At 36.0% G+C, this 57,671-nt stretch carries 61 protein-coding genes, 1 other RNA gene, 1 pseudogene and 1 other annotated feature (2 of these 64 cut by a window edge); of the genes and pseudogenes, 11 read left to right on the top strand and 52 right to left on the bottom strand.

Translation table 11 applies throughout. The features are described from left to right. The 19 genes from D9780_RS06625 to D9780_RS06545 form a co-directional block, all read right to left on the bottom strand. Positions 1 to 479, bottom strand: partial view of a DUF6710 family protein gene (locus D9780_RS06625; RefSeq protein ID WP_121639678.1) — the 5' portion only. It extends 310 nt beyond the left edge of the window; 479 of the gene's 789 nt are visible here — the first part of the coding sequence; the start codon lies at positions 477 to 479; the stop codon falls past the left edge of the window. Positions 480 to 484: 5 nt separating this feature from the next. Beyond that, complete coding sequence (locus D9780_RS06620; protein ID WP_121639677.1) at positions 485 to 799, bottom strand: hypothetical protein; 315 nt, start codon at positions 797 to 799, stop codon at positions 485 to 487. A gap of 513 nt (positions 800 to 1,312) precedes the next feature. Further along, entirely contained in the window at positions 1,313 to 2,536 is a 1,224-nt protein-coding gene (locus D9780_RS06615; protein ID WP_121638963.1) for an ISL3 family transposase, read from the bottom strand. Between the two features lie 49 nt (positions 2,537 to 2,585). Next, the gene (locus D9780_RS21060; protein ID WP_162985818.1) at positions 2,586 to 2,738 is read right to left on the bottom strand and encodes a hypothetical protein; all 153 of its coding nucleotides are present in this window, start codon (positions 2,736 to 2,738) and stop codon (positions 2,586 to 2,588) included. Between the two features lie 53 nt (positions 2,739 to 2,791). Continuing rightward, positions 2,792 to 3,151, bottom strand: coding sequence for a hypothetical protein (locus tag D9780_RS06610; protein ID WP_121639676.1), 360 nt, complete (start codon positions 3,149 to 3,151; stop codon positions 2,792 to 2,794). Between the two features lie 57 nt (positions 3,152 to 3,208). Beyond that, complete coding sequence (locus tag D9780_RS06605; protein ID WP_121639675.1) at positions 3,209 to 5,974, bottom strand: hypothetical protein; 2,766 nt, start codon at positions 5,972 to 5,974, stop codon at positions 3,209 to 3,211. Positions 5,975 to 6,604: 630 nt separating this feature from the next. Continuing rightward, complete coding sequence (locus tag D9780_RS06600) at positions 6,605 to 7,822, bottom strand: LPXTG cell wall anchor domain-containing protein (protein ID WP_121639674.1); 1,218 nt, start codon at positions 7,820 to 7,822, stop codon at positions 6,605 to 6,607. 117 nt (positions 7,823 to 7,939) lie between these two features. After that, entirely contained in the window at positions 7,940 to 8,914 is a 975-nt protein-coding gene (locus D9780_RS21055) for a hypothetical protein (RefSeq protein ID WP_162985817.1), read from the bottom strand. A gap of 287 nt (positions 8,915 to 9,201) precedes the next feature. After that, positions 9,202 to 9,684: an ArpU family phage packaging/lysis transcriptional regulator gene (locus tag D9780_RS06590; RefSeq protein ID WP_121639672.1), complete on the bottom strand. Its 483-nt coding sequence runs from the start codon at positions 9,682 to 9,684 to the stop codon at positions 9,202 to 9,204. Positions 9,685 to 9,803: 119 nt separating this feature from the next. After that, positions 9,804 to 10,013, bottom strand: a complete 210-nt coding sequence (locus D9780_RS06585) for a hypothetical protein (protein WP_121639671.1) — start codon at positions 10,011 to 10,013, stop codon at positions 9,804 to 9,806. 171 nt (positions 10,014 to 10,184) lie between these two features. After that, on the bottom strand, positions 10,185 to 10,610 hold the full coding sequence (locus tag D9780_RS06580) for a hypothetical protein (protein WP_121639524.1): 426 nt from the start codon (positions 10,608 to 10,610) through the stop codon (positions 10,185 to 10,187). Between the two features lie 193 nt (positions 10,611 to 10,803). Further along, entirely contained in the window at positions 10,804 to 10,986 is a 183-nt protein-coding gene (locus D9780_RS21050; RefSeq protein WP_162985816.1) for a hypothetical protein, read from the bottom strand. Next, a complete protein-coding gene (locus tag D9780_RS06575) occupies positions 10,983 to 11,234 on the bottom strand; it encodes a hypothetical protein (protein WP_121639523.1) in 252 nt (83 codons plus the stop codon). Before D9780_RS06575 ends, D9780_RS21050 begins: the two co-directional genes overlap by 4 nt. A 113-nt stretch (positions 11,235 to 11,347) precedes the next feature. After that, positions 11,348 to 11,776, bottom strand: coding sequence for a YopX family protein (locus D9780_RS06570; RefSeq protein ID WP_121639670.1), 429 nt, complete (start codon positions 11,774 to 11,776; stop codon positions 11,348 to 11,350). A gap of 62 nt (positions 11,777 to 11,838) precedes the next feature. Next, positions 11,839 to 12,117, bottom strand: coding sequence for a hypothetical protein (locus D9780_RS06565; protein WP_121639669.1), 279 nt, complete (start codon positions 12,115 to 12,117; stop codon positions 11,839 to 11,841). Positions 12,118 to 12,144: 27 nt separating this feature from the next. After that, positions 12,145 to 12,597: a single-stranded DNA-binding protein gene (ssb, locus tag D9780_RS06560; protein WP_121639668.1), complete on the bottom strand. Its 453-nt coding sequence runs from the start codon at positions 12,595 to 12,597 to the stop codon at positions 12,145 to 12,147. A 34-nt stretch (positions 12,598 to 12,631) separates the two neighbouring features. After that, the gene (locus D9780_RS06555; protein ID WP_121639667.1) at positions 12,632 to 13,663 is read right to left on the bottom strand and encodes a hypothetical protein; all 1,032 of its coding nucleotides are present in this window, start codon (positions 13,661 to 13,663) and stop codon (positions 12,632 to 12,634) included. Positions 13,664 to 13,666: 3 nt separating this feature from the next. Next, the gene (locus D9780_RS06550) at positions 13,667 to 13,876 is read right to left on the bottom strand and encodes a hypothetical protein (RefSeq protein ID WP_121639518.1); all 210 of its coding nucleotides are present in this window, start codon (positions 13,874 to 13,876) and stop codon (positions 13,667 to 13,669) included. A gap of 184 nt (positions 13,877 to 14,060) precedes the next feature. Beyond that, positions 14,061 to 14,309 (bottom strand): helix-turn-helix domain-containing protein, encoded by a 249-nt coding sequence (locus D9780_RS06545; RefSeq protein ID WP_121639666.1) that lies wholly within the window; start codon positions 14,307 to 14,309, stop codon positions 14,061 to 14,063. Between the two features lie 140 nt (positions 14,310 to 14,449). On the opposite strand from D9780_RS06545, the gene D9780_RS06540 reads away from it, so the two are divergent. Continuing rightward, the gene (locus D9780_RS06540) at positions 14,450 to 14,749 is read left to right on the top strand and encodes a helix-turn-helix domain-containing protein (protein WP_162985815.1); all 300 of its coding nucleotides are present in this window, start codon (positions 14,450 to 14,452) and stop codon (positions 14,747 to 14,749) included. A 70-nt stretch (positions 14,750 to 14,819) separates the two neighbouring features. Here the strand turns inward: D9780_RS06540 and D9780_RS06535 are convergent, their stop codons facing one another. Beyond that, a complete protein-coding gene (locus tag D9780_RS06535) occupies positions 14,820 to 15,056 on the bottom strand; it encodes a helix-turn-helix domain-containing protein (RefSeq protein WP_121639664.1) in 237 nt (78 codons plus the stop codon). A 155-nt stretch (positions 15,057 to 15,211) separates the two neighbouring features. Here D9780_RS06535 and D9780_RS06530 point away from each other — a divergent pair, with 155 nt between their 5' ends. From D9780_RS06530 to D9780_RS06510, 5 genes and pseudogenes are all read left to right on the top strand, one after another. Beyond that, entirely contained in the window at positions 15,212 to 15,661 is a 450-nt protein-coding gene (locus D9780_RS06530; protein ID WP_121639663.1) for a helix-turn-helix domain-containing protein, read from the top strand. A gap of 22 nt (positions 15,662 to 15,683) precedes the next feature. Beyond that, positions 15,684 to 16,118: an ImmA/IrrE family metallo-endopeptidase gene (locus D9780_RS06525; protein WP_121639662.1), complete on the top strand. Its 435-nt coding sequence runs from the start codon at positions 15,684 to 15,686 to the stop codon at positions 16,116 to 16,118. Between the two features lie 102 nt (positions 16,119 to 16,220). After that, positions 16,221 to 16,619 (top strand): annotated as a pseudogene (locus D9780_RS06520) (sigma-70 family RNA polymerase sigma factor); the annotation flags it as partial. Positions 16,620 to 17,296: 677 nt separating this feature from the next. Then, complete coding sequence (locus D9780_RS06515; protein WP_240458790.1) at positions 17,297 to 17,743, top strand: HXXEE domain-containing protein; 447 nt, start codon at positions 17,297 to 17,299, stop codon at positions 17,741 to 17,743. 157 nt (positions 17,744 to 17,900) lie between these two features. Further along, positions 17,901 to 18,128: a phage holin gene (locus tag D9780_RS06510; RefSeq protein WP_073004555.1), complete on the top strand. Its 228-nt coding sequence runs from the start codon at positions 17,901 to 17,903 to the stop codon at positions 18,126 to 18,128. A 275-nt stretch (positions 18,129 to 18,403) separates the two neighbouring features. Here the strand turns inward: D9780_RS06510 and D9780_RS06505 are convergent, their stop codons facing one another. From D9780_RS06505 to cymR, 18 genes are all read right to left on the bottom strand, one after another. After that, the gene (locus D9780_RS06505; protein WP_073004556.1) at positions 18,404 to 18,631 is read right to left on the bottom strand and encodes a YrhC family protein; all 228 of its coding nucleotides are present in this window, start codon (positions 18,629 to 18,631) and stop codon (positions 18,404 to 18,406) included. A 112-nt stretch (positions 18,632 to 18,743) separates the two neighbouring features. After that, positions 18,744 to 19,433: a 5'-methylthioadenosine/S-adenosylhomocysteine nucleosidase gene (gene mtnN, locus D9780_RS06500; RefSeq protein WP_073004558.1), complete on the bottom strand. Its 690-nt coding sequence runs from the start codon at positions 19,431 to 19,433 to the stop codon at positions 18,744 to 18,746. Between the two features lie 16 nt (positions 19,434 to 19,449). After that, positions 19,450 to 20,139, bottom strand: coding sequence for a YrrS family protein (locus tag D9780_RS06495; protein ID WP_121639660.1), 690 nt, complete (start codon positions 20,137 to 20,139; stop codon positions 19,450 to 19,452). Positions 20,140 to 20,403: 264 nt separating this feature from the next. Then, positions 20,404 to 20,880: a transcription elongation factor GreA gene (gene greA / locus D9780_RS06490; RefSeq protein ID WP_073004561.1), complete on the bottom strand. Its 477-nt coding sequence runs from the start codon at positions 20,878 to 20,880 to the stop codon at positions 20,404 to 20,406. Between the two features lie 254 nt (positions 20,881 to 21,134). Next, entirely contained in the window at positions 21,135 to 21,785 is a 651-nt protein-coding gene (gene udk, locus D9780_RS06485) for a uridine kinase (protein WP_073004563.1), read from the bottom strand. Between the two features lie 17 nt (positions 21,786 to 21,802). Beyond that, on the bottom strand, positions 21,803 to 22,450 hold the full coding sequence (locus D9780_RS06480; protein ID WP_121639659.1) for an O-methyltransferase: 648 nt from the start codon (positions 22,448 to 22,450) through the stop codon (positions 21,803 to 21,805). A 68-nt stretch (positions 22,451 to 22,518) separates the two neighbouring features. After that, a complete protein-coding gene (gene mltG, locus D9780_RS06475; RefSeq protein ID WP_121639658.1) occupies positions 22,519 to 23,637 on the bottom strand; it encodes an endolytic transglycosylase MltG in 1,119 nt (372 codons plus the stop codon). A 543-nt stretch (positions 23,638 to 24,180) separates the two neighbouring features. Then, entirely contained in the window at positions 24,181 to 24,462 is a 282-nt protein-coding gene (locus D9780_RS06470) for a DUF1292 domain-containing protein (protein WP_073004569.1), read from the bottom strand. Between the two features lie 12 nt (positions 24,463 to 24,474). Next, a complete protein-coding gene (gene ruvX / locus D9780_RS06465) occupies positions 24,475 to 24,888 on the bottom strand; it encodes a Holliday junction resolvase RuvX (RefSeq protein ID WP_121639657.1) in 414 nt (137 codons plus the stop codon). Then, positions 24,889 to 25,158, bottom strand: coding sequence for an IreB family regulatory phosphoprotein (locus D9780_RS06460; protein WP_073004573.1), 270 nt, complete (start codon positions 25,156 to 25,158; stop codon positions 24,889 to 24,891). A 120-nt stretch (positions 25,159 to 25,278) separates the two neighbouring features. Continuing rightward, positions 25,279 to 27,918 carry an alanine--tRNA ligase gene (alaS, locus tag D9780_RS06455; protein ID WP_121639656.1) on the bottom strand — a complete coding sequence of 880 codons (2,640 nt, stop codon included), beginning with the start codon at positions 27,916 to 27,918 and terminating at the stop codon, positions 25,279 to 25,281. Between the two features lie 415 nt (positions 27,919 to 28,333). Continuing rightward, complete coding sequence (locus tag D9780_RS06450) at positions 28,334 to 29,443, bottom strand: AI-2E family transporter (protein ID WP_121639655.1); 1,110 nt, start codon at positions 29,441 to 29,443, stop codon at positions 28,334 to 28,336. 38 nt (positions 29,444 to 29,481) lie between these two features. Next, a complete protein-coding gene (locus D9780_RS06445; RefSeq protein WP_073004579.1) occupies positions 29,482 to 29,676 on the bottom strand; it encodes a hypothetical protein in 195 nt (64 codons plus the stop codon). A gap of 83 nt (positions 29,677 to 29,759) precedes the next feature. Continuing rightward, positions 29,760 to 32,081: an SF1B family DNA helicase RecD2 gene (locus D9780_RS06440; protein WP_121639654.1), complete on the bottom strand. Its 2,322-nt coding sequence runs from the start codon at positions 32,079 to 32,081 to the stop codon at positions 29,760 to 29,762. 21 nt (positions 32,082 to 32,102) lie between these two features. Then, complete coding sequence (locus D9780_RS06435; protein WP_121639653.1) at positions 32,103 to 32,768, bottom strand: tetratricopeptide repeat protein; 666 nt, start codon at positions 32,766 to 32,768, stop codon at positions 32,103 to 32,105. A gap of 15 nt (positions 32,769 to 32,783) precedes the next feature. Next, complete coding sequence (gene mnmA / locus D9780_RS06430; protein WP_073004589.1) at positions 32,784 to 33,890, bottom strand: tRNA 2-thiouridine(34) synthase MnmA; 1,107 nt, start codon at positions 33,888 to 33,890, stop codon at positions 32,784 to 32,786. A gap of 61 nt (positions 33,891 to 33,951) precedes the next feature. Further along, positions 33,952 to 35,103: a cysteine desulfurase family protein gene (locus tag D9780_RS06425; protein WP_121639652.1), complete on the bottom strand. Its 1,152-nt coding sequence runs from the start codon at positions 35,101 to 35,103 to the stop codon at positions 33,952 to 33,954. 21 nt (positions 35,104 to 35,124) lie between these two features. Beyond that, positions 35,125 to 35,544 carry a cysteine metabolism transcriptional regulator CymR gene (gene cymR, locus D9780_RS06420; RefSeq protein WP_073004592.1) on the bottom strand — a complete coding sequence of 140 codons (420 nt, stop codon included), beginning with the start codon at positions 35,542 to 35,544 and terminating at the stop codon, positions 35,125 to 35,127. Positions 35,545 to 35,702: 158 nt separating this feature from the next. On the opposite strand from cymR, the gene D9780_RS06415 reads away from it, so the two are divergent. Together D9780_RS06415 and D9780_RS06410 are read left to right on the top strand one after the other, a co-directional pair. Then, on the top strand, positions 35,703 to 36,971 hold the full coding sequence (locus D9780_RS06415; protein WP_121639651.1) for a replication-associated recombination protein A: 1,269 nt from the start codon (positions 35,703 to 35,705) through the stop codon (positions 36,969 to 36,971). Positions 36,972 to 37,260: 289 nt separating this feature from the next. Continuing rightward, positions 37,261 to 37,941, top strand: a complete 681-nt coding sequence (locus D9780_RS06410; RefSeq protein ID WP_073004596.1) for an RsfA family transcriptional regulator — start codon at positions 37,261 to 37,263, stop codon at positions 37,939 to 37,941. Between the two features lie 65 nt (positions 37,942 to 38,006). Here the strand turns inward: D9780_RS06410 and ssrS are convergent. From ssrS to D9780_RS21045, 4 genes are all read right to left on the bottom strand, one after another. Beyond that, positions 38,007 to 38,190: non-coding RNA, 6S RNA (gene ssrS / locus D9780_RS06405), on the bottom strand. Between the two features lie 305 nt (positions 38,191 to 38,495). After that, positions 38,496 to 40,277 carry an aspartate--tRNA ligase gene (aspS, locus tag D9780_RS06400; protein ID WP_121639650.1) on the bottom strand — a complete coding sequence of 594 codons (1,782 nt, stop codon included), beginning with the start codon at positions 40,275 to 40,277 and terminating at the stop codon, positions 38,496 to 38,498. Next, positions 40,270 to 41,559: a histidine--tRNA ligase gene (gene hisS, locus D9780_RS06395; RefSeq protein WP_121639649.1), complete on the bottom strand. Its 1,290-nt coding sequence runs from the start codon at positions 41,557 to 41,559 to the stop codon at positions 40,270 to 40,272. Before hisS ends, aspS begins: the two co-directional genes overlap by 8 nt. A gap of 334 nt (positions 41,560 to 41,893) precedes the next feature. Continuing rightward, positions 41,894 to 42,111 (bottom strand) — a binding site (T-box leader). Positions 42,112 to 42,279: 168 nt separating this feature from the next. Continuing rightward, complete coding sequence (locus D9780_RS21045) at positions 42,280 to 42,456, bottom strand: hypothetical protein (RefSeq protein ID WP_162985814.1); 177 nt, start codon at positions 42,454 to 42,456, stop codon at positions 42,280 to 42,282. 112 nt (positions 42,457 to 42,568) lie between these two features. Here D9780_RS21045 and D9780_RS06390 point away from each other — a divergent pair, with 112 nt between their 5' ends. Beyond that, positions 42,569 to 43,627, top strand: coding sequence for an N-acetylmuramoyl-L-alanine amidase family protein (locus D9780_RS06390; protein ID WP_121639648.1), 1,059 nt, complete (start codon positions 42,569 to 42,571; stop codon positions 43,625 to 43,627). Between the two features lie 80 nt (positions 43,628 to 43,707). On the opposite strand, the gene dtd is transcribed toward D9780_RS06390, so the two are convergent. From dtd to D9780_RS06355, 7 genes are all read right to left on the bottom strand, one after another. Beyond that, a complete protein-coding gene (dtd, locus tag D9780_RS06385) occupies positions 43,708 to 44,154 on the bottom strand; it encodes a D-aminoacyl-tRNA deacylase (protein ID WP_121639647.1) in 447 nt (148 codons plus the stop codon). A 158-nt stretch (positions 44,155 to 44,312) separates the two neighbouring features. After that, entirely contained in the window at positions 44,313 to 46,514 is a 2,202-nt protein-coding gene (locus D9780_RS06380; RefSeq protein WP_073004606.1) for a RelA/SpoT family protein, read from the bottom strand. 386 nt (positions 46,515 to 46,900) lie between these two features. Continuing rightward, positions 46,901 to 47,413 carry an adenine phosphoribosyltransferase gene (locus tag D9780_RS06375; protein WP_073004608.1) on the bottom strand — a complete coding sequence of 171 codons (513 nt, stop codon included), beginning with the start codon at positions 47,411 to 47,413 and terminating at the stop codon, positions 46,901 to 46,903. After that, entirely contained in the window at positions 47,403 to 49,727 is a 2,325-nt protein-coding gene (gene recJ, locus D9780_RS06370; protein WP_121639646.1) for a single-stranded-DNA-specific exonuclease RecJ, read from the bottom strand. The genes D9780_RS06375 and recJ overlap by 11 nt, the downstream gene beginning before the upstream one ends. Positions 49,728 to 49,819: 92 nt before the next feature. Next, positions 49,820 to 50,146, bottom strand: coding sequence for a LapA family protein (locus tag D9780_RS06365; RefSeq protein ID WP_073004620.1), 327 nt, complete (start codon positions 50,144 to 50,146; stop codon positions 49,820 to 49,822). 219 nt (positions 50,147 to 50,365) lie between these two features. Further along, a complete protein-coding gene (gene secDF / locus D9780_RS06360; protein WP_121639645.1) occupies positions 50,366 to 52,636 on the bottom strand; it encodes a protein translocase subunit SecDF in 2,271 nt (756 codons plus the stop codon). A gap of 50 nt (positions 52,637 to 52,686) precedes the next feature. Continuing rightward, positions 52,687 to 52,986, bottom strand: a complete 300-nt coding sequence (locus tag D9780_RS06355) for a post-transcriptional regulator (protein ID WP_073004624.1) — start codon at positions 52,984 to 52,986, stop codon at positions 52,687 to 52,689. A gap of 126 nt (positions 52,987 to 53,112) precedes the next feature. Between D9780_RS06355 and spoVB the strand changes: the two genes are divergently transcribed. Next, a complete protein-coding gene (gene spoVB, locus D9780_RS06350) occupies positions 53,113 to 54,663 on the top strand; it encodes a stage V sporulation protein B (RefSeq protein WP_121639644.1) in 1,551 nt (516 codons plus the stop codon). Between the two features lie 92 nt (positions 54,664 to 54,755). Here spoVB and D9780_RS06345 read toward each other — a convergent pair whose 3' ends face one another. Beyond that, complete coding sequence (locus D9780_RS06345) at positions 54,756 to 56,048, bottom strand: ArsB/NhaD family transporter (RefSeq protein WP_121639643.1); 1,293 nt, start codon at positions 56,046 to 56,048, stop codon at positions 54,756 to 54,758. A gap of 145 nt (positions 56,049 to 56,193) precedes the next feature. Here D9780_RS06345 and D9780_RS06340 point away from each other — a divergent pair, with 145 nt between their 5' ends. Beyond that, positions 56,194 to 56,583: a TIGR04086 family membrane protein gene (locus D9780_RS06340; RefSeq protein WP_116278400.1), complete on the top strand. Its 390-nt coding sequence runs from the start codon at positions 56,194 to 56,196 to the stop codon at positions 56,581 to 56,583. 440 nt (positions 56,584 to 57,023) lie between these two features. Here D9780_RS06340 and yajC read toward each other — a convergent pair whose 3' ends face one another. Together yajC and tgt are read right to left on the bottom strand one after the other, a co-directional pair. Next, a complete protein-coding gene (yajC, locus tag D9780_RS06335; protein WP_073004631.1) occupies positions 57,024 to 57,281 on the bottom strand; it encodes a preprotein translocase subunit YajC in 258 nt (85 codons plus the stop codon). A 24-nt stretch (positions 57,282 to 57,305) separates the two neighbouring features. Continuing rightward, on the bottom strand, positions 57,306 to 57,671 hold the final stretch of the coding sequence (gene tgt, locus D9780_RS06330; protein ID WP_121639642.1) for a tRNA guanosine(34) transglycosylase Tgt. It continues 774 nt past the right edge of the window; 366 of the gene's 1,140 nt are visible here — the last part of the coding sequence; its start codon lies beyond the right edge, outside the window; its stop codon occupies positions 57,306 to 57,308.

Genomic DNA, 57,671 nt, shown 5'->3' with positions numbered 1-57,671 from the left:
GATCCCATATGGTTATTACTATGGAAAATAAACCCTTTTTTAGCAATATTAATAATCGCATCTCTCATTCTAGGACGCTTCCAAGGAATTGCTATTGTTACAACCTCATCTAAATTCACCCGTTCTTTCCCAGCGGATTCCAGTCTCCGTCTTTCTCCCTTACTGTCTATGTACGTTAGAGGAATAAAAGCCTCCCTCAACAGATTAGTTATTTTCCCTTCTTCTTTATAATACACTTCGCTTAACAAATCGACTTGAATGTCTCGTTTTACAATACTTGAAAGAAAATGAAGTAATTGTAGCTTTTCTTCCAATTCGTTTCGTTCTCCTAGCCATCCATGTACAAGAGATAAAAAGCTCTCATATTCATCACGGGGAGCAATTAATATGCGTTCATCAATAATTCTCTGCTTTTTTTCTTTTTTCAAGAAAAATAGCGAATACCTCCCTATATCAAGGTTAACAAAGTTATTTTTCATATTTATCATCCTTTTTCTACTTTTTCCAATATAGGAATGAGATTGAAATAAAATCTAGGTTGCATCACATAGTCTGCATCCTCAATCATCATATGATTTAGCCTATCCACTACTTTTTTATAATTTTTTTGTTGGATTTCTTCTGCTAAACCTACTAAGTAAGGTACATATCCAAGATGCAAAATCCTATCCGATTTATACTTTTTATCCATATCCATCTTTTTCAAACAATGCATAAAGTCTATAATTAAATTTTCAGCATCAGCTTCATCCTTTGCGTTCAACATATCAATTAATTCTGTTGCAATTTTATCTCCCAAAGTTTCACCACCGTTTCATTCCTTATTACTAAAAAAGCGCTTATCCCTTAAAGAGATAAACGCCTCTATTTAAAATCCTCCTATTGCCTTTTTCACCTTATCTACAAAGTCTCGATCTACGGAACCTGTGTAATCTTTCATCTGGTCGTGTCTTTTTTCGTTGCTTTACAATACCTTATTCGACCAAATTTTGTATGATCATCAAGTATTGTGATATAAACTTCATTAACAACATCTATCGTTTGTTCAACTTTTTGGCTCTTCGCTAAATACGATGAAATAGCATAAAACACAGTTTAATAGCTTCTATAAAATCTATGAAAAAACCAAATCAAAACCGGACAAGGGAACGGATTTAATTGCTTCGCTCCACAATCACCACCTGATACAAGTCCAATTAAGCAACATCTTATTCGATGTATAATTTTCTTTCTAGGTGGTATCCTAAGTATTGGACAAGGGAACGGGTTTGGTTGCGAGCGACACATGACTCCATACTGATACCTGTTCTTTTTATTTGATGGAAAAGTCTAGTTTCCCAGCAAGAAGATACACCATAGCTACAATATTTTTATCAGACCGGTACCCTCTTGCCTTTCGTTTAGCCGTCTGGAACAAGCTGTTAATACCCTCTAAAATACCATTATTTAATTGCGATTGAAACCATTGAACTACACCATCAAAATGCTTTTTTAACGTCTTTGCCAGCTTTATCATTGGTTCTAGTCGAGATCGTAATCCCCATTGTATCCAGTCTTCCAATACCATAGGAGCGATGGGAGCAGGGTATTGATAAATTTCTTGCAAACAAAGTCGCATACGATAAGCTTTGGCAGTATCTAATTCTGTATCTTTCAGTTTATCCAGCATGGCTTTTTGTTTCTTCGTTAAATTTTCTTCATTTTTCAACCAAGCATAACGGGTATTTTTGAGCTCAGCACATGTCTTACGCTCGTTGCGACGAACTTCGTCTACAGCTTTGTTAGCCTCTTGAATCACATGAAATTTATCAAAAGTGATAGAGGCTTCCGGAAAATAGTCAGAGGCGCCTTTAATAAAAGCAGGTGACATATCCATGCAGACTTCTGTTATATTTTTCGCATGACCACCTTGTTCTTCTAGGCGTTCTTTACACGTTTTCCATGTAGCAGCATCTTTTCCTTTGGCAACATGAATGACATTCTTTTTATCTGAGTCCACAAATATAGTAATATATTGGTGCCCGCGCTTTGATGACGTTTCATCCGTATTAATCTTAGTAACATGAGAAAGGTCTTGATGAGCCATAGCTTGATCTACATAATGATGTAATATTCGCCATAAACGTGTATCGTGCTCCCCCACTAAGCGACTTACTGCATTCATTGGCATGTCTTTAACAAGCATCATAATCCACGCATCAAATAGCTTTGTAAAAGAAGCTCGTGGTTTTATAGCCCAAGGGATAGAAACACGACGCTTTTTTCCGCAGTTTTCACAATCTGTACGTGGGTGTTCTGCATGAATATAGCATGGGTATTCTAAAAAGTTTAAATGACGCCATGTCCGGTTGTAATCAGCAATATCAAAAAAACGTTGATTTTTAGCCCCGCACTCCGAACATGAAAATAAAGCATCTCTATCTACTTTTAAATAGACATCTAGCTGTTGCTTTATTTCATCAAATATACAGACATGGATATACCAAGGTTCTGGAATATGGAACACATTTTCAATATCCTTAATTTCTATTAACATATGAAAACCACCTAACATTTTATTTTGATAGTTTTCAGTATGTCCAACCTTATTTCATTTTAATCAGCGAAGGGGCAACTTTTTTAATTGCATTCATCGGACTCCACGCTTTTATGGGTACAATTTCTTTTTCGCCATTTTCCCATGTAATTTCTGCTAAATACTCTTTAATCCCCAAAAAGGATTTTAACTTTTTTATCATCCTTTCACCTCTTGAAATAACAAACTTTATAGTTGCTATATATATTTAGCTGCTTACGGCATATAGTCTATTATTTGAATTCCAACAAGAAAATCCGCACAGTTCTCTATATCCATCAGAAATGTGTCACCATCTGGATAGTAGAATATAATTTCTCCAACTTCTCTATAGGATAGTTCCTTATCTTCTTCATCATAAAACGAAACATGTTTTCTCGTTAATATATGCCTCACAGGAACACTGAATCCACAATCAAACTCCGTATCCATTACATTACCACCTGAAACATTACCCCCCATTTCCGAAACTACCTGAGCAAAAGCGTTTTCGTATTGAAACGTATAGAGCACTGTGTGTTTCTGATCAATATTACTCGCTTCTATCGGGTTATAAAACTGCATTAATTTTTGCATTTATTCTCAGCCCTCCTAAAAAAAGCGCTTATCTCATAAAGAGATAAACGTCTCTATTTAAAATCCTTCTATTACCTTTTTTACCTTATCTACAAAGTCTCGATCTACTAAACGGAACCTGTGCAACCTTTCATCTGGTCTTTCTTTCAGTAGTTCCACTATTTTCTGTTTATCCTCATGTTTTATCGTAATTGTGTTTACATCACTAGATTTAAAATTTCTAACTCTGGGATCTGGTTGCTCTATAAACCATGCTTCATCATGTCCGCTACCAAATAGATAGTGTTCAAATGAGAATTGTTGCCCATATTGCCAAGTAATATCGTTTAACCCAACATTCTCTAGCACAATTTTATTTGTATATATCTTGTTCGGCTTCAGTTTGGACTCAGGCGAAATTGGGATATAATACCGTTGCAACTTTTGCTTATCGGATACTTTATTACCATTCAAATAGAGAATGTCGTCTCGATATGCATGTTTTGTTTGTCGCAAATAATCCTGTTCTAGCTTCTTTATCGCTAAAGGGATTACTTTATCATCTATTGGTTTATCTTCTCCATACAACAAATGCCTGTTTAGTTGATAAGCAACAGGGTAACCTGAAATAAAGCCTGTATGCTTTGCAACAAAAAAGTAATCACTAATGAAATCAATTTCGTAACTTCTTTTACCAGCTCGAACGCCTTTATCCTGCATTTCATCTTGTTGTAAGAAGAAAGCATAGTCTCCCAATGATTCATACTTCGTGTGATTTGTGAAATCTTCTTGTAAGCTTTTATCTATATCCACAGGGAAATAGTGACCGTTGATAAGCCCTTTTTGTGATACATTGAAATTCTTCTTTTCATGCTCATTGGATGGAAGTTCCAATGTATACTCCAATCGATCTGGTGTAACTGGAAGGGCAGTTTGTGTTTTTAGTTTATTTTTAGCCTTCATACGATCAGTTAGCTTTTTAAACCGTTCCCGATAAACTTCACTTTTTCGCTTGTTGTCTGCAAAAGAATCACTTCGTCCAATGATTGGAGCTTCTTTTATTATATCCTCTACCGCATCTTTTTTAATGGTTTCCCCATATCGATGGTCTAATTTCAGAGATACGGCTTCTTTCTCACCTTGAAGGGTCTCAGATAGCTTGAATTTTTTTCCTTTATCCCAAACAGGTGTGTATTTATCAAATTCCCATTTAAAACAATGAGAGCCTTGTTTTTCTACACATTTGTAATTTCCTCTATACGTATTCGTGTACTCATATGCAAAATTGTATTTCAAAGTTTTATCTTTCACACTTTTTGCATCAGCTAGTAGAGCAATTGGATCTTCCTTCTCTTCTTTTTCATAACCAGGTAATACCAAAGAATGCTTCATGTTTCTAATCGCATAATGCTTGCCACTAGGTGTGAAATTCATTTCTGCATACACTTGGCTAGGCTGGTTATCTTTTAAACGGCGTAGCTCCCAAAAGGCTTTTCCATCGACCTTGCCATCAGTTGTTTTCGGCATCTCAACATCTTTAGATGGATCAGGTAGATCAGCTTTATAATAAAATCTAATCGTTTGATCGTGTTTTACAACTTCATTAAACATCTGACCTTCAGGAGTCGCTATATATGGGTTTCCATCTTTATCTTTAAAGTACCCATTTTTCTTAGGGTAGAAGGAATATTTCTTATTGGCTCTTACTACTTCTTTTTCTTCTTTTAATAAATTTTGCGTCGTAGCATCTATATGTTGAATACGAAGATGTGCATGTGTCTTTTCTAATGATAATGTAGCTATAGTGCCGTTAAAATCCCAATATGTTGAAGCCGTCCAACGGTTTTGAAAAGTTGGTTTGTATAAAGGCGGTTTATAAGATCCAACACCCTTTTGATCATCTTTAACACGATACCAATTCGCTACACCTTCTGATTCATTAAAGCCTGTTGTCGTATAAGTTTTCCCAGGGACAAAATAACCAAGAGTCCAGCCGTTCCCACCACCACGTGGTGACTTCCTCTTTATAGCATTATCTACCGTCATGGTGAGCTTGTCGCTATCCACGCCACTCTGCATCGTTACTTTGCCTTGACTCCCCCACTGGTAAGATTTCGTTTCATATGGCAGGATCAATTCATCATACACAACTTGATTTTCTACACGCTTGATCAGGTACATTTCCCATTCTTTATCGTAACTTTGCCCTTGAAACAAATCTTCTAGTGGAATATAAGCCCGAAATTGCGTATATTGATAATCCATATTACAACTGCTACTTAAATTCTTATCGGCTTTTTTCTTAAATGCGTTTTTTTCACATGTTTTTAAGGACGCATCTCGCAAATCAGGATTCGCATTTGTGTTTCCTAGCATTCTCGTTTTGTAGATACGTTTCTCTGTTGGGTTGTTTTTATTAATTAGTCCAATGTAAGTAGCCTGATTATTTTTTGTATGATGATGATAACCAAAATTAACTGACCAACCATCAAAAGTGAAATATGGTTTTCCTCCACTATTTACAACTCTCCACGATCTTTTTTTGCTTTGATTTGTAGCACCAGAATAAATATCATAAATCAACTTTTCTCCTCTAAATTCACTATAAATAAGTGGGTCTTTACCAGCTCTAATGATCCCTGGTTTGTATTTACCATTATCCCACATGTTTTTCACCGTATGATGAACATCACTAGCATCTTGATACGGTCTATATCCCTCCGACCACATCTCTCCTCCATCGGGTATCGATTGTGCATGAATAGGTTCATTAAAAAACACGCAGGCAGTAAAAATAGAAAAAAGCACGAAAGCAAGCATTTTATTCAATTGTAATCTCCCCAACAATTAACCCCTCCTTATTTTTACAAAGCAAAAAGCGCTCCATTTCACACATGAAGCGCTCCTCACAACGTATATGGACATTTGTTTGATACTAATAATGTAACACGGATTTTAGCTAAAATCGTACAAAAAAAGTATAAAAAAAGTATGCCAAAAGTATTCGAAAAGTACACGAAAAGTATTTACCCAAAAAGTTTTCATTTTGTGTCAAATTCAGGTATAATTATAGATAGAAAGACATACAATAAAAAAGACCGTCTGGTGCTGTGACACCAAACGGTATAGCGTATAGCCCTTCAAGGGGGCAGCTCACAATATAAAAAGACTAAAATAATCACTTCCACATGCTTGCTGGGCGCTATGGGTGGTTATTTTTTTTGATGAAACGACAGTACCGCAACAATAAGTGAAGAAAAAGCGACGGAAAACATTAACGTCTCAAACACTGTCACAAACTCACCCCCTTTCTTGTTAAAGGGGTAAGCCACCACCCATGAAAGCCTTATACACTTAGGGATATTATAACATTGTAGGTATGGAAATCTACTAAATTTTTGACTAATCAAATATAACTTATAGAAAAAGTGCTATTATGATAAAAAGAGAGCTCGTTTTAAGCTCTCTTTTTATCTATGAAACTTCTTTTTTTCTTCTAAGTAGAAATGAACCGATACCGATAAGTAGTACTGTTGTACCTACTAATATGATATTAAAAGAATTAGTAGCCGTGTTCGGTAACATCTTTCCTTCTTTTTTCTCTGAAATAGCAGGCTTTGACGTATTATCTTTACCTACTGTATTTGTAGAAGTGACATCCGTATTGCCTGGTTGTTCTGGCGATTCTGGTGTTTCCTCTTCATTTCCTAGTTGCTCAGGCGATTCTGGTGTTTCCTCTTCGTTACCTGGTTGTTGTGAACCTGTTGGTTGTCCATCATTATCACCTGGTTGTTGTGGGTCTGTTGGCTGTCCATCATCGTCACCTGGTTGTTGTGGATCTGTTGGTTGTCCATTATCGTCACCTGGTTGTTGTGGATCTTTTGGTTGTCCATTATCGTCACCTGGTTGTTGTGGATCTGTTGGTTGTCCATCATCGTCACCTGGTTGTTGTGGATCTGTTGGCTGTCCATTATCGTCACCTGGTTGTTGTGGATCTGTTGGTTGTCCATCATCGTCACCTGGTTGTTGTGGATCTGTTGGTTGTCCATTATCGTCACCTGGTTGTTGTGGATCTGTTGGTTGTCCATTATCGTCACCTGGTTGTTGTGGATCTGTTGGCTGTCCATTATCGTCACCTGGTTGTTGTGGATCTGTTGGCTGTCCATTATCGTCACCTGGTTGTTGTGGATCTGTTGGCTGTCCATTATCGTCACCTGGTTGTTGTGGATCTGTTGGCTGTCCATTATCGTCACCTGGTTGTTGTGGATCTGTTGGCTGTCCATTATCGTCACCTGGTTGTTGTGGATCTGTTGGCTGTCCATTATCGTCACCTGGTTGTTGTGGATCTGTTGGCTGTCCATTATCGTCACCTGGTTGTTGTGGATCTGTTGGTTGTTCTTCCTTAAGAGGAATAACAGTTACTTTCACCGTTTCACCTATGGAAAGAGGGACAATCTCCCCGTTTACTACTGATGTAGTATTTGACCCCATAAGACGAGCTTGCTCCCCGTCCCAATAACCACTCACTTCTGAAAAATCACATCCAGGTGTTGGAAATGCCCTATTGAACCAATCATGCTTGTTAGCATCTATTGTAATAGAGCAACTCGCTTCTTCTGCATGGGCATTAGGAACGAATATATTACTTATGGCTAAACCTAATGCAGCTACAGTTACTATTGATTTTTTCATTTCTACTCCCCCTAAAATTAAAAATATTTTTATAATAAACTCTAGGCTACTAACATAATATGTAAATTATTAGTTAATAGTCAAGAGATTTATCTCCTTTTTTAAAATCTTCTAAGACTACTCATTGACTTTTTTCTTACGCTTATAAACAATAATGCCCGTTATTGTACCTACAACAATTAAAGCCATGATAGCTATTAATAAAACTTTAGTATTTCCTGGTTCTTTTTCCGTTTCACTTGAAACTTTGCCTTTATTATCTATCACTTTCTCGACGTCTTTACTATCATTTTTGTCCTTATTGTCCTTATCTTTCTTACTAGATTCTTCAGGCTTTTTATTTGCTTCTTTTCCTATTTTTTGAGCTGTTTCCTTTGAAACTTCTTTTTCTACTGTTCTGCCTTTATCGTCTTTGTATGTAGCGATATATTTACCGTTCTTTTGAGTAACTACAGGATCTTTTCCTTTAATTTCGCTAAATCTTAGCTTATTATTACTATTTTCTCTTTCACTACTTCTAGGTTCGGCACTTGAAGCAAACTTGTTTTTCCCCTGGTTTTTTGGCTGAGTTTTTGACGAAGAAGCCGTTTCTTCTTTTTTAGGCTTAGCTTTCTCTACTTTTTTATTAGGTTTGGTAGGGCTTTGTTTTTTCTCTTGTTTTGGTTGAGACTCCTGTCTTGGCTTGGATTTTGGTTTTGGATCTGGTTTAGGCTTTGCCGGCTTGACTTCTGTTTTTGGTGTCGGTTTTGGCTTAGGCTTTGGTTTAGGTTTAGGCTTCGGTTTCGGAGTTGGTTTTGGCTTTGCAGGCGGAATAACAGTTACTTTTACCGTTTCTCCTACAGAAAGCGGAACGACCTCCCCATTTACTACCGATGTAGTATTTGACCCCATAAGACGAGCTTGCTCCCCGTCCCAATAACCACTCACTTCTGAAAAATCACATCCTGACGTTGGAAATGCCCTATTAAACCAATCGTGTTTGTTAGCATCTATTGTGATGGAGCAACTTCTATCTGCGTAGCTTATACTCGGTGCAAACAACATGTTTCCCATTAAAAATAACGCTGTTATAATCAAAGTAAATTTCTTCATTTTTACTCCCCTTTTAGGTTACTTTTAGAGACTATCACTCAAATCAGAAGTGAGAAAATCGGTCATAAAGTCGGTATGCAACAGCAAATTTATACCTTGCAAAAGAAGTATACCTATGAAAGCAAAAGTCAATAGACCTAATGAAACGAACCAAATTGTCTTGATAAAATTTATAATCATTTTTAACCACCCCTTGAAAACATTAAGAAAATTAAACAATTTGTTTCTTACATCGTCTAATTCAAGCAAAGTTTAAAGCGCATTTTTAGATTTCATGAATTATTCAATTAAAATTCATGACCAAACAATGCTCTTCCTAGCTCTTCTAATGCTTTTTTCTTCATTTGATAATATTTGGCTCGTGAAATATTCAATTTTGGATAAATAACCTCATCTTCATATGTCTGTCCATCTCCCCGCCTCTGCAAATATTTCAATCGAATTAACTTGCTGTAATCTCTTGGCAAATTATTCACTTCTGTTTCTAACGTGTCTATCCACTCTGCAGCTTCAATAGACTTTAAAGCATAATTTTCTATTTTGCTTACAAATTCATTCGTCTTACTTTTTGGCATATCTGATATTGTAGCTGTAATACTTGGTACATGTGTTTTCTTAGACATCGATTTCATTCTAAAGTATCGGTTAAGCCAATACTTTTCAACATAGTCAATGAAGAATTGTTGTTCATCTTTAAACAACTGATCTAACTCTTCTTCTGTTAGGATTTTATTTAATTTTTCATAATAGAGGTTAAAAGCTAACTGCATATAAATCCCCTTTACATAGAATCTATTTTCTGCTCAAGCAATTTTTTGGAGCAAATGTCGCACAGAAACTTCTTTTCTCCCACAACTTTCTTGCATTCTACACATCTACCATTCTTCATCTATTTCCCCTCCAATAACTGTTCTTTAATGGCCATTACTCTCCCTAGTAAATATTGCTGCTCTGGGTATGGTAAATTATCTAGACCAAACGCAACATCATGCTCTAGACCCAACACAAGACAGTATGCAGCATTTACAGCTTGATTTCTATTTACTACTACATTATCTGTTTTTCTAAAACTTTTTTTGTTAAATTGTAGCTTCAACAACTTTAACCCACCTTTTTCCATCACTTTAATTGGATTTACTATATAGATCTCTAAACTTCTGCTCCTTTACAAGGATGCTCCTAATAAAATACTAAGGAAAAGCAAGACACCTAATGCAACTACATCGATATAGAAATTTCTTGGTTCCAACATATTTCACCTACTACCTTTTCAACTATCTTCTCCATGCTCTTGTCTCCACTTTTTTATCCGAGCTTCTGCAAAACTTCTTCCTGACCAGTGGTTTAGCTCTTCTAAGAAAAACGGTTCACTACACCTCGGACAATTTGGCAACATCTTTTTTCCACGGTACTGTTTTTCTAGGTTTCGAATCGTGATAAGCCAAGGTTTGTAGTTTTGTATTTGCTTTCGTTGCTTTAATAAAAGATCGATTTGTTCGTTCACGCGTTCCCAATGTAACGCCATTTCTCTCATCGCTTCAAATGGATCAATTATTGCTCCGCAGCTACTGCAATGGACTCTCCTATTCGTTGTATCCAAAACATATTTCTTTTTCTGGCATCTACAAGCCTTCGTAATTCCTCTGTTTATCCGTACCTGATCCATATGGACAACTTTATCTGGTAAATCGTTCATCGAAAGCCTCACCCTTCTTAACTTCTCGTTTTTTTAATAATTAAATCAAGCTTGAAGTTGGATACTTTCTGCACAAATTAATTAAATAACCTCAAAAATTATCGTAGGAAAAATAATAAGCGTAAGACAAAGCATAATAAACGTCCCCATACTAAATAAAGTAATTCTATGAGCAACCTCTTTATGTTTCTTATTAAAAGCAAGTATTCCTGCAAAACAATTCGCTACAAGTAAAATAAAAGAACGAAACTCCAATCAGTAAGTCGTGTATTAAACCAGTAGCAATCGAAAACCCATTCAACGACCAGTACATAATTACTGCACACAGAACAAAAATAAACAATAAACGAAGATATTTCATATCTTTATTAGTCATTTTTTACCTCCCGCATTTACATTTCGTAAATCAATTGGAATTTGAGTATCTCGATGATCCATAACCATCCTTCTTGCTTGAAACCAAGAGCAATTGTATGACTGTTGAACAGCCGTCACGTACCTTCTCCAGACTTCTTTTTCCTCTTTAAAAGCTTTAGAATTTTTGTTTTTTGTTGACTCTAATGGAGATACAACATGTTGAGGTATAACTTCTCTATTTTGATCAAACAAACTTAATTGTTGCATATAATCTCTCCTCACTTTTTTTGATTTAAAATGGTCAATATTTACCTTGCAACTGTTTGCATAAAGTGAATTTCGTAGCTTTGCCTCCTAGCCACGGAAATCTATAAAATGCATTAAGCATTCTCTATTAATCCAGAATTCTCATAGATGTTTCCAATGATTTTGCAACGTGATATTATCAATTTATCTAAGTATTCAAACTTAAAATTTCCGTTTAATACATAACATGCTAAAAAGGCAGCATATTCAGGATGATAAACGATTCTTGCTCTAATTCCATTAGGATCTTCAAGTACGTCCCCACCATATATTTCCTCATCGTTTTTATCATTCAACCCAATGTATTGATCACTAGAAACTAACTCATGTTCATTAGAAAAGACTATAGATAAATCTTTTAAAGGTTTCCTTTCGATTTGAGCTAAAAAGTAATGGACAACATGTATATTTCCAGTAGGTTTGTGTTTCATGATATACCTAATTTTTTGTTTCCACACAGCTCTTTTCTCGATTATATTTGTCAGACATACTTTATCAGTCATTCTGATTCTCCTTTCAATGCAATAGCCAACATTATTGGCAATCTGTTTGAGAGAGTTTCATGTCATTCCTCACCCTCCAATGTTTCATCAGCTATTTCAAAATATTTTCTGTCTATCACCAAGTCTTTGGACATTTCTCTTATTTTTTTTAAAGCTTGTTTCTGTTGTTTGTTTACTTCTTTAAATAACTCGGCCGTTTTGACTGTTATATTGTGTATGTTTCTTAGTGCTAGGTAATCATTTTCTAGTGCTTCTATACGTTCAGCTTGTTGCTTAATCAGATCATTAGCAACATCTTGGAAGTACTCGGCATTAATTTTTAATTTATGTTTTCTTGTCATTTTGAACCTCTCCCCTCTAAGCTAAGGTCAGAACGGTAAATCGTCATCCGTAACATCTATCGCCTCCCCACTACTTCCAAACGAGCTGTTAAAATTATTTTCTTGCCCTCTTGAGGCGTTTTCATGGTGATTTGGTGTATTTCTATCAGAATTGCTATTTTTGCTTTCTATGAATTGAACACTTCCTGCTAATACTTCAGTAACAAAAACGGTTTTTTTGTCTTTATCTTCGTATCGACGAGTTTGAATGCGCCCATCTACTCCAATCATGCTTCCTTTATGCATATAATTCGCCAGGTTTTCCGCTGCTCTTCGCCAAACGACGCAGTTAATAAAATCAGCTTCACGGTTGCCCTGTTGATTGGAAAATGGGCGGTTAACAGCTAAGGTAAAATTAGCTACTGCCACTCCATTTGGTGTATAGCGTAAATCAGGATCCTTTGTTAACCTTCCTACAAGCACAACACGATTAATAGTCATTCTAATACCTCCTAATTTTTGGGCGATCTATTTTTTAACGCTCCTGCTTTTGCTGTTTAAACCATTCGGGGATTACTTCATTCGATTTCCCTTCTTCCAGCCAATCGTAGTAAACAGTGTCTGGCTGATTTGCGTTACGTGATCTTGTCGATAATTCATTAAGCAAAACGTTGTAGATGGTTTTGTAAATATAACCGTCCCCATTTTCCACCGTCTGCTGTTGCTCTATTTGCCTAATTGCTCTGCTAAAAGCATTGATTAACTGATACTCCAGTTCGGGCTCTTGCTCTAGCCAAATAACAAAGCCTACTTCTTTTTCAACTCGTTTTTTAGCAATCAAAATAATTTCATAATATTTTTGAGCTTGGTTCATATCTGCGGAAAAAGCTTTTAACATATTTGCAAGGTTTTCAGGCACACGATCACTATTTTCATAGAACCCTTTTTCCATGTAAGCTTTTTTCAGTTGTTCTTTTTCCTTAGTTGTTGAATTAATTTCATGTGTAATATTTTCATCGTAATTTTTAGTATCTATATTTGTATCTAGTGTATCTAAATAATTATTAGTTAATTTATTAACTGTACATTTTGGACTGTCCAAAATGTACAATCCAAATTTGGACTGTGCGTTTTGTACAGTCGAAGAATCGCTATCATGACGCGCTTCTTCCTCATAACCCCTATTTTCTTCCTGTTGGGTAGATAATTTTCCATCCCAAATACTGCAACCTTCCATTTTTTCAATTTCCTTGATATCATCTTCTTGAAATTTCTCTTGGGAAACATAATAAATATACTCAAACGTTCTTCCAGTTCTTTTTCTTAGTTGAACTATGTAATTATTCTCAACAAGTTGGTTCCATGCTTTCTCCACAGAACGGCGACCGTTTTTTCCATAGAATTTGTATAGTGCCGTTTTTTTAATTTCCCAGGAATCTGGCATAGATATAAGGTTTGCAAGTAAGCCAATAGCTTCTAAGCTCAAATTATCCGTATCCTGCAACATCTCTCTATTTAAAGATTCATAGCCTTTACGTCTATATTTTTTAATGTTTCCGCCAGCCATTTGTTACACCTCACATACTCTCTCATAACACTTGTCTAAAGTGGAATAGCATTCATGAATCTCTTCTGAAGTAAGCTCGTACAAATTGAACTTTGTATACGTAATACATACCTCTCCACATTGAAGACTTTCTCCAACTTGTAAACGTTCTATCTTTTGGTAAAGTGGATCAGTATACGCACCTAGGTATTCGTATAAATGCACCTGTTGCACTTTCAACACCACCTTATTAAATCTTTGCTATTATTCGTAAAATTTTTGGTTTATAATGAACAGTAAGTACCTTATCTCTTTAATCAGCCAATCTTCTCTTGTCTATTTTTTGTCTTTGTAAGTAGAATTTCATGTAAAATATAATAAGCCTTTTGCTCAGCCAAACGGAAATTCGGCCCTTTGATTACCTTGACTTTAACTTTTGACATTTAATCACCTCCCGATAACTTTTTTTATTTGCATTAGGCTCGTCATCAAATAGCTCAGTCATTGGAACATCAAGAGCTTTTGATAAACGTCTATAAACATGGATGGAAGGTATAGCTTTTCCGGTTTCAATTTCACTTAGATATGCTTGAGCAATTTCTGCTTTTTCAGCTAGTTGAATTTGATTAACCCCTTGTGCCAGCCGTGCTTTTTTTATTTTAGTCATCGTTGACAACCCCCTTCAATTATCATTATATCGTTATTAGCGATATTGTCAATGAAAATATAGTTATTTACGATAAAAATAACCTATTACCTCTTTTTTTATATCACTGACAGCTATATAATCTTAAGTAGGTGATGAATATGAATATTGGAAAACGTATTAGAGAATTAAGACAAGCAAATAATCTTAAAGTTGTGGAACTTGCTAAAAAATCCCACATATCACAACCTTATTTAAGTGATATTGAAAAAGGGAGAACCACACCATCTTTAGATAAATTAACTTCCATTTGTGAAGCATTAAATATTTCTCTTGGAGAATTTTTTGAACAACCATCAGATCTTCCAAGCGATCTTCTTCAATTCCTTGAAGCTGCTAAGAGTTTGACCAAGGAAGAGCGTCAAGCTGTTATACATATGATTAAAACTCTGAAAGGATAAGCTTTAATCAAGCTTGGTGGGCGTCTACTGCTCACCTCGTAAATGGTTAAATACATTACTAGCTCACTTCCTAATTGATTTTCCTTATTGGTAATTTCTTATTTTCTAAGAAAAAATCTTTAAAAAAATAACCAGGATCAACTGAGAGGCCTTTGCACATAGTCTCGTATTCACCAACTGTTAATGGAGAATTTCCATTTATCAAGCGATAAAATCTTTGAACATCAATACCTGACTTTTCAGCAACAAAATTAAACTTGAGGCCATTTGTTTCAATATAACATTTAATACGTTTGTGCATTTCCATATCAACCCCCTCCTTTTTTCTTAGTTTCTAAGATGTTTACAAATACATATTAATTCTTATTTTTTAAGAAGTCAAGTTTAATTCAAAGTTTCTAAGAAAAAAATTCCTTATTTCCAGGAAACTGTTATTATAATTCTTAGAAAGTAGGTGTTTAAATGTCCACCCTGGGCGAACGATTACGAAAAGCAAGAGAAAAAAAAGGATTAAAACAAATACAAGTAAAACAAAAAACCAATATAAATAACAAAACATTAAGTGGTTACGAGAATGACGTTAGTGAGCCAGACGCTAATACTTTAGCAGTTCTTGCAGATTTATATGAAGTATCTTACAAATGGTTACTCACAGGGAAAGGAAAAATGATGGAAAACGAAGACACCCACGTACCACTTACTGAAAAAGACGAAAAAGACATTGCTAAACGAATGGAAAAATTAAAAAAAGACTTAATGAATGGCACAGATAGCGACGGATTAAGTTACTTAGGCGAGCCTCTAAGTAAGGAAGCAATGGAATCACTACTAGATGCACTGGAGTATGCTGAAAGACAAGCAACTAGAATAAACAAAAAATACACTCCCCAAAAATATAAAGATAAAAAATAATTTAGAAGGAGAAAGGCATTTTATGTCTTGGATTAAAACAATTGTAGATAAATTAGTTCAAGCGCACGGTACAAACGATCCTTTTGATATTGCATCGGCGCTGGACATTCATGTCTATAAAAAAGAATTACATAGTGAAATTATGGGTTTTTATAAATACATAAGAAGAAACAAGTTTATATTCATAAATAGTAACTTAGATTTTGAAGAACAACGTTTTACCTGTGCTCACGAACTAGGTCACTCACAATTACATCCTAGACTAAACACTCCTTTTTTGAGAAACAAGACATTGTATTCTCTCGATAAAATAGAACGAGAAGCAAATACGTTTGCTGTTGAAATGCTCATGCATGAAACAGATTTACTTCAATTCCAAAATCAGACCTTAACGTTATATGAAGCCGCTAAAATATATGGTATTCCACAAGAAATAATCCATTTGAAATTTTTTTAGAATTTTAATAGGTATAAAGACATTGGTCTTTTTCACTGTTTTTTTTGCCAGCAAGTACTTTAGTCCTTATTTGAAACACATATTACGATCTTCCCTTTTGTTATAAAGAATGAAATATTAATGCACTTACGGGCATTAAAGAAAATAAAGAAAGATGTTTCGCTGCATGACCCAATTGGTCAAGATAAAGAAGGAAATGAAATTAGTCTTATTGATATCTTAGAAGCTGAAAATCAAAATATTATCGAATTTATCCAATTGAACATGGAAATTGAAAAAATGGAAGACTATTTTGCGATTTTAGATAAACGTGAACGAGAAGTGATTGTTTATCGGTACGGATTAAACGATGAAAAAGAACTAACACAACGAGAAATTGCCAGAAAATTGAACATATCTAGAAGTTACGTTTCTCGAATTGAAAAACGAGCTTTAATGAAAGTATTTCATGAATACTACAGAAAAGAACATAGAGGTAAAAGGGATAAAAAAGAAAGCTAACGTTTTAGCTTTCTTTTTTTGTGTGAGTTAGTCCCCAAATCCTACCCTTGCCGCAAACTTATAACATAGAGTATGAAGCTAGCAATCATCAAACAAATAACTAAGAAAAGAGAAGAAACCCAACTGAGGTAAAGATATCACGGTAAAGCACGAACCGATGATGACTTAGCTTAAGCGATTCGTAAATTCGCCTAGTTTACTAGACGCCGGAGCCGAAAAGTGGCTTATTCGGTTATTGGTATTATACACGAGCCACTGACTTTATACTTTCTTAAAAAAGGCTATTTATCATTTATTTAGGAAGTATTGTTAATCATCTTCATAGATAGTGGCTCGCGCTCTTGGTAACCATGGTGGTTTCTTATCTAACAAAAAATTTGTTGCTTACCTTGAAATGAACCATCGCATACTCGTAGCTTGCACGAATAGTGTATGAAATTATAAAGAAATATCACTTTTATGAAAATATATAATTTTTATAAAAAATAGTATATAATACGTATCAACCTCTGTTATGAAAAAGATGATTTCTTCCTCTACTTGTAGCTATTATAGTTGCGATTTGTGAATTATTTTGTAAAAACTTAAACATGAAGAAAGAAGGTTAAAGCGAAATGGATATATTCATATTTATTTTTTTAATTATATTTATGCTACATAATTTAGAAGAGATTATAATGGTTGAAAGATGGATGAAAAAAACATATCCACGGGTAAAACATAAAGTACCTCCATTTATGCAAAAAGAATTAGATGATTTTAAGGATATAACAGCTGCACAATTTGCAATTGTAGTTTTTGGGGTGTCGATACTTGCATCTATCTTGCTTTTAATATCATTAACAAATGAACAATATTATTTGTTTTTAGGGATTAGTTTGGCTTTCGCTATTAATATCTTTTCTCATCCGTTACAATCGCTTTTATTATGGTGTTACACTCCAGGAGTAATTACAAGTATATTTCTAATAATCCCTTATTATATTTTACTCTTTAACCATCTCTACGCAACAGACATGGTTAACTTAAACATGTTTTTAGGTGCGTTAGTAGTAGTAACTTTATTTATACTAGTATTTCTTTTTAGCCAAAAAATCGGAAAAAAAATGAGAGGAATCCTATAAAATCTAACTGTCCACTAAGATTCTTTTCTGTTCTGAAACATAGCTTTTCATCCTAAAAAACAAATCGTCTATAAAAAGAACGTAAATTTTAATTTCAAACGTATGTCCACACCATTTAACGGCTTTGGAAATATATTTAAGTAAGGAGTGTGATAACATGAAAACTGCTATTGTAAGGCTTGTTGCACTAAGCTTTTTATTGCTTAACCAAGCTTTAATCACCTTTGGCTATCAGCCCTTACCATTTAACGAGGAAGAAATTTATGAAATTGTTTCTACAATAGCTACTACATTAATGGCCATATATGCATGGTGGAAAAATAATAATGTTACCAAAAAAGCGCAAGAAAATGAAAAATTCCTAAAAGAAAATGGAATGAAATAATATTTATATGTACGAATAGGATGATGAAGGTAGCACGATTAACAAAGGAGGATTGCTACCTTCATCATCCTTCTTTTATGTACTAACGAAATATTGAAATAGTTCTCTACTGACTACAGTTTGTAAAAAACCGCTTGACAGAAATATTTAACAAGTTTTTTTAATAAACACTGTACTACGCACTAACTCAGCTCCATGTATTTTTATGACTAAAGCTTAAAACCTGAAAATGCTACCCTTTTCCAAAGTGCAAAAAACGCTAAGCATTTATTGCATTAGCGTTCATCTAGCTTTCTTTTTATTTGACGTTGTTGATATGCCAGCCAAAATCCAGCACTTAATGAAACGAGTGTTAAACCAATAAGAACAATACCATCTTCAGAAGGTCTCAAATACGTATTAATGATAGCACCTAAAAATAAATACATAGATAAGATTAATAACGCACCTATAAACCGTTGGTAATCTATATATTTATATTTCAATCTCTGTTTATTATCCATTAACATTACCTCCTAGTTCTATGATTATCCTAACATAAATTACGTATTTCATAGGGAGGTAATTATTGGAATAAACAAATTTGCCAATGTTTCTTACTTGTATTGCAAAATTTTAGTTTGATTGTATAAACTTCATGATGATATTAGCAGCATTTGTGGCTGCAGTATTTAAAAAGGCGTCGAAAGAAATTGAGGATTCTTTTCCAGCAATATCAGAAAGCGCACGTATAATAACAAATGGTGTAGCATATTGGTAACATACTTGTGCTATCGCAGCTGCCTCCATTTCTGCAGCTATCATAGTAGGAAACTTTTCACGAACAAATGTAACACGTTCTCTATCACTCATAAACGAATCACCAGTCGCAATAATTCCCTTTTCATATGAGATGTCTAGATCTGTCAATACATTTACTACTTTTGCGACTAAGTTGACATCTGCATCATACATTGCAGGCATTTGCGGCACTTGGCCGTAAGCGTAATCGAATGCGGTTGCGTCTACATCATGATGGACAACTTGTGTCGAGATAACTACATCTCCTATGTTTAAATCTGTAGCAAATCCTCCTGCAGATCCAGTGTTAATAATGTAGTTTGGAGCAAATCGTTCATGCAGGATGGTTGTTGCCATCGCAGCATTCACTTTACCAATACCGGATTGAAGCAAAACAACCTCTTTATCATATAATTGCCCTTCAATAAATAAACAGTTTGCTACTTCTAACTCTTTTTTAATATACATTGCATCTTTTAAGAAAGCAATTTCTTCATCCATTGCTCCAATAATTCCTATTGTCATCCAAATACCTCCAAATCTATCTGTTAATAATTACACTTTTTAATTGTTCTACCTTTGTTGGTTTCCAGCCTTGTTCTTCTACCCAAATTAAATACACACGGTAAATCTGTGTATTATCTTCTGTAGAAACTGTTGCTTCTACTTTTTCCGGACTTCCACCATTTCCTACCCAATGTGTAACCATGCTATTTTTATCTAAACCCGTTACCTGCGTAACAGCAGTCTCGATTTCTTTTCTATCTTGAGAACCTTCATTATAGTTTGTTGTATGCGTTCCTTTTTGTTCTGTTCCAATTGGCTTCCAATCACCTGTAAAAGCTTTCACGACATTATCATCTGACGATTCAACTTGTTCTGTTTCCACTGAACTATTATCTTCAGCTTGTTCTTCCTCTTTTATATTATCTTGTTCATCTTTTTCATTATCAGAAGACTGGGTGTTGTCCTCATCATCTTCTACTCTAGTAAATTGATCGTTGTTATCTCCTTCCTTACTATCTTCTGTACCGTTATCTTCTGCTTCTGCCTGTTCATTGGAAGTATCTTTATTCTCTTCTGAGGATTCATCGCCACCGCCAAACATCCAAACTCCCAACAGAATGAGGACTAAAACAGCACCTATAATAAGAAAAATTGATATAGATTTAGTATTTTTTCTTCGTTTTTCAAATTTATCTACACGGGAAACTCTATCAAAATCACCCATTATCTCAACCCTCCCATAATTACCCTACTATCATACCATATTTAGTATAAGAATTAATATGCTTAGCATATAACAATTTATGTACTAACTACAAATTTGCCTTTTGTATTAAGCAAAACCTTGCTTATGTGAAATAATTGTTTTTTGTATTAAAGGATCGACTCCCAAACTTTTTTCATAAAAGTGAGTCAATCCATAAGAGCCCTTATAGTTGTTGAGCGTAAAAAGATAGTGAACGCTTTGGCTCACTATCTTTTTACTTACTTATTCAACTTCGATAATCTTTACAAATATTTCTCCACCAGGAGTAGCTACAGAAACTTCTGAACCAACTTCTTTTCCGATTAAACTCTGTGCCATTGGGGAATCATTAGAGATTTTACCTTCAAATGGATCAGCTTCAGCACTTCCAACAATGGTGTATGTTTCTGTATCACCATCAGGAAGTTCTTGGAACGTCACAGATTTACCTAAAGAAACAATGTGTGGGTTTTGATTATCATTTTCTATAATAACTGCATTACGAATCATTTTTTCCACTTGTGCAATTCGAGATTCCACAAAAGCTTGTTCGTCTTTTGCAGAATCATACTCTGAATTCTCGGAAAGATCACCGAAGTCTCGAGCCACTTTTATACGTTCAACCACTTCTTGACGGCGTTCTGTTTTTAGATAATGCAATTCTTGTTCTAATTTCTCTTTCCCCTCTTGAGTCATATAATAGCTTTTTTCTACAGTCATTCTAACCACTCCTTCTTCTTCCTTCAATATATCGTCGTCATACTAATGTAATTTGACATGTTTCTTTTTAGGCTATGCTCAAAACTTTAGTTCTATATTCTCACTTTAAGTACAATTACAACATTGTACATGTTGTTTACTACTTTTTAACTTATATTTTTTGAGCACAAACTAATAGGAGCTCGACGAAAATGTAAGCGCTCCATTTTTCAAAATTATACTAACCATTACTATGGCAGAATTCGAATATTTTTTCAATACTTTTCATTAAATTTATTACTATGTTTCAAAAGGATATTTTCTATTTTAGTTGCCATAATGTCAATGGCTACATGATTTTGTCCACCTTCTGGAATAATGATGTCAGCATAACGTTTACTCGGTTCAATAAATTGTAAGTGTGATGGTCTGACTTTATGAATATATTGCTCAATTACAGAATCTAATGTTCTTCCACGTTCTTTTATATCACGCATAAGCCTGCGAATAATTCGTAAGTCCGCATCTGTATCAACAAAAACTTTAATGTCCATTAAATCACGTAGCCGTGGATCTTCAAGAATTAATATCCCCTCTAAAATAATTACATCTTTTGGTTGTACTTGAATAACTTCTTGAGAGCGTGTATGCATCTTATAATCATAAACGGGCTTATCTATCGTCTCACCGCTTAATAATTTATGCATATGCTCAACTAATAGGTCATGGTCAAAAGCTAATGGATGATCGTAGTTGGTATTTAAGCGTTCTTCGAATGGGAGATGGCTTTGATCTTTATAATAATAGTCCTGTTCAATAACTAAAATGGTTTGCTCTAAAAAGCGCTGGCATATGGAGCGTGTAACAGAAGTTTTTCCACTTCCGCTTCCACCTGCTACCCCAATAACTACTGGTTGATGATGCATCGAATGGTTTCTCCCTTCTAACTCTGACTCTGTTTGCTACTAATTGCTACACCATCTCCTATAGGTACTATAGTCGTGGTAAACAATGGGTGTTGCATTAGCCAATGATTATATTCATTGATCTTTTCCACCATTTTTTTATATCTAGATGGAACGATACGTTCGTTGGCAACATATCCTCGGAATAAAACATTATCCGTAATGATAATACCTTCATTTGCTAGTAAGGGTGTAACAAGCTCAAAAAAACGACGGTACTGGCTTTTAGCAGCGTCGATAAATATTACATCAAAAAATGCTTCGTTTTGCAAGTTTTTTAGTACTTCTAAGGCATCCCCAGATAAGATTTTTATCTGCTGTTCAGCTTGGTGAGCACGAATATGCCCCTTGGCTTCTTGATATCTTTGCTCATCTTTTTCTATAGTTATAATTTCTGCATTAGGTTGTGCTTCCAGCATGCGTAAAGCAGAATAACCAATTGCTGTACCGATCTCTAATATCCGCTTAGGCTGTTTTAGACGAATGATTTGTTGTACAAAATGCATACTTACTACATCCATAATTGGCACATGATCATTTTTGGCTTTTTTTTCTAACCTTTCAATGGAAGCAGTTCGTTTTGGTATCATTTTTTCTAAGTAATGGCCACCATTGCTGTCGTTCATTACGATCCCCTCTACCTTCTACAAATTGCATTTATCCCCCTATCCATAAGACCGGGGGATAATATGCCTCAATTTATATGTTTTTGCTTGTTCTTATTATGTTGCTCTAATGTTTCAGCATAATAGATATTTCCATCTTTATCATGTAAGAAATATAAATTCTTCGATTTCTCAGGGTGAAGGGCGGCTTCAAGCGCGGTCTCGGAAAAATTACCAATCGGACCAACAGGAAGACCTTCTATATAATAAGTGTTATATGGTGATTCAATTTCTAAATCTTCATACAAAACTCGGTCTTTATGTTCCCCTTGCGCGTATAAAACAGTTGGATCTGTCTGAAGTTTCATCCCTTTTTCTAACCGATTAGCAAATACTCCTGCTATTTTCTTACGCTGGTCCTTGGCACCCGTTTCTTTTTCAATAACAGAGGCAAACGTTATAGCTTCGTGAACAGTATAATTTTGCTCATTGATGACATCTAAATAATCGGAAAGCACGCTTTCTGTCTTTTTTAGCATCTCATCGACAACTGCTTCAACACTAGGCTCTTCTTCAAAGAACTCATACGTTGCGGCAAATAGATACCCTTCTAGTGGTGAACGAATCTCTGGGTTCAAAATATCTTCTAGCAGTACAGATGGATAGCGTTCCATTAATGTCTGAATATAATCTGGATCATTCACTTTTTCTAAAAACTCTTTTTTGGAAAAAGGTAATTGTTCTGCATAAATTTCTGCTAACTCTTCTATCGTTTTTCCTTCAGGTATAGTAACCGTATAGACAGGTTCTGCCAATAATTTACCACTTTTTAATGAATCGACAATCTCACTTAGCTCCATATCTGGAGTAAATACATAATCTCCCGCTTGAAAGCTGGACTCATTATTAAATTTTAAGTAAAAGCGAAATATTAGTGCGTTCTTAATCACACCATTATCTTCCAATATATTAGCAATATTAGAGGATGAAGATCCAATTGGTATCGTTACCTTAATCTCTTCTTTACTGTCAGGATGAACAGGTTCTAATGCAGATTTCACATATAAGTAACCTGAAGCCCCCCCTATTACCAATATAATTAATAGCGTCATAATAATGATCGTTACAATTTTGCGAACCGTTTTAGCTTCTTCACTGCGAGCCTTGAGGTTGTCCTTAAATTTGCTGGTTTTGATCTGCTTGGACATATATCTTCCCTCCTCATCCGCTATATTATACTAAAATATGCTATTAGATGCCATTATTTTTGTATAAATATCCTTTGTTTAGATTTTTACAAAGGGATTTATGTCCAGCCTTCATCAATTTTCATTAGAAAAAACTTGGCTACCGGTAAGTCTTTATGGCATAAAACACCGTCCAATTTGTTGTTAACTATAAACCAATGAATGCTTTCTTTCCTATAGTGGCACAAAGGCGCAAGCGCCCGTTCAGCAACGTAGCGACTGGAACGAATCAACCTAAAGTTTTAGGAATCATGCTCCTGCAACAGGAGTATGCCGGCGCCCTCCTGCAAGCCCGTCTTTAGTCGGCCTTCCTATTTAGAACGAACCAATGATGACTTGTCGTAAGGCAATGGAGTGAAGTCGCCTAGTTGCTGGGCGCTGGAGCCGGACGTGGCTAAATAACTTAGTTAGTTTATCCACAGCTGCAAAATTTTTTAATTTCCTAGACAACAAAAAAGAGCTAATGTCAAAAATGACATTAGCTCAAAATTACTATACTAAAGCTTATTCTTCATTTTCCTGCTCTGCCAAGGTATTTAGCATCTCTTCTACCATTTCCCACTCATCGTCTGATTCGATTGGAAATAATGATAAATCATCCTCATCTTTTTCTTCATAGCGAAATGCGTACACTTCCACTTCTTCTTCCTCCGATTGCTCTACAGGTGTTACTGCAATGTAAGACTGATTCGTATCGTCCAAATCAAATGTAAACAATACCTCAAAAAGATGTTCTTCACCATTTTCATCTGGGATAATAATTCTTTCTTTTTCTTCTAATGCCATTATTCCACTCCTTTATTTTTGGTCAAGATAACCTTGCAAAATCATCACAGCAGCCATCTTATCAACGACCTTTTTTCGTTTTTTTCTACTAACATCTGCTTCTAACAATACTCTTTCTGCAGCAATTGTCGTTAAACGCTCATCCCAGAGTTCTGTTGGGATTTGAAACTTTTTTTCCATATGTTTTGCAAAAACAATGGAAGCTTCACCACGTTCACCAATCGTTCCATTCATATTTTTCGGAAATCCAATAATAGCCTTTCCAACTTCGTGCTCTGTTATAATTTCGCCCAAAGCGTCATCCGCTGAAGTTAAAACATTCTCATTCCATTTAATAGTTGTAATTCCTTGTGCAGTCCAACCTAAAGCGTCGCTAACAGCAACGCCAATCGTTTTGGATCCTACATCAAGCCCTAATATCTTCATTTATCTACCTGCCCTCTGTTGCTCTAAATAAAATTTAACCAGTTCTTCAATAACTTCGTCTCGTTCAATTTTACGAATTAGATTACGAGCGTCATTGTATCTTGGAATGTAGGCAGGGTCGCCGGACAGTAAATAGCCAACAATTTGATTAATTGGGTTGTACCCTTTTTCTTGGAGTGCTTCGTGTACTTTAAACAAAATCTCTTTCACATTCTCTTCAAACGGTTCCTCTGAAAAATTAAATTTCATTGTTTTATCAATTGAACTCATCATGACACCTCGATTTTGGAATCATTATCTTAGAACAAGAATTAACCGATATGCTTCTCTCCTACTATAGTAACATGTTTAGACAATGAATTATATCTTTTTTATATCCTAAATTATATATTAGTTTTGCTTCTCTTTAATATAAAGCTTTGCAGCATGTAGTGCTTGTTCAATTTTAGACGGGTCTTTTCCTCCAGCTTGTGCCATGTCAGGTCGGCCGCCTCCGCCTCCCCCACATGCTTGTGCTGCTTTTTTAATCAAATGTCCAGCATGATAGCCTTGTTCGATTAAATCTTTGGATACACCTGCTGCTAGCTGTACTTTATTATTATTTTCCATGGCTAATAGAATCATACCTGAATCAAGTTTTTGTTTTAATTCATCTACCATATTCCTTAATTGGTTCATATCTCGCACATCTACATGTTTTGCTAAAACACGAACTCCGTTTATTAAATCAGCCTCTTCCAGCATGCTGGCAGTTTCTTTGTTTGCTAATTTAGCTTGTAGAGATTCCGTTTCTTTTTGTAATTGTTTTATTTCATTATATAGTCCTTCAATTTTTTCAGGCACTGCTTCTTCTTTTGCTTTTACAAGTTGGGCCGCCTGTTGTAACACGTTTAATTTATTTGACATAAAATGATAAGCTTGCTTACTTGTTACTGCTTCTATACGACGTGTTCCAGCACCTATTCCACTTTCTGTTACAATTTTAAATAGGCCAATTTCAGCTGTATTAACAACGTGACAGCCACCACATAATTCAATACTATAGTCGCTAATTTGAACGACACGAACTACATCTCCATATTTTTCCCCAAAAAGGGCCGTTGCTCCCATCTTTTTCGCATCTTCCAGTTTTTCTGTTGTGGTTTCTAATGAAATAGCTTGCCATATTTTTTCATTTACAATCTGTTCAATTTGCTTTAGTTCTTGCTTAGATACGGCTTGGTAGTGAGAAAAATCAAAACGTAATCGTTCAGGTGCTACGAATGAACCAGCTTGGTTAACATGTTCTCCAACCACATCCTTTAAAGCTTGATGTAACAAATGAGTTGCCGTATGATTTTTAACAATAAACGATCTCTTCGATGCATCCACTGTCGCTGTAACCATCTCACCTACTGAAATACTACCCTTTTCAATGAATACTCGATGTATATGTTGTCCTTTTGGAGACTTTTGTACATCTTTTACAGATCCAAGCGCATATTCTGTACGAATCGTACCATGATCAGCAATTTGCCCCCCACTTTCTGCATAAAAAGGTGTTTGGTGTAAAAACAAGTACACTTCTTCTCCAGCATTTGCTTGCTCTACTTGTTCTTCCCCTTGGATGATTGCAGCAACAGTAGTATCCTGTTCTAAGTTGGAATAACCTACAAACTCGCTTAATACATCAATATTCGCTATCGCCCCTCCTTGCACCTGCATAGAATCGACTTTATGACGTGCTTTTCTTGCTCTTTCCCTTTGTTTTTCCATTTCTTCCTCAAAACCTGCTTCATCGATAGTAAACCCCTGTGCTTGAACATATTCTTCCGTTAGTTCTTTAGGAAAACCATAAGTATCATATAAACGGAACACTTCATAACCAGGGAAAATGGTACTACCTCGTTGTGTTTCACGATCCATAATAGTTGTTAATATATCTAGACCATCATGCAATGTTTCATGGAATTTCTGTTCTTCTGCTTTAATCATATCTTTAATGAATGCTTTCTTTTCCACTACTTGCGCGTAAAAGTCTTGCATGATTTCTGCCACTATATCAACAAGCTCATACATAAACGGTTTTTCAATGCCGATCTCTTTCGCAAAGCGTACTGCCCTACGAATGAGGCGACGTAACACATACCCTCTTCCTTCATTCGATGGGACCGCTCCATCGCCAATAGCAAAGCTGACTGTGCGTATATGATCAGCAATTACTTTAAAAGCCGTATCCCCTGATGAAGTCTCACCATATTTTACAGATGCTAAAGCTTCCGTTTTATTTATTATCGGCATAAATAGATCTGTTTCAAAATTGGTTGGAACATTTTGAATGACGGACACCATTCGTTCAAGACCTAACCCCGTATCAATATTCTTTTTTGGTAGCGGGGTATACGTATCATCTGGGTTATGATTGAATTGGGAGAATACAAGATTCCATATTTCTAAGTAACGATCGTTTTCTCCTCCTGGATACAACTCAGGGTCATTCGAGTTATTACCATATTTTTCACCACGATCATAAAATATTTCGGTGTTGGGACCACTTGGCCCCTCTCCAATATCCCAAAAATTTTCTTCAAGACGGATGATACGCTCTTTGGGTAATCCAATGGTGTGCAACCAAATATCATACGCTTCATCATCTTCGGGATGTACAGTGACGGATAAACGATCTTCTTCAAATCCAATCCACTTGTCACTTGTTAAAAATTCCCATGCCCATTCGATTGCTTCTTGCTTAAAATAATCACCTATCGAAAAGTTTCCGAGCATTTCAAAGAACGTATGATGTCGTGCAGTAAATCCTACATTTTCAATATCATTTGTACGAATTGATTTTTGAACATTAACAATTCGAGGGTTCTCTGGAATAACTCTACCATCAAAATATTTCTTTAATGTAGCGACACCACTATTAATCCATAGTAACGTTGGATCATCTATTGGCACAAGAGATGCACTTGGTTCCACTCGATGTCCTTTCTCCTTAAAAAAATCAAGAAACATTTGCCTCACTTCTGCTGACGTTAATTGCTTCATATAATTTTCCTCCTATACCATTATGTATGTTGGATCGAAGTTGTTCTGAGAAAACAATACATCTATTAAAAAACTTTACTTAATACTATTTTGGAAAATAAAAAGAAACATGTTTGTCTATTTAAATAGAAGAGATTAAAAAAATCCCCTCTCTGCACTTGCAGGGACGAGATTGATCGCGGTACCACCCTTATTATGAACACAACAGTATTCATCACTTGTTGTTGATAACGGTATACAAACCGGCGAGGATGAACCGCACTCCAGAACAGCTTTCCATGATGTGAACTTTAAGGGTTCTTGCAGCCTAAGGAACCCTTTCTCTACAAAGCATTAATCATGTACTCAGAACCTTCAACGCATTTTAATGATAAACCTTGTTAAGCGCAATTATAGAATAAGGCAGACATAAATGTCAACTAAGAGGTGCAGAGTCCCTTTCTTGCTTAGAAGTAGAATGATAATCCTTCCATATAAATAAATGCTTGATAATTACTTTTAAAATAGTCATTAATGGCACTGCGGTAATCATGCCAACGACACCAAACAACTGCCCACCTAGTAATAAAGCAAAAATGATGGCAGCCGGGTGAATATTAATACTTTTTCCAACAATATACGGGGAAAGTAAATTACTTTCTATCAACTGAATAATAAACACGGATAAAATGACAAAAACAACCATATTCCCTGAGATAGTAAAACCTATAGCTACTGCTGGGACCGCTCCAATAATAGGACCAAAATAAGGGATTAAATTTGTTATCCCCATAATGATGGCTAGTAGCAACGCAAAATCAAGTTGCAATAAAAATTTAAAAATAACAAAAGATGTCAGACTTACAAAGCCACAAACAATTAATTGCCCCCTAATATAATTGCCTAAACTGTCATCAATTGCATGCCAAATTTGGCTACATGGAGATCTAAACCTAGATGGAATTAGCTGTTTCCCGTACTTTTTTATTTTTTCATAGTCTTTTAAAAAATAAAAAACAAGTACAGGTATAACCGTTAAAAAGATGATGAGATCAAAGACCTTTGTAAACCCACTCATCAATCTTTCTAAGAGTTGATCGAGTGTGTTCTCCATTCGTAACAAGAATTGGTCAAATTTATCATGCACATTTTCCGGTAAAAAGGATGTATACTCATAAAATTGGTAAATCATTTTTTCATACATTTTCATTAACTGTGGAAACTGCTCATTTAAATCTCTCACTTGAACAACAACCATTGGATAAATACGATATATGAAATAGGCTGTTAAACCAAAAAAAAGCAGGTAAATAATTAAAACTGCCACTCCTTTAGGAATGTGGTACTTATGTATTGCCTGCACAACTGGGTATAATAGATAAGCAATTAAACATGAAATAACAAATGGAGCTGCTACATGCCAGAAAAGTAAAAATACTGCTTTATAGAAAGGAAACAATTTAATCATTAAGTAAAAAAACAGGAAGAGCAGAATGCCAATTAATAGAAAATAGAGGAAGTTCAAGCTTTGACGACTATTAAACATGGCTAACTTCCTCCAAAAGGTAGCGTGTAATCAAACCTTTAACTATTTCCATATAATCTTCTTTCTTCCTCATTAAATAAGTCATTGAGCGAACTTAATGATCCGTCTACTTCCACTTGATGTAAAAGCAGTGTATTATTTTCTACCGTCATCTCAACAAAACACGTCCAACAGTAGTATTGCCGAATTCCTATTTTACCAATATCTTTCCCATTACAATTCGGGCATCGCATGTCGTTAATACTCCTTCTGGTTTTCACTGAATACTAGTTATTTATCATGCTAACCCATTTCAAATAAAAATATACGTTTCTTCTTACATAAAGTCATAAGGGGAAAGATTAGAATCATCCTCTTCCAAATTTGCATGTATATTAGATTCATGAAGCACAGTTAGTTTTTCCATGAGCTGTTGTGTCAGTGTTGTATAGCGATGGATTTTATTTTTTGTCGCTACACCGTATAAAAAAGCTTCTTGCTCACCACAAATAATTAATGATTGTTTACTTCTTGTTATTGCGGTATATAATAGATTCTTTCTCAGCATGCGTTGATATGTCCAAGCAACAGGCATGATGACAATAGGAAACTCACTACCTTGTGATTTATGAATGGAAATACAATATGCCAACATAATATTACGGTAGTCTTTCCGCTCATAAACAACTTCACGATCTTCATAGGCAATGACGAGCTGTTCCTCTTGTTCCGTGTTCTCTTCTTCTCGAAATATAGCAACTACTTCTCCAATATCGCCATTATATACACCATCTTCGGGCTGGTTAACAAGCTGTATAACCTTATCACCTGTTCGAAAAATTGCTTCTTGTGTGCGAACTTCTCTTTTCTGGTCTGTCTTTGGGTTAATTACTTGTTGAAGCTCTTGATTTAATTTAGTAATTCCAGCTTCTGAACGGTACATAGGAGCAAGAACTTGAATATCTTTCACTTCAAATCCTTTCTCCAAAGCTTTCGTAAATATTTTAGTAATGACATGTCCCATTTGTGTTGTTCCGCATTGGATAAAGTTAAAATCATGATCTTTCCCTAAGTTTATCGGCTCATCTCTTTTTATTTCGTGAGCGAGTTGAATAACTTTTGAGCCTTCTTTTTGTCGATATACTTCCGTCAGCCTCACAAATGGTATTCGATTTGTCTTTAGCAAGTCTGCTAAGACTTGCCCTGGTCCAACAGAAGGTAATTGGTCTTCATCCCCTACAATTAATACTTGCATATCATCTGGGATAGCTTTAAAAAGATGATTAGCTAACCAAATATCTACCATAGAAAATTCATCTATAATAATAAATTTACCACTTAGTTGTTCATGCTCATTTTTTTCAAAGGTTTGGTTTCCATCCCATCCTAATAAGCGGTGTACAGTCATCGCTGGTAGCCCCGTAGATTCATTTAATCGTTTTGCAGCTCTTCCTGTTGGTGCAGTTAAAACGAATGGAAAGTCACTTTTATATTCGTAATCTTTTGGCTGTAAAGATAACTCATGAATATTGGCATACGCTTTTAGAATACCTTTTATAACAGTCGTTTTACCTGTTCCTGGACCGCCCGTTAGAATCATAACCTTTGCATGAATAGCTTGGTCAATCGCTGTAAACTGTTCTTTTCCATAGGATAAAATTTCTTCTTCTTCAATACTGCCAATAATTTTCATAAGCTCAGCTATCGGTGTTTGATGCTCGATTGGTTTTTGTAAAATGCGCTTTAATTGAGAACTAAATCCATCCTCCGCATAGTAGAGAGAAGGTAAGTAGACATTGCCATCTTGGAGAATTACTTGTTTATCTTTATTTAAAGCTGTTAAAGTTTCTATTACCATTGCTTCCGTTAATTCTTTCGTGTTTAATAGCGAACAAATAGATGAAATGCAAACATCCATTGGCAAATAAACATGTCCCTCTTGAATAGAAGTTTGCAAAATATAGATGCAACCTGCTCCTATACGAGTCGGATGAGTAGCTGGAAGCCCCATTTGTCTAGCTATTTCATCGGCAGTTCGAAAGCCAAACCCATCAATATCAAACACAAACTGATACGGGTCAGCTTCTAATAATTGAACTGCTTCATCTTTATAATTTTGATAAATTTTTTGTGCCATTTTCAAACCAATATTATATTGTGCTAAATAGACAGCAACATGTTCAAAGCCTTGATTTTCTTGTAAAGTAACACGTAATTGATCGGCTGCTTTCTTCTTTAGTCCAGCTATAGCATTCAATGCTTCAGGATCATCAATAATTTTAGAAATTGCATTTTCACCTAATTGCTCCACAATCTTGGCTGCTGTTTTTTTTCCAATCCCATAGAATAGATCGCTGGATAAATAAGCTACTAAACCATCCTTCGTATCTGGAATAAATGTTTTATATGAAGTTACTTTATACTGAGTGCCAAATCGCGGATGTTTATCAAATACCCCAAAGAAATAATAGCTAGTTTCCGGCTGCAAATTATAAAAATAACCCTTTATGACAATTGTTTTCTCCTCAAGTGTTTCATTTGTATCTAACACCTTAATTTTAGCAATCGAAAAATGCTCCACTTCGTTTGTGAAAATCAAGTGAAGGAGTTCACCCCGAATATAGCTTTCATTCTCGGCTGGCTGTTTGATCTGTTCCATCCAAAACACTCCATCTTCTTCCTATGATTCATGAAGGTAGGCTTGTACATTCTTGCGACCATTGGCAGCTAAAATATGGTCAGGCTGAATGCGCAATGCTTCCTCAAAATAGTTCAACGCTCTTTCTACCTGTTCTCTAAATAAAGCTATGACGCCTAAATTATAATATGCATCACTATGTTTTTGATTCAACTGAAGAACCTTATGAAAAATTTCCTCCGCTTCTTTTACATGCTCACATTGGGCAAGACTTAATCCATATTGGAAGAGGAATTCTTCTTCCTTTGTATTCAGTTCAGCAGCTCGCAATAAATATGGTAATGCTAATTTATGATAACCCTGTTGTTGAAATGTCATCCCTAATAAATAATAAACATCTGCTTCCTTTAATCCTAGGTCTATCGCTTGCTGTAAATGGTTTTGCGCTTTCGTGTATAGCAACTGCTCATAAAACAAATTTCCTAAACCGTAGTGAGCAGTTGCTGCTTGTGGATCTAATTCAATCGCTTTGGCAAAGAAACGTTGTGCTCGCTCTGTATCTTGCATATGCAAAAGTAGATTCCCAAAATTAGTATACCCTACGGGGTTCTCTGGGTATTCTTCTATAAATTCTGCAAATAATGACGCAGCCTCTTCCAACTCGTTATTCTGCATTGCTTGTATCGCTAGTTTTAACTTGTTCTCCATTGTAAAAACTCCTTGTTAACCTACATAATCAAGTTGGCATTCACGCTTAAAAATTTTATCAATTGTACCGCCCCCAAGACATATTTCTCCATCATAAAAAACGACAGCTTGCCCAGGAGTAATAGCACGTTGGCTTTCTTTAAAAACAACATGAACTTGATTATTATCCAACAATGTTACCGTTACTGGACTATCATCTTGACGATAGCGAAATTTTGCAGTACAAGTAAACACCTCGTTTATTTTATCCGATTGGATCCAATTTACATCTGTTGCAGTCAGAGCATCAGAAAACAGCTTTTTATTACTATACCCTTGCTCTACGTATAATATATTTTTGGCTATATTTTTTCCAACTACAAACCACGGGTCACCTGCACCACCAATACCAAGACCTTGCCGCTGTCCTATTGTATAGTACATTAAACCATCATGGCGTCCTTTCACTACGCCATCTAACGTTTGCATTTCTCCAGGCTGAGCAGGTAAGTATTCACTTAAAAATGCTTTGAAGTTCCGTTCTCCAATAAAGCATATACCTGTACTATCTTTCTTCGTTGCCGTTGCAAGGTCATTTTCTTTAGCTATTTTCCGTACCTCTGATTTCGGTAAATGACCAAGCGGAAACATAACTTTTGATAGCACATCTTCTGTTAGTTGATTCAGAAAATACGTTTGGTCTTTATTGTCATCTATACCACGCAACAATTCAAAGCGCCCTTTCTGTTCACGAACTCTGGCATAATGACCAGTTGCAACATAATCAGCACCTAATGACAATGCATGGTCCATAAACGCCTTAAATTTTATTTCTTTATTACACATCACATCAGGGTTAGGTGTTCTACCTGCTTTATATTCATCTAAAAAATAGGTAAACACTTTATCCCAATATTGTTTTTCAAAATTAACGGCATAATAAGGAATATCTAATTGGTTACATACTCGGACAACATCTTCAAAATCCTCTGTGGCGGTACAAACACCAAATTCATCTGTATCATCCCAATTTTTCATAAAAATCCCCACTACATCATAACCTTGTTGCTTTAACAATAAAGCTGCTACCGAAGAATCTACACCTCCACTCATACCTATAACTACTCTTGTATCATGATTCATTGTAATCATCCTTTTACTAATTAAATAACATTTTTCTTAATACATGTTGTATTGCTGACCTTTACCTTATAGACTGAGTCAGTCTCGTAACGCTCCTAGCTACTCTTTTAGTAGCAGTCTGAATGTTTTCTGGAGTATTAGCTAGGCCAAAACTAAATCGAACCGAATTTGTCGTGTGTTCATCCCCTGAACCGTACATCGCTGTTAACACATGTGAGGGTTCTACAGACCCTGCCGTACACGCACTACCACTAGATGCAGCAACACCATCGAGGTCTAAATTAGTTAAGAGTGCTTCTACAGCCGTGTTTGGAAAGCTAATATTTACAATCGAAGCGACTGTATTCTGTTCGTCACCATTTATTTGAAAGGCAATGTCTTGTTCCTGTAAGCCGTTGATAAATTGCTGTTTAAGAGCTTGGTATTGTTCCACTCGCTCAATTCTATGTTCTACTGCTAATTCAACAGCCTTTTCAAAGCCTACGATTCGAGCAACATCTTCTGTTCCTGCACGCCGTTTTCTTTCTTGCTCTCCACCATATTGCAAGGATTGTAACTGTACGTCTTTATTCGTATATAACAAACCGATGCCTTTTGGACCGTTAATTTTATGGGCAGATACAGTTAGTAAATCAACACCTAATTCACGAACATCAATAGCAAGTAAACCAAAAGCTTGCACAGCGTCCGTATGCAAGTAGGCTTGATGATGCTGCATTTGTTCAGCAATTTCTTGAATGGGTTGGATTATGCCTGTTTCATTATTTACATACATTACGGAAACGAGAATAGTTTCGCTTGTCAATGCATCCATGACATCCTCAACCGCAATTTTCCCTTGTCTGTCTACAGGTACATAGGTGACACGAAAACCTTCTTTTTCCAAAGCTTCCGCAGTGTGTAATACCGCATGATGTTCCTGAGCAGTTACAATAATATGATTTCCTTTGTCTCTATTAGCTCTAGCTACGCCAACTAAGGCTAAATTATCCGCTTCTGTTCCTCCACTTGTAAAAATAATTTCTTTTTCGTTAGCGCCCATACGTTTAGCAATATGGGATCTAGCGCTATCTACAAGTTGTCGCGCTTTTCTTCCAAAAGCATGCACGCTGGATGGATTCCCAAAAGTCTCTTTTTCTACTTCACACATGCGTTTTAATACTTGTGGATGAACGGGTGTCGTTGCCGCGTGATCCAAATATATATGTTCCAAGAAAATCTACCCTTCCTAAAATTAAATATAAAACATATAAGCATCTTGTGGTTCATCATCATTATGCTCAGCTAAATCTTTTAACGTCGTCGTGTCTAATACGTCTTTAACTGCATCACGGATTCTTCGCCACAAAGCTTGCTTTGCTGGTTCTTCATTTTCTATTCCTTCTACGGGCGTAATCGGGCCTTCTAATACACGAATGATGTCACCAGCTTTTATATCCATTGGTTCCTTAGCTAATACATAACCACCATATGCACCGCGAATACTCCGAATTAAGCCGGCATTTCGTAATGGTGAGGCTAGTTGCTCTAAATAATGCTCTGATAATTGATTTTCCTTCGCTATTTGTTTCAGAGAAATAGGACCTTTGCCATGACATTTTGCTAGATGTATCATAAGAGTAAGACCATATCTTCCTTTGGTTGAAATTTTCATATATAACACCTCAATTAAAATAACGTTCCACACTTTCTCATACATGTTATTATAGCATGGAATACAAAAGTATTGCATACGATGCATTTCATTCGTATGTGTATTACAATGTCAAGTTAGATAAGTAATTTATTATTATATTATAAAGGGCGGTATAAATGAAACAAAAACCACTTGCATTTCAAATGAGACCTGAACATATTGATGAAATTATTGGTCAAGAGCATTTAGTTGGCGAAGGGAAAATTATTCGTCGGATGGTAACTGCTAAGCGACTTGCATCCATGATATTATTTGGACCGCCTGGTACGGGAAAAACATCCATGGCAATAGCCTTGGCAAAAAGCTTAGCAATGCCAGTAAAAACATTAAATGCAGTAACAGATAAAAAAAGAGACATGGAAATTGTTGTGGAAGAAGCAAAAATGACAGGACAATTGGTACTCATTTTAGACGAAGTACATCGTTTAGATAAAGCGAAGCAAGATTTTTTGCTCCCACATCTTGAGAGTAATTTAGTAATTATGATTGGTTGTACAACAAGCAATCCTTATCACTCCATTAATCCTGCGATTCGCAGCAGATGTCATCTGTTTGAATTGCATCGACTAACAACGGAGCATGTCAAGCAAGCAATTCAACGAGCATTAAAAGATGAAGTAAACGGCTACGGCAGCTCGTCCATTTACATTTCTGAGAAAGCATTAGATCATTTTGCGTTTAGTGCTAACGGAGATCTGCGTGCAGCATTAAATGGGTTGGAGCTAGCAGTAGCATCCACACCAGAGAATGAGGAGAAACAAATTTCTATCACCTTAACAACAGCGGAAGAGTGTATGCAGAAAAAGAGCTTTTCACATGATAAAAATGGTGATGCACATTATGATGTGCTTTCTGCTTTTCAAAAATCCATTCGTGGAAGCGATGTTGACGCTGCACTTCATTATTTAGCCAGATTAGTCGGAGCTGGTGATTTAGAAAGTATCGGGCGGAGAATGGTTGTAACTGCGTATGAAGATATTGGATTAGCCAATCCACAAGCAGGACCACGGACGTTAACAGCTGTACAAGCTGCGGAAAGGCTGGGCTTTCCAGAAGCTAGAATCCCATTAGCTGTTGCAATTATTGAACTTTGTTTATCTCCAAAATCCAATTCAGCCTATAAAGCTTTAGACAAAGCTTTACAAGATGTACGCAGCGGAAAAGGCGGAGAAGTTCCTGCCCATATTAAAGATGCTCATTACGCTGGTGCACAAACATTAGGAAGAGGAACACAGTATCAGTATCCACACGACCATGAGAGTGGTTGGGTAAGGCAACAATATTTACCTGAGGCAATCAAACATAAGCAATACTATGAACCTAAAGCTACAGGAAAATTTGAACAAGCTATGAAACAAGTTTATGAGAGAATAAAGAAAGATTAGAAAAACTTGGCTTGTCGCCAAGTATTATGGTGAAAGCTATTATTTTTTTATACGATAAACCCTAAAATTTATACTTTCTTTTAGTATAAATAAAATTTCAGGTATAAGTTGAAACTTCTTTGGTAACAATAAAAGCAAATATGATCTTGTATACTATTTTTCTCAAACTTTGGTTGTTATTAGAAAACATGACGCTTCACCAATTTTGACGGGAAAGCTATTGTTTTTCTTAATATGATAAAACCTAACAGTTTATATTTTGTTACAGTAAAAAAGGAGTGGAAACAAAATGGCTAAGGTCAGACAAGATGCATGGTCACATGAAGATGATCTATTATTGGCAGAAACCGTCTTACGTCACATTAGAGAAGGAAGTACGCAACTGAATGCTTTTGAAGAGGTTGGAGATAAATTAAATCGTACTTCTGCCGCTTGTGGGTTTCGTTGGAATGCAGAAATACGCAATAAGTATGTAAATGCTATTGATCTCGCAAAACGCCAACGAAAAGAAAAGAAACGGGCTATGGCTAGAGCAGAAAAAGCAGAACATAAACCAACCCTTGTAGCTTCATCAGCTGCAAAACATCAAGAGGCGGAGCAATTTCAAACATCAACTGAAACTCCTATAAACGCCAATTCTTTCAATTCTCACATAACAATGGATGAGGTCATTCATTTTTTAAGAGAATTAGAAAAGCAATCGTTACATTCAAATCAATCACAAGCATCACTTGAACACGTTCAAAAAGAAAAAGAAGAATTACAGAAACAAGTAGATAGATTGACTCAAGAATTAAAACAAACAAAATCGCAATTAGCGACGATGCAGGAGGACTATCAAGCATTTATTCAAATTATGGATAGGGCGAGAAAAATGACTGTGTTAGAAGATCAAGATATGAGGACTGCACCAGCATTCCGAATGGATAAAAATGGGAATTTGCAACAATTAGCGCAAGGATCTAATTGAATGTATGCAAGAACTGAAAAACCTACATTACTAAAGGAAAATTCCTTTAAGCAATGTAGGCTTTTTTATCTCCCGATCGTGCCGTCCAGTATAAAGTTTTAATCCCGCTCATGGCAGGTGGGTGCTCTGTTCTACATATATTGTGCTTCCTGTAAGTAAGGCGTGCACGCAACATAGAAACCAACAAGCTCCCTTTTATAAAGGTGTTCGGTCAAAACGCTTTTTCATGGACGAACACATCAGGATCGACTTTATTGTAAATTTATTTTAACATGTCGCTTCTGTAAAAATCAATCCTTTAGCTACACTTTACTTCTATTCCTAAAAAAACATCTGCAAATATCCGCGTGCCATTTGTAGCTTCTAGTTTTATCTACATAATAAAGATATCTTAGAAAAACTTAGCTTATCGCCAAGTCTTTGTTTTTCATATACGATAAACACAAAACTAATACTCCCCCATAGTGTTAGAAAGTGTTGCACGCTTTCCCCACCAAGTACTAGTTGCAAGATGGTACAAATGCTTCATGTATTCATTCGTTTTTTTATTAAAACTATTTATCTTGATTTTGAGATTTGAGTTGAATAGACAGTTCATCTAATTGACTTGGGTCCACTTCGCTCGGTGCATTTGTTAATAGATCGGAAGCAGAAGCTGTTTTCGGAAATAGAATCGTGTCTCGTAAATTCGTTCTACCAGCTAAAAGCATGACAATTCGATCAAGCCCCAAGGCTACGCCGCCATGTGGTGGAGCGCCATATTCTAAAGCTTCTAATAGAAAACCAAACTGTTCTTGTGCGTCCGCTTCAGAAAAGCCTAACACCTTAAACATTTTCTTTTGCAACTCTACTTGATGAATACGAACAGACCCGCCGCCTAATTCGTAGCCATTCAAGACTAAATCATATGCATTTGCTCTGACATTTTCCGGCTCTGTAGCAAGCTTTTCTATGTCCGATTCAATTGGTGAAGTAAACGGATGGTGCGCTGCAAAATACCTTCCTTGCTCTTCATCATATTCTAATAACGGCCAATCCGTCACCCATAGAAAATGATAAGCAGTGTTGTCTATCAAATGTAACTCTTTTCCTAATTTTAAACGAAGAGCGCCTAAGCTATCGTAAACAACATTGGTTTTATCTGCCACAAATAATAACAAATCGCCATCTTCCGCTTGTGCTTTTTCCATTAAACCTGCTTTTTCTTCTTCAGAAATAAATTTGGCAATCGGTCCTTTTAATTCTTCTCCTTCCACTTTAAGCCATGCAAGACCTTTAGCACCATACACTTTAACAAACTCCGTAAGTTTATCAATATCTTTGCGTGAATATGTCTTTGCCTGTTGTTTTACATTCAACAAAGCTACTAAACCGCCTGATTCAATAGCGCTTTGAAATACTTTAAAGCCCGATTTCTTCACAATCTCTCCAACATGAATTAATTCCATTCCAAAACGAGTATCTGGTTTATCAGAACCATATCGTGCCATTGCCTCATCATACGGCATGCGTTTTAACGGAAGGGAGATGTCTATTCCTTTCACTTCTTTCATAACAAATTGCATCATTTCTTCTGTTAACTGCATGATTTCATCGCTTGTTAAGAATGATGTTTCCACATCAATTTGTGTAAATTCAGGCTGGCGATCTGCTCGTAAATCTTCATCACGAAAACAACGAGCAATTTGGTAATACTTTTCAAATCCCCCCATCATAATCAACTGTTTAAACAATTGAGGCGACTGTGGTAAAGCATAAAACTCACCTTGGTGCACACGACTTGGAACAAGATAATCCCTCGCTCCTTCTGGTGTACTTTTAGTTAAAATAGGTGTTTCCATCTCTAAAAACTGCTGTTCGTTTAAATAGTGGCGAACAGCCTGTGTAATGTGATGCCTTAACTTAAACGTTTCTTGCAATGGCTGTCTGCGCAAATCAAGATAACGATAAGATAATCGTAAATCTTCGGATACTTCTGCTTTATCTTGAATCGCAAAAGGTGGTGTTTTCGCTTTGTTTAAAATCGTAATCGCAGAAACGATCACTTCAATTTTCCCTGTTTTCATAGTAGGATTAACCGTTGAGGAATCACGTTTTACAACGGTTCCCTCTACTTCAACTACATATTCACTGCGAATATTTTCAGCTATCTCTAACGCTCTTTGTGAATGATCTGGGTTAAATACAATTTGCACAACACCAGAAGCATCACGTAAATCGATAAATATTAAGCCTCCTAAATCGCGGCGCTTTTGTACCCAACCTCTTAAAAGGACAGATTCTTTTACCCTAGCTTCACTTAGTGAACCAGCCATTACACGTTGCTGCTTACTCATGTTCTCTTCCTCCTACACACTTTTCCTTCATTACATCAATTATTTGATCTTTAGCGACCGTTGCTTGCTCTCCTGTACTCATTTCTTTTACCGTAATCGTCTGTTCTTCAAGCTCATTTTCTCCAATAATTAATACATATTTAGCTGCATAACGGTCAGCTGCTTTGAATTGCCCCTTCATTTTTCTTCCTAAATAGTCCTTATCTGCCTGCACACCATGCTTTCGCAGTTTAGAAACGAGCATTACGGCCTCTTTTTGTGCTTGTTCATCCACTGCTACGACATAAGCTTCCAATGAACGGTCGACAGGGATAACTTGATTTTCAGCTTCTAATGCCATAAGCAATCGTTCAAGACCCATTGCAAATCCGATTCCAGGCGTGTTTGGCCCTCCTAATTCCTCCACTAAGCCATTGTATCTACCACCACCTGCTAGAGTTGTAATCGCACCGAATCCGTCTGCTTCACTCATGATTTCAAATGCCGTATGGTTGTAATAATCTAGACCGCGAACCAAGTTTTTATCTATTTCATAGGAAATTCCAATATTATCCAAATGGTCTTTAACTTGTTCAAAATACGCTTCAGACTCCTCATTTAAATAATCTAAAATAGACGGAGCAGTTTGCATTGCTGGATGATCCCGATCTTGTTTACAATCTAGTACACGTAACGGATTGTTTTGTAGACGCGTTTGGCAATCAGAGCAGAGTTCATGCTTATGCGGCGTAAAGTGCGCGATAAGCGCTTGTCTATGATTTTCTCTACTTTCTTTATCTCCGAGTGAATTAATTACTAATTTTAAAGATGTTAAGCCCATTTCTTGATAGCAGGTCATTGCTAAATCAATAACTTCTGCATCGACAGCTGGGTCTGCACTACCCAATACTTCTACTCCAAATTGATTTAATTGTCGCATCCTCCCTTTTTGTGGCCGTTCATATCGGAACATTTCTGCAAAGTAATAAAGTTTTGTTGGTTGGTTTGCCAAGCCGTGCAGTTTATGCTCTACAAAAGAACGAACGACAGGAGCTGTTCCCTCTGGTCGTAAAGTAATACTCCTCCCACCTCGATCTTCAAAAGTGTACATTTCTTTTTGAACAATATCTGTTGTATTACCGACCCCACGTTGAAACACTTCCGTATGTTCAAATACAGGTGTACGAATTTCTTCATAATGAAATTTGTTACATACCTGTTTAATTGTTTCTTCTACCCACTGCCATTTTTTTGCATCTTCAGGCAGTATGTCAGTCGTACCTCGTGGCGCTTTATAGCTCATTTTGTTAACCTCCTACTAGTCATTGTATAACTTGTTTTTTAAATAAGGTGTAGAACTTAAAATCATATCGATATGATTGATAATGGGTTTTTCCCGGATATAAGTAAAAACGCTGTAAGACTCGCTCTTCAAGACTTGGAAGGTGTGAGTTGGGCAAGCCTAAGCGGGAAGATAGCAACGCCTAAATACCTGTTTTTTCATTTAAACAATTCCTATTGGATAAAAGAAAACCCTCCCTAATTGAAGCACTTTATGTAAAAGCTATCGTTTTTTACTATCAACCATATAACTATAATAATATAAAAAACTCCCGTCCCTCATTATTTTTCAATAAATAAGGGACGAGAGTTTAACCCGCGTTGCCACCCTAGTTGATGTATATAACACCCGCTTTATGCAGTTAACGCCTGCGATACGTTTATACCTACTAAAATTCGATATAAAACCTCTGGAGCGTCTTTCATTGGGCGAATATGTAAAATGCTTCCAGCCATTGGCATTTTTTCTCTGGTCAATTCGGCAACCAACTACTGTTTCCGTCATCGGTTCATTTACAAATATAATTTGTTTCATACGAACAAGAAATTATCGCTTTATAATAAAAGTCACAAAACCTACATTATAAAGATTAGTTTAAGTAGACAATCGTATTTGATTAAAGTACTACATCTAACCAATACGAAGGAATGTATATTATAATAATCGTTCAAAGCTATTCTGTCAAGCACGATTGATTTTTTTCTTTAATACATGAATTTCCCTTAACGATAAACCTAATTCTTCTGCCATCTCCATATGATTTGCCTCCGCTTCTACTAACTCCATAACCTGATGTAAATTCACTGCAAACAAGTCCGTATGTCGATGAGCATTCCACTGTTTTTTTGATTTATGCATATACGTATCCTCCTCTTTCTTAGTTTTGCCACCATTCATTTTTTTTATTATACTTAGTAGAAAGTTTGTAGTTAATCATCATTGATAACGTTGCCAATTAGGAGGTATCTTTTTGAATAAACGTATAGTGGTTATTTCCATTCTAATACTGTTGTTTACTTTTAATTTGGACAAACCTGTTAGTTTTGCAAAACAAGGTACTATTACAGAAGATAACGTGCATGTGCGTTCGGGGCCTGGAACAGAATTTCAAATAATAACACAAATTCATGATGGAACGGCATTTACATTTATAAAACGACAGGCAGAGTGGGTAGAAATACAATTAGAAGATAGTAACGTCGGTTGGGTTCATGCTAAATATCTAAGCATCAATGACCAAGTCGATACACCGTCTACAATCACTATTCCTCATGAAAATACGCAAATTCGTAGCAGTCCAACCACGGACGCTCCTATAGCAAATTTCGCAAAGAAAGGAAGTTCGTTTCAAGTTATTTCCTCCAAAGGGGACTGGTATGAAATACAAAACAAAGCAATACATGGGTTCGTATATAAAGCCCTTACTGAACCTGAACCCATCTCCCTCCCTATGAAAGAAAGCAGTTTTGCTAACAAATCGATTGTTATTGACGTTGGTCATGGCGGAAGAGATGTTGGAGCGATAGGTGCAAGCGGCGTGTTTGAAAAAGAAGTGGCTTTTTTGACAGCTCAAGAATTAACAAATGAACTGTCCATGCTCGGTGCAAATGTTCGATTAACAAGAAGAAATGACGAGTATATCCCTTTAAATAGTAGAATTAGCTATAGCAACAATTTTGATACAGATATATTTATCAGCTTACACTACAACAGCGTACCAAACTTACCTAATGTTACTGGTATCGAATCTTTTTACTACAAAGAAGCAAATAAAAAATTAGCTGCTTCGATCCAAAAGAAAGTATTCGATGCTGTTCAGGCAGATGATCGTGGTACATCATTTGGAGATTTTTTAGTATTGAGGCAAAACTTGAAGCCAGCTATCTTACTAGAATTAGGGTTTATCTCCAATAAAGCAGAAGAAGCACGCCTTCTAACGACAATGTACCAGAAAAAGCTTGTTTCTGGCATCATCCAAGGGTTAGGTTCCTATTTTGCACGTTCTGAGATTGGTAAAACTGAATACTGAAACTGCTATACAAATAAAAGCCGCATGAAATCATTTTTGAACTCTCTTTGGAGTACAACTTATTCCATGCGGTTCATACATTATCTTTGTTTACTATCTAAAATTAACGTAACAGGACCTGAATTTGTCAATTGAACATCCATCATTTCCCCAAATGCCCCAGTTTCTACATGAACACCTTCGTCCGTAACTAACCGATTAAATTGAAGGTACAGTTCATTTGCTTTTTCTGGTTTAGCTGCATGCATGAAATTTGGTCTGCGTCCCTTTTTCGTATCCCCATACAATGTAAATTGCGAAACGGATAAAATACTTCCCTTTACATCTTTTAATGATAAATTTAACTTTTGCTGTTCGTCTTCAAAAACACGAAGTTGGACGATTTTTTTTGCTAAATAAGTTGCATCCTCGAACGTATCATCATGAGTTACGCCAAGCAATACAACAAACCCATGTTCTATTTGTCCAATAATAGAATTATTAACTGAAACGCTCGCTCCTTTTGCACGTTGAATGACTGCTCTCATACTATACTCCTTTTCATAATACTGTAGTTGGTATGAAATGAGACCCAAATAGAACACATAAGAATGGACTTAAGCATTCTCGCCGCATGGCAAACTATTTACAGCACTCTTTGCTTATCCCCGTTTAGCTACCAAGCGTAATATTGCCTTATTGTACATTAATGCAATGTACGTTTTACGGAATACACTTCAGGAATTTGTTTAATGCGCTCCACTATTTTTCGAAGATGTGCTGTATTATGAATCAGAATGGTTATTTGAATAATTGCCATCTTATTTCTATCTGACCTACCATTCACATATGTTATATTCGTCTTTGTTTCATTTACGGCTTGTAGCACTTCGTTCACTAATCCTCGTCGATCATAACCCGATATTTCTAAATCCACATGATATTGTTTCTGTTCTGTACGATTATTTTCCCATTCGACATGCAAAAATCGTTGCTTAGCTTCTTCTGTCTGCACATTGGGGCAGTCAGCTCGATGAACGGATACGCCTCTTCCTTTTGTGATATATCCTACTATTTGGTCGCCTGGTACTGGGTTACAACATTTAGATAAACGGACAAGTAAATTGTCAATCCCTTCTACTTTCACTCCAGAATCTCGTTTACTGACTTTCTTTTGTTTACCATCTGTTTTAACTTCTTCAATGGTTTGTTCAAGAGCTTGTTGTTTTTCTTTCGATTGTCTTAATTTTTCTGTTAACTTTGTTGCTATAGATGCAGCAGTAATACCTTGATAGCCTACCGCTGCATACATATCTTCTTCATTAGAGAAATTATATTTTTCATACACACGCTGTAAGTTATCTTGCTTTAGCACATCTTTGGGTTCGATACTAAAGCTACGAATTTCCCGTTCCACAGCTTCTTTCCCTTTTAACACATTTTCTTCTCGACGCTGTTTTTTAAAAAATTGCTTAATCTTACTTTTAGCTTGAGAAGTTTGGGTTATTTTAAGCCAATCTTGAGAGGGGCCATAAGAATGTTTTGACGTCATCATTTCAACTATATCGCCGTTTTTCAATTTATAATCAAGTGGCTCCATCTTTCCGTTAACTTTTGCCCCAATCGTTTTATTACCTATTTCTGTATGAATTTTATAGGCAAAATCCAAGGGAACGGAACCAGCTGGTAGCTCAATAACATCTCCCTTTGGAGTAAACACATATACCATGTCTGAGAATAAATCGACCTTTAAGGATTCCATGAATTCTTCCGCGTCATGTGTATCATTTTGCCATTCCAAAATCTCCCTAAACCAAGTTAATTTCTCTTCAAAAGACTTTTTATCATTTTGAACTTGCTTGCCTTCTTTGTACGCCCAATGAGCTGCAATTCCATATTCGGCTATTTCATGCATTTCTCTTGTGCGAATTTGCACTTCTAGCGGGTCACCTTTTGGACCTATAACGGTCGTGTGCAACGATTGATACAGGTTTGGTTTTGGCATAGCAATGTAATCTTTAAATCTCCCAGGCATCGGCTTCCAACAAGTATGGATAATGCCAAGAACAGCATAACAATCCTTAATGCTATTAACTAAAATGCGCACAGCAAGCAAATCATATATCTCATTGAACTGTTTATTTTGTTTTACCATTTTCCGATATATACTATATAAATGTTTTGGACGGCCAGATAATTCAGCATCTATATTCATTTCTCTTAATTGTTTGGAAACTTGATCCATTACTTCTTTAATATATGATTCACGCTGATCTCTTTTTTGTTTCATTAATTGAACAATTCGATAATATTGCTGAGGATTTAAATAGCGTAATGCTGTATCCTCTAATTCCCATTTGATGGTTGAAATTCCTAATCGATGTGCTAACGGTGAAAAAATTTCTAAGGTTTCATTTGCAATGCGACGCTGTTTTTCTGGAGGCAAATGTTTTAAAGTACGCATATTATGCAAGCGATCTGCCAATTTAATTAAAATCACACGGATATCTTTCGCCATGGCAACAAACATTTTTCGATGATTTTCTGCTTGCTGCGCTTCTTTTGATTTATATTTAATTTTCCCTAACTTTGTAACCCCATCAACTAGCATAGCTACTTCATGATTAAATACTTCTTCCACTTCTTCCACAGTCACGTCTGTGTCTTCAACCACATCATGAAGAAATCCTCCTGCGATTGTTTCAGCGTCCATCCCGAGCTCCGTTAATATGCCTGCTACCTGTACAGGGTGAATAATATACGGCTCCCCCGACTTTCTAAATTGATCAGCATGAGCTTCTTCGGCAAATTCATAGGCTTGGCGAATAAAAGCAGTATCATCTTCCGACAGATACTGACTTGCCTTATTTAAAATATCATCTATTGTCATTATATCGGTTTTTGCCATAAAAAATCACCTTTATTCGCGAAATCGAGTCTAATTTTTAGTTATTTAAATAGTTTCATTATATAATTTTCAGATACATGTGTCCATTGTTAGAATCAGCCAATTACAATAATCGAGTTTGAGTAAATGTAATTGCCTAAAAATATAGTATACTGGCTTTAAAGAAGATTGATTGGAAATTTAAACTATTTCCTGCGCTATTATCATTTAATTTGACAATATACCTAGATGCATTTTTAATAGCCATTTTGATTCATAAGGCGAAGTATAATATGTATTGTTAGCATTCGTTAAGCTTTAATCAACCCTTGGTTGACCCGTTTATGTATACCGCAGTAATAACAATAGGCCTAACGAAGGTTTATCGTCAGACCTAATTGGCACCGTTAAAAACGCATCAAAGATAGTACATCATAACCTTTTAGTTTGTCCATTCCATTTAAATAACTTAATTCAATAATAAATGCACATCCAGCAACAACACCACCGAGTTCTTCTACTAATTGAATGGTTGCTTGAATCGTACCCCCTGTTGCTAATAAATCATCTGTAATTAATACGCGTTGGCCCGGTTTAATTGCATCTTTATGAATGGTTAAGACATTTTTTCCGTACTCCAAACCATAATCTACTTTAATAACTTCACGCGGAAGTTTCCCCTCCTTTCTCACTGGAGCAAATCCAACTCCTAACGAATAAGAGACGGGACATCCTATAATAAATCCTCTCGCTTCTGGACCTACAACGACATCTATTTCTTTTTGTTGCGCGTATTCCACAATTTCGTCTACTGCTGAATGAAAGGCTTCCCCATTTGCCATTAATGGTGTAATGTCTTTAAATTTAATTCCTTCCTTTGGCCAATCTTCTACAATTTTAATATATTTTTTATAATCCATAGCTTTGTTCCTCCTTGGGGCTTCCCAAATGTTCCATACAATTTGTAAAATGTTTTTTTAATTGCTCGTAGTTTGAGTAGTACAGTTTCCTTTCAATCTCAGCTTGCTGTAAACGTTTCTGATATGTTGCTGACTCCTGCAAATCTTTTTTTAAAGGCTTTTCTTCAACCTGTATAATTCTGCCTTCTATCTGTATAAAATGAAGTTCGTAAAACACATGAATTAAGAACAACAATTTATCCTTGCTCCAACCATTTGTTTGAGCAAATGGAGGTAAATCGTTATCAATGGATACTACCTTTTTTTGTTGTAAAAAAACATACATCTTTTTAAAGTCGTCTCTAGACGGGAAAGCACGCAAATAAATGCTATCTTTTACATAATAACACAGATGAATATTTTTTGGCTTCATTTGTTTCAGTAATGCTTCTAAGTCTTTTAAGTTTGATGGCAGTGCAAATAAAATTAATGTATCCACATTTTCCAAAGAAGACCAGTCGTCTTGATAGTCCTTATGAGGGATTCCTAAAGATTGCGCACGGGTACGATCTCCTATGCTAAAAACAGATTCGTATGAATGAATAAATTCATTTACATGTACTTGCCGCTTTCCACGATGATCAAACAGCTGCCATTCATCAATAGACAAGTCTTGAATCATTAGCTGTGGTTTTTGACTGCCATTCCATTCATTAATGCTTAACTCCCCTACGATGTTAACAGGCGTATGAGGAGTAAGGTAGTTATACAACTCTCCAAAGCCAAAACCGATCGCATCAAGTTGTTGATTATCTTCTGTGAACTGCAATTTAAGGTGATTTTTCATACTCCCAATTTGCCTTGATTGTTCTGGTATAGCTTTTATATGAAACAACGGTTTTGGGTTATGCATTCCAAATGGAGCTAATTGTTGAATTTCCTTAATTAAAGGAATAGTTATTTGTGAAACAGGTAAAGTGGCATGAATATTTAGCTCTTGTTTGAAGTCTGACTCGCTTAATTGTTGAGCGATTTGTTTGTTTAAGGCTTGTTCCAACGGTTGAACATTCGTTAATGCTAATGTCATCCCTGCTGCTTGAGAATGTCCGCCAAATTGCTCAAATAAATGGTTTACTTGCATGCAATTGTGAAATAAATCAAAAGCCGGGACGCTTCTGGCAGATCCTTTTGCAATTCCTACATTCGGTTTAATAGACAGAACAATTGCTGGTCTGTCCCATTTACGAACTAACTTAGAAGCCACAATTCCTAATACCCCTTCATTCCAACCTTCCTTTGCTACAACAATAACGTCTTGCTGCTCTTTATCAGATAGTAATTGCTCTGCTTCTTTTACAATTTTTTGCACAATTTGTTGTCTTTCGCTATTTATTTCTTCCATTTCTTCAGCGATGGTTTTAGCTTCTTGTGGATCTTCAGTTAGCATTAATTCAACTGCCATGTCTGCTGATTGAAGCCTTCCTACAGCATTTAGTCTCGGACCGATAGCAAAACCCACATCTTCTTCGGTTACATTACCGTCAATGTTTGCAGTCCGTTTTAAAGCCTTTAAACCAGGATTGGTGGTATTTGCTAATTCTTTTAAACCGTGATATACCAATATACGATTTTCATCCACTAACGGTACAAGGTCTGCTACAGTGCCTATTGCAACAAAACTTAACAATTGCTTGGGAAGATACCCAAGCAACGCTTGCGCAAATTTAAATGCTACGCCAACTCCTGCTAACTCCTGAAATAAATAATCAGGTGAGCATTTAGGATGAATAATCGCATAACAATCTGGTACATTTGCTTGAACCTCATGATGGTCTGTAATAATTAAATCCATGTCTAATTCTTGCGCTATTTTTGCTTCTTCTATAGCGGCAATACCGGTGTCTACCGTTATTATAAGTGTATAACCCTCTCGATGTGCTTGCCGAAAAGCAGCTTCATTTGGTCCATACCCCTCTGTAAAACGATTCGGGATATAATAGTCGCATTGAGCACCTAATTCTTGTAATGCCTTTATCAAAACCGTTGTAGCAGTAACTCCATCAGCATCATAATCACCAAACACAAGCAGTTTTTCACCTTGTTCAATTGCTAATTTCACTCTTTTTACTGCTTTATCTATGGAAAGAAGTTTATCTGGACTATGTAAATCTTCTACATCTGGTTTTAAAAATTTAGATACAGCTTGCTTTGTCGTAACCCCTCTTTGTACTAGTAATTTTTCAATGATAGGGGAAATAGACGGGGAGTCGTTGTCCCTTTCTACGTTCGTTATTACTTGTTCCATAAAATTCCAATTCGCCTTACTTGCCAACATAATTTAACCCCCTGACCTACCCATTATACATAAATAGATACAGGGGGAGCAACTAGATTTCCTTTATAGCATTTTTTGTCATGAAATGAAGATTATTTTTCTTCCTCATCATGAAATTGCACCGTTTCCATTTCTTCTTTCGTCTGTGAAATACCTTCTTCTTCTAACCTGTTCATCAAGTTGAAATTTTCAGCTTCAAGACGTTTCATTTCTCTTTGCATCCGGTACATCTTAATTAACCCTACTGTTGCGGTTATTAAACCGCCCATTAATACGGAAAATAGAATGACTAATATTAACGGTGATTCTGCGGACCAAAAGAGGTAATTCACCTCCACTGCCTCCACATTCGTAACGGCAAATACTGCTACGATAATAACAAAAATTATGGCAAATATAACATATGTTTGACCTCTCACATATTCCCCTCCTTTTAGAAAGACTTGGCAATCAACCAAGTGTGTATGAGTGAAAAGAATTGCCGCTTCCATATACTATCAAAGTTTATCCTTTCGAATGGTGTAAAAACAAACGCAGTATTATATTCCCTTTGTTCCCTTTTCTATAACCATCCTTAAAAGTAAGGACGGCTCTACACCGAACGCACTTAAACGTTTGATGAGAGCCTCTCTTAGCATCTATACTTGTGGGCCTTCTACACGCTTTTTCTTTGTAAAATCAACTGGTTTTTTCTTAATCATTTTTCCTCTCCATACAAGCCATAATTGTGAGGCTAAGAAAAGTGACGAATACGTACCAGCTAATAAACCAAACGTTAACGCAATTGCAAATCCACCAATTGATTCAGCACCTAGAAATAGAAATGCTAATACTGCAATTAACGTTGTAATGGATGTATTGATACTACGTACAAATGTTTGTACTAAACTTCGATTAACAACGCTAGCAAGCTCTTTATACGATTTGATTTTTTTCTTGTTCCTTAAATTCTCTCTAATTCGGTCAAATGTAACAATGGTATCATTTATAGAATAACCAACAATCGTAAGAACAGCCGCTACAATGGTTATATCAAATTCAATTTGCGTTACACTAAAAATTGCGATTGTAAAGAAAGCATCATGTAATAAAGCAATGATCGCCGTAATAGCGAAAAAGAATTCAAAACGAATAGTGACATAAATAATCATAAATATAGAAGCAATGGCGACAGCGTAAGCCGCATTTTTTACGAGCTCTTCACCAACAATTGGTGAAACCACACTTACGTTTGGCTCATTGCCATAAGTGTCTACAAAATGACTTTTCACTTCAGCAATTTTGTCTTTACCTAATACTCTATCAAATCTCGCAATAGCCATCTCTCCATTTTCCCCTGAAGAAACGATCGATTTAACTTCAAGGTCAAGCTTGCCAAATTCCTTCTCTACTTCATCTGTAGTAATGCTAGTTTCAGCTAAAATTTCAATTCTGGAACCACTTGCAAAGTCGATACCTGGATTTAATTTAAACAAGGCAAGGGAGACGATTCCTAGCACAACCATAACCGTTGAAATCCAAAAGAATTTCTTTCGATGTTGTACAACATTGATTTCTCGATTAAATAATTTTGCTTCTTCATCTTGCTTATCCTTAATATCTTTAATGTCTGAGCTTTTTACAGCAAACCAACTAGGACGCTGTTTTAAAAACTTACTTTTTATCCATAAACTTAAAAGTAAACGTGTACCAAACACAGCCGTAATAAAGCTCACAAGAATACTAACAATTAACATCGTTGCAAAACCTTTGACAGAGCTTGTTCCAAAAATAAATAATACGGAAGCTGCAATTAATGTGGTGATGTTTGCATCTAATATGGTTGAAAGTGAATTCTTCGTACCAGCTTTAAATGAAGAAATTAACGATTTTCCAGTACGTAATTCTTCCTTAATGCGCTCGAATGTAATAACATTGGCATCAACAGCCATACCAACACCGAGAATAAGAGCAGCAATACCTGGTAACGTCAATACACCATTCATTAATTCAAACACAAATAAAATAAGGTAAATATAGAAACTTAAATTAATTGCAGCAATTAAGCCAGGAAAACGATAAACAGCTATCATAAAGAGAAAGATGATACCAACACCGATAAACCCTGCAAAAACAGTTTTGTTTAACGCCTGCTCCCCAAACTGCGCTCCTACCGATGTAGAATATTTCTCTTCCATATGTACCGGTAAGGAACCAGAATTAATGACATTGGCTAATTGCTTTGCAGATTCCACAGTGAAATTACCAGAAATCATGACTTGGTTCGTATTTAATGTCTGCGTTACACTAGGAGCAGAAACATATTTAGGATCCTCTTTTCCATACTCTTCTGCAAAAGAATCACCTTCTTTGTAATCCATCCAAATGACTAATAAATTATCTGGATAAGTCGTTTCTGGGTTATTCATATCCTTTATTTTACTCGTTACTTCACCAAATTTCTCTGCATCCTTCAATTCTAATGTAACGATTGGTTGATTACTTTTAGGATCGAAATCCTGCTTCGCGCTATTTTCCTTAACATCATTGCCGCTTAAAAGTTCTTTATCATTAACATCACGAAAAGAAAGCTGTGCTGTTGTAGATAATAATTCTCTCGCTTCGGTTTGATTTTCTACTCCAGCAAGCTGGACACGAATGCGGTCTTCTCCTTCAATATCTATACTTGCTTCACTAATTCCAAGTCGATTCACACGGTCATTTAACGTCTCTACCGTTGACTCTAACGTTGTACGGTCTACCTCCTTTTGAGTGTCAACTGGTTCAACTTTATATAGAACCTCAAATCCGCCTTGTAAGTCCAAACCTAAATTAATATCTTTTGTAATCCCTGTAACCGTTGTTCCAATTGTACCAGCAAAAATAAGTACGATTAGAAAAAAGGCAACAATTCTGCCTCTTATTTTCATTTCAAATTGTCCTCCCTCTTATCATTAGGGTCATTCATTATGTAAGTCAATTAATGATGATTGATTTCTGTATTCGTTACTGCTGCAATAGAAGCAAATAAATCATCATTTTGCTGTGCACTTACTGTTAAATAACTAATGTAAGTAGCTGTTGTCAATTGAAAAATGTCTTGTACTACTTCATAAATTCTTTTTTCAGGGTCGCCTTTCCATACTTTCCCGACAAGACATTTCCAAACATCTTCTGGCGTTGCTTCTTCATATCCCATTAAATGAAATTCTTCCGCCTTACTTTGCAAAGCTGGACGGACCATTTCTTTCCATTCAGATACAGTTTGTACGATTTCCAACAGAACTCCCTCCTTTTATGGAGTTAAAATATTCTTATTTGCTTATTCTTGTCATGCTTGGACCATTAAATTGCATATATATCATTGTATATGATATTCCATTATTTGAGAAGGCAGGTCGTCAAGATGACGAAACAAACTTTTTTACAAGGTACACTTATTCTTATTCTTGCAGGTATGATCACACGTTTCCTAGGCTTTATCAATCGAATCGTCGTCGCTCGATTGATTGGTGAAGAAGGTGTTGGTCTTTATATGATGGCTTTACCGACATTTTTTCTCGTCATCACATTAACACAGCTTGGCTTACCTGTTGCTATCTCTAAACGCATTGCCGAAGCAGAAGCTCGTGGCGATGAAGCAAAAACAAAAAAAATTGTCATCGTATCCTTAGTCATTACAGGTATTTCTAGTATTGTCTTTACCACTTTAATGATTGTAACGACACCGTTTGTCGCCACACACCTATTGACTGACGAACGAACACTATACCCACTGTTAGCTATCAGCCCAATCATTCCTATTATAGCTATTTCGTCTGTTTTACGTGGTTATTTTCAAGGAAAGCAAAACATGAAACCACAAAGCTATGCACAAGTGTTAGAACAAATTGTGCGTATAAGTTGTGTAGCAATGTTTGTTAAATTACTCTTGCCTTTCGGTCTTGAATATGCTGCAGCAGGGGCCATGTTTAGTATTATTTTAGGAGAATTTGTGTCTCTTATTTATATGACGCACAAATTCAAACGAAAAAAACGGATTAAAATAAGAACAAACTTTTTTTCTTATTTAGCAACCAGTAAATCTACAATAAAGGAGCTTTTTTCCATTGCTTTACCAAGTACAGGCAGTCGCTTTATCGCCTCTATTTCACATTTTATGGAGCCAATACTTGTCGCGCAAAGCCTAGCCATAGCAGGGGTATCCACCACATTAGCAACAAAACAATACGGTGAATTAACAGGTTATGTACTACCTTTACTATTTCTACCAACATTTATTACCCATTCGTTATCCATCGCTTTAGTCCCTTCTATTTCTGAAGCGGAGGCAACAAAAAATAAACGGATGATTCATTACCGAATTCATCAAGCCATTCGGATTTCTTTTGCATCTGGAGCCATAGCTACGATTGTACTAGCTTTATTTTCTGTACCTATTTTAACATATATGTACGGAACTGCTAATGCAAGTAAATTTATCACAATAATGGCTCCATTTTTTATTTTACTTTATATCCAAGCTCCATTACAAGCCGCATTACAAGCACTTGACCTTGCTAAATCTGCTATGTGGAATAGTTTAATTGGTGCTTTTTGTAAGCTGGCCGTGCTTTTTTTACTCGCATCCAATCCGAACTTTGGGATTATGGGTGTTGCAATAGCTATTTCCTTAAGCGTCGTATTAATTACACTTTTACATTTAGCAGCTTTGTATAAAGCGATTAAATTTAGCATACCTGTTTTAGATATATCAAAAATGATTGCTCTGCTCTTATTGACTTGGGGAGTAGGTGAGCTATTACAACGTATATACGTAAATATGCAAGGTGGGGTTATACTGTTAATAATCATCTTTGTTATATTAAGTTTCATTTATATACTCTTTTTATTTTTACTTCGCTTTATAACGAAAGAAGAATTAAAACAAATCCCTTTTCTGCAAAAATGGCTTTAAATTGGGTAGTTTTTAAATATCAGACGATAAAAGAAAAAAATAAAACACTTCCTGCCTTTTTAGTCTATCGTGTATGGAAGTGTTTTTATTATTTATCCAATATAAGGAACTAAATAACGGAAATATATATAGATTGTAGAAACGACTAAGGATATAATGACTAACGGAAATCCATATAACATAAACCGAATAAACGATATTTTTTCATGAGCTCCTTCAGCTAGCCCTGTGACTACTACATTAGCAGATGCTCCAATTAACGTCGCGTTTCCTCCTAAACAAGCACCTAGTGCTAAAGCCCACCAAACAGGATCTAAATATACCATTCCATAACTTTCAAACTCTTGAACGACAGGAATCATTGCTGCAACAAAGGGGATATTGTCTACGATCCCAGAAAGCAAGCCAGATACCCATAGTATTAATATTACAGTCTGTACATAATCTCCATCCGTTATAACTATAATTGCTCTTGCGATTTCATCAATAACTCCTACTTCTTCTAAACCTCCCACTAGCGTGAACAAGCCAATAAAAAAGAATAACGTTACCCACTCCACTTTTTCAAAAATCTTTTCCGACGCTAATTCTTTTTCTGTCAAAAGAAGAAGTAACACAGCTCCAGATAATGCTACTGTAGTTAATTCAACATACAAAAAAGCGTGTAATAAAAACCCAGTTATCGTTAATAGAAGAACAGTAATCGCCTGATATAACATGGGTGTTCGGTGCAAGTACGTTTGTGCATCGATAGCTAATAATTCTTTTACATCAAATTTTGTCCTACGTAACGATTTACGAAACAACGCCCAAACAAATAATAGCATCACTCCGAACATAATTATAGCAATTGGAGCCATATGAATTAAAAACGATGAAAATGTTAAATGCTCTACTGCTTGTCCAATCATAATATTAGGAGGGTCACCAATTAACGTTGCTGCACCACCAATGTTAGAACTGAAAATAATCATTAGCAAGTACGGAAACGATGGAAGCTTTAATAACTTGGTTATTTTAAGCATAATAGGAACAAATATTAATACCGTTGTGACGTTATCTAATAGAGCAGAACCAATTCCTGTTAAAGCCCCAGCACCAATTAATAAAGGTATTGGATCACCTTTAACCTTTTGTGCAAAGCGAATAGCTATAAAACCAAACAAGCCTGTCTTTTCTGTTATTGCTATGAGCACCATCATGGAAAATAAAAGCGCAATTGTGTTCCAATCAATATATTCTGTTAACATACGTTCTGCAGAATATATACCTGTTAATAACAGCAATACGCCACCTGTTAAAGTGACGACTGCACGATTGATTTGTTCTGTCATAATAAATACGTAACAGCAAATAAAAATCATTGAAGCTACTATTATTTCCAACTAACTCCCCACCTTTTTTATACTTACCTTTTTCACGCTATATTTCAACTATATGTCATGAAAAAAGAAAATATTTTTCGTCTATTATTTTTTCATAGTGAATAGGATGAAAGTAAGTGGACAATCCGGAAAGGAGGCAACCGTTATGAAAAGTAAGCAATGGGTAGCATTATTATATGGTTGGATTATTGTTTTAGGACTTATGATGCTCGCAAGTTTTGTATTAGCTTTGTTGCTTCGCTTTACTACGTTTAATGATCCTGCTTTGTCATGGGTCACTTTCGTCATTGGCCTTATCAGTTTATTTCTTGGGGGGCTTGCAGCAGGCGTTAAAGGAAAAACAAAAGGATGGGTCATTGGTCTGTTTACAGGAATGGGATTTACATTATTCGTTTTATCTGTACAGTACTTAGGCTACCAACAAGGGTTTTCATTTGAACAATCCCTTCACCACGCTGGCTATATGGCCGCTGCATTATTTGGTGGTGCATTAGGTGTCAACATCGTTGGAGATGCGTCGTCAAGCGATAACTAAACAATTAATACTAGATCAATTATCTTTTTGTGGTGTTAAAGCAGGCTCGGGGCGCCTGTTTAGCAACGTAGCGAGTGGAAAGAAGCAACGAAAGTTTTAGGAATCATGGTCCTGCAACAGGAGTATGCCGGCGCCCTTTAGTAAGCCCTCCTTTAGTCAGCTTGCCTATTTAGGGCGAACCAATGATGACTTATCTTAGGGCAATGGAGTGAAGTCGCCTAGTTGCTGGGCGCTTGCGCCCGACGGGGGGCAATTTTTGTTCAATCCTCGTTTTGCTTTATAACAGAAATGCTTTTTTATCTTTCAAAAAAGGAACACAAAAGCAATTGCCTTTGTGTTCCATTATACTTTATACCCTATGTATAAAAATTTCTGTTCGTCGGTATAAGCAACAGACCCTCGTCCATTGCTTATCCCTTATTAGGTAACCATCATAGTTATTATTGTTTTACTTCACGTATTGCTGAGCGGTCATAAGTCAATTTAGATCCGTCACCAGCTTGTAAAACTAGCGTATCTTCATCCATTGCATGAATCTCTCCATGAAAACCGCCAATCGTAACTACAGCGTCCCCTTTTTGCAAATTAGATTGCATTTCTCTGACTTGCTTTTGGCGCTTTTGCTGTGGTCGAATAAGTATAAAATACAGAAGCACAAACATCAGAATAAGTGGTGCTAACGTTGCTAACATTTCCATTGTTCTATTCCTCCCTTCTACACGTTAAAAATTCCTAGCATTCGGTTTATTAAAACCGTATTGCTCAAAGAATTCCTCTCTAAATGAGCCAAGACGATCTTCGCTAATCGCTTTTCGTACTTGCTCCATTAATTTTAACAGAAAATATAGGTTATGATAAGTAGTAAGTCTAAAACCGAACGTTTCATTACATTTAATTAGGTGACGTATATAGGCACGCGTGTAATTTTTACAAACATGGCAGTCACAATTTTCGTCAATGGGTGAAAAATCACGTGCGTGTTTTGCATTCCGCACGACCAAACGACCATTTGCCGTCATACAAGTACCGTTCCTTGCAATTCTAGTAGGAAGGACACAATCAAACATATCCACCCCGCGAATCGCACC

Source organism: Virgibacillus sp. Bac330, assembly GCF_003667845.1.
GTDB classification, from domain to species: Bacteria; Bacillota; Bacilli; order Bacillales; family Amphibacillaceae; genus Virgibacillus; species Virgibacillus chiguensis.
Note: the sequence above shows the minus strand (reverse complement) of the source record. Positions and strands in the feature narration are given on the sequence as shown.

Bases quoted from the DNA above. Each gene is read 5' to 3' on its own strand.
- D9780_RS06615 (WP_121638963.1), bottom strand. From the start codon at position 2,536: ATGTTAATAGAAATTAAGGATATTGAAAATGTGTTCCATATTCCAGAA.
- D9780_RS21060 (WP_162985818.1), bottom strand. From the start codon at position 2,738: ATGATAAAAAAGTTAAAATCCTTTTTGGGGATTAAAGAGTATTTAGCA.
- D9780_RS06610 (WP_121639676.1), bottom strand. From the start codon at position 3,151: ATGCAAAAATTAATGCAGTTTTATAACCCGATAGAAGCGAGTAATATT.
- D9780_RS06600 (WP_121639674.1), bottom strand. From the start codon at position 7,822: ATGAAAAAATCAATAGTAACTGTAGCTGCATTAGGTTTAGCCATAAGT.
- D9780_RS21055 (WP_162985817.1), bottom strand. From the start codon at position 8,914: ATGAAGAAATTTACTTTGATTATAACAGCGTTATTTTTAATGGGAAAC.
- D9780_RS06590 (WP_121639672.1), bottom strand. From the start codon at position 9,684: ATGCAGTTAGCTTTTAACCTCTATTATGAAAAATTAAATAAAATCCTA.
- D9780_RS06580 (WP_121639524.1), bottom strand. From the start codon at position 10,610: ATGAACGATTTACCAGATAAAGTTGTCCATATGGATCAGGTACGGATA.
- D9780_RS21050 (WP_162985816.1), bottom strand. From the start codon at position 10,986: ATGACTAATAAAGATATGAAATATCTTCGTTTATTGTTTATTTTTGTT.
- D9780_RS06575 (WP_121639523.1), bottom strand. From the start codon at position 11,234: ATGCAACAATTAAGTTTGTTTGATCAAAATAGAGAAGTTATACCTCAA.
- D9780_RS06570 (WP_121639670.1), bottom strand. From the start codon at position 11,776: ATGACTGATAAAGTATGTCTGACAAATATAATCGAGAAAAGAGCTGTG.
- D9780_RS06565 (WP_121639669.1), bottom strand. From the start codon at position 12,117: ATGACAAGAAAACATAAATTAAAAATTAATGCCGAGTACTTCCAAGAT.
- ssb (WP_121639668.1), bottom strand. From the start codon at position 12,597: ATGACTATTAATCGTGTTGTGCTTGTAGGAAGGTTAACAAAGGATCCT.
- D9780_RS06555 (WP_121639667.1), bottom strand. From the start codon at position 13,663: ATGGCTGGCGGAAACATTAAAAAATATAGACGTAAAGGCTATGAATCT.
- D9780_RS06545 (WP_121639666.1), bottom strand. From the start codon at position 14,309: ATGACTAAAATAAAAAAAGCACGGCTGGCACAAGGGGTTAATCAAATT.
- D9780_RS06540 (WP_162985815.1), top strand. From the start codon at position 14,450: ATGAATATTGGAAAACGTATTAGAGAATTAAGACAAGCAAATAATCTT.
- D9780_RS06535 (WP_121639664.1), bottom strand. From the start codon at position 15,056: ATGGAAATGCACAAACGTATTAAATGTTATATTGAAACAAATGGCCTC.
- D9780_RS06530 (WP_121639663.1), top strand. From the start codon at position 15,212: ATGTCCACCCTGGGCGAACGATTACGAAAAGCAAGAGAAAAAAAAGGA.
- D9780_RS06525 (WP_121639662.1), top strand. From the start codon at position 15,684: ATGTCTTGGATTAAAACAATTGTAGATAAATTAGTTCAAGCGCACGGT.
- D9780_RS06515 (WP_240458790.1), top strand. From the start codon at position 17,297: ATGGTTGAAAGATGGATGAAAAAAACATATCCACGGGTAAAACATAAA.
- D9780_RS06510 (WP_073004555.1), top strand. From the start codon at position 17,901: ATGAAAACTGCTATTGTAAGGCTTGTTGCACTAAGCTTTTTATTGCTT.
- D9780_RS06505 (WP_073004556.1), bottom strand. From the start codon at position 18,631: ATGGATAATAAACAGAGATTGAAATATAAATATATAGATTACCAACGG.
- mtnN (WP_073004558.1), bottom strand. From the start codon at position 19,433: ATGACAATAGGAATTATTGGAGCAATGGATGAAGAAATTGCTTTCTTA.
- D9780_RS06495 (WP_121639660.1), bottom strand. From the start codon at position 20,139: ATGGGTGATTTTGATAGAGTTTCCCGTGTAGATAAATTTGAAAAACGA.
- greA (WP_073004561.1), bottom strand. From the start codon at position 20,880: ATGACTGTAGAAAAAAGCTATTATATGACTCAAGAGGGGAAAGAGAAA.
- udk (WP_073004563.1), bottom strand. From the start codon at position 21,785: ATGCATCATCAACCAGTAGTTATTGGGGTAGCAGGTGGAAGCGGAAGT.
- D9780_RS06480 (WP_121639659.1), bottom strand. From the start codon at position 22,450: ATGAACGACAGCAATGGTGGCCATTACTTAGAAAAAATGATACCAAAA.
- mltG (WP_121639658.1), bottom strand. From the start codon at position 23,637: ATGTCCAAGCAGATCAAAACCAGCAAATTTAAGGACAACCTCAAGGCT.
- D9780_RS06470 (WP_073004569.1), bottom strand. From the start codon at position 24,462: ATGGCATTAGAAGAAAAAGAAAGAATTATTATCCCAGATGAAAATGGT.
- ruvX (WP_121639657.1), bottom strand. From the start codon at position 24,888: ATGAAGATATTAGGGCTTGATGTAGGATCCAAAACGATTGGCGTTGCT.
- D9780_RS06460 (WP_073004573.1), bottom strand. From the start codon at position 25,158: ATGAGTTCAATTGATAAAACAATGAAATTTAATTTTTCAGAGGAACCG.
- alaS (WP_121639656.1), bottom strand. From the start codon at position 27,918: ATGAAGCAATTAACGTCAGCAGAAGTGAGGCAAATGTTTCTTGATTTT.
- D9780_RS06450 (WP_121639655.1), bottom strand. From the start codon at position 29,443: ATGTTTAATAGTCGTCAAAGCTTGAACTTCCTCTATTTTCTATTAATT.
- D9780_RS06445 (WP_073004579.1), bottom strand. From the start codon at position 29,676: ATGCGATGCCCGAATTGTAATGGGAAAGATATTGGTAAAATAGGAATT.
- D9780_RS06440 (WP_121639654.1), bottom strand. From the start codon at position 32,081: ATGGAACAGATCAAACAGCCAGCCGAGAATGAAAGCTATATTCGGGGT.
- D9780_RS06435 (WP_121639653.1), bottom strand. From the start codon at position 32,768: ATGGAGAACAAGTTAAAACTAGCGATACAAGCAATGCAGAATAACGAG.
- mnmA (WP_073004589.1), bottom strand. From the start codon at position 33,890: ATGAATCATGATACAAGAGTAGTTATAGGTATGAGTGGAGGTGTAGAT.
- cymR (WP_073004592.1), bottom strand. From the start codon at position 35,544: ATGAAAATTTCAACCAAAGGAAGATATGGTCTTACTCTTATGATACAT.
- D9780_RS06415 (WP_121639651.1), top strand. From the start codon at position 35,703: ATGAAACAAAAACCACTTGCATTTCAAATGAGACCTGAACATATTGAT.
- D9780_RS06410 (WP_073004596.1), top strand. From the start codon at position 37,261: ATGGCTAAGGTCAGACAAGATGCATGGTCACATGAAGATGATCTATTA.
- aspS (WP_121639650.1), bottom strand. From the start codon at position 40,277: ATGAGTAAGCAGCAACGTGTAATGGCTGGTTCACTAAGTGAAGCTAGG.
- hisS (WP_121639649.1), bottom strand. From the start codon at position 41,559: ATGAGCTATAAAGCGCCACGAGGTACGACTGACATACTGCCTGAAGAT.
- D9780_RS21045 (WP_162985814.1), bottom strand. From the start codon at position 42,456: ATGCATAAATCAAAAAAACAGTGGAATGCTCATCGACATACGGACTTG.
- dtd (WP_121639647.1), bottom strand. From the start codon at position 44,154: ATGAGAGCAGTCATTCAACGTGCAAAAGGAGCGAGCGTTTCAGTTAAT.
- D9780_RS06380 (WP_073004606.1), bottom strand. From the start codon at position 46,514: ATGGCAAAAACCGATATAATGACAATAGATGATATTTTAAATAAGGCA.
- D9780_RS06375 (WP_073004608.1), bottom strand. From the start codon at position 47,413: ATGGATTATAAAAAATATATTAAAATTGTAGAAGATTGGCCAAAGGAA.
- recJ (WP_121639646.1), bottom strand. From the start codon at position 49,727: ATGTTGGCAAGTAAGGCGAATTGGAATTTTATGGAACAAGTAATAACG.
- secDF (WP_121639645.1), bottom strand. From the start codon at position 52,636: ATGAAAATAAGAGGCAGAATTGTTGCCTTTTTTCTAATCGTACTTATT.
- spoVB (WP_121639644.1), top strand. From the start codon at position 53,113: ATGACGAAACAAACTTTTTTACAAGGTACACTTATTCTTATTCTTGCA.
- D9780_RS06340 (WP_116278400.1), top strand. From the start codon at position 56,194: ATGAAAAGTAAGCAATGGGTAGCATTATTATATGGTTGGATTATTGTT.
- yajC (WP_073004631.1), bottom strand. From the start codon at position 57,281: ATGGAAATGTTAGCAACGTTAGCACCACTTATTCTGATGTTTGTGCTT.